The sequence below is a fragment of the Streptomyces tateyamensis genome (genome assembly GCF_003205575.1).
Classification (GTDB): Bacteria; Actinomycetota; Actinomycetes; order Streptomycetales; family Streptomycetaceae; genus Kitasatospora; species Kitasatospora tateyamensis.
On the sequence record NZ_PYBW01000151.1, the window covers coordinates 1 to 44,063 of the forward strand.

Below are 44,063 nucleotides of genomic sequence, written 5' to 3' on the forward strand. Positions count from 1 at the left end.
CCAGCGCGCGGAACTCCTGACGGGGCCTCAGCACCCGCCGCTCGCCCAGCAGCGCGACCGCGGCCGGGATGCCGGGGCTGAGCAGGAAGGCGGCCAGGAAGGTGGTCGCGGGCCCGGCGGCCAGCGGCGCACCGAGCAGCGGCAGCCACCGGCGGGCGCCGCGGGTGGCAGCAGGTGACGGTGTCTCGGCGGGCATGCCCGACCTCCCCGTGGATCGCCGCAGGTCGCGGTGGACGCAACGTAACAAGCACCGGGTGCCGCAGCACCCGGTGCTGCGGCACCCGGGGGGTGTCCGTCGGCGAGCGGGCTCAGGAGGCGAGCGCCGCCCGGCCCGCCAGGACGATCCGGGCCTGCTCGGCGACCCGGCGGCCCAGGTGCTCGGCGGTGGCCACGTCTGCCTTGTTCACGCCCTCGACGCCCTCGTCGACGTTGGTGGCGGCGGCGGCGCCGAGGTTGAAGGCGAGCCGGTTGAGGTCGTTCTCGGTGCCCTCGGAGGTGTACCAGCCCGGCATCAGGCCGAGGCTGACCCAGCTCATGCCGTGCTGGGCGGCCAGGATGGCGAAGTACTCCAGGGTGTGCAGCTTGTCGCCGCTCTTGCCGCCGGAGTTGGTGAAGCCGGCCGCGAGCTTGTCCAGCCAGGCCCGGGCGAACCAGCGCTTGGAGGTGGCCTCGCCGAAGACGTGGAACTGGCCGGACGCGGTGCCCATGTAGGTCGGCGAGCCGAAGATGATGGCGTCCGAGGCGTCCAGCAGCTCCCACTGTGCGTCGGTGATCTCGTCCACCTTGATCAGGTGCACGGTGGCGCCCGCGGCGGCGGCACCGGCCTGCACGGCCTCGGCGAGCACCGTGGTGTGGCCGTGGCCGGAGTGGTAGGCGATGGAGATGACAGGGACGGTCACGATGACTCCCTACGTCGAGGATCAGTGGACGTTGAATTATTTACTAATTCTATGACAGGGAGTCAATCTGCATGTGACACAGTGGGATCGGCACTGGTGCGCAGTGGCGGGACCGGCGAGTCGACCAGGTGCGGGTCGGCGTCTTTTGAAACTGGTTGCACAGAGCCCGCCGCGACCCCTACTCTTCGGTAACAAGCCGTCGCGAGGAGCCGCCATGTCCGCCTATCCCCACCTGCTGAGCCCGCTGGACCTGGGCTTCACCACGCTGCCCAACCGGGTGATCATGGGCTCGATGCACGTGGGCCTGGAGGAGGCGCCGGACGGCTTCGAGCGGATGGCCGCGTTCTACGCCGAGCGCGCCCGGGGCGGCGTCGGCCTGATCGTCACCGGCGGCATCGCCCCGAACGAGGCCGGCCGCCCCTGGGACGGCGGCGCCAAGCTGACCACCGAGCACGAGGTGGCCGAGCACCGCACCATCACCGACGCCGTGCACGCGGCGGGCGGCCGGATCGCGATGCAGATCCTGCACTTCGGCCGCTACGCCTACCACCCGCAGCTGGTCGCGCCCAGCCCGCTGCAGGCGCCGATCAGCCCCTTCGCGCCGAACGAGCTGACCGCCGAGCAGGTCGAGCAGACCATCGAGGACTTCGCCCGCTGCGCCGAGCTGGCCCAGCAGGCCGGCTACGACGGCGTCGAGATCATGGGCTCCGAGGGCTACCTGATCAACGAGTTCATCGCCGCCCCCACCAACCGTCGCACCGACGAGTGGGGCGGCAGCTACGCCAACCGGATGCGCTTCCCGGTGGAGATCGTGCGCCGGGTCCGCGAGCGGGTCGGCGCCGACTTCATCCTCGTCTACCGGCTCTCCATGCTGGACCTGGTCCCCGGCGGCTCCACGCTGCCCGAGGTGATCGAGCTGGCCAAGGCGATCGAGGCGGCAGGCGCCACCATCATCAACACCGGCATCGGCTGGCACGAGGCCCGGATCCCCACCATCGCCACCTCGGTGCCGCGCGGCGCCTTCGCCTGGGTGACCAAGAAGGTGATGGGCGCGGTCTCCGTCCCGCTGGTCACCAGCAACCGGATCAACACCCCCGAGCTGGCCGAGCAGCTGCTCGCCGACGGCCACGCCGACCTGGTCTCGATGGCCCGCCCGCTGCTGGCCGACCCGGCCTTCGTCAACAAGGCCGCGGCCGGCACCCCCGAGGCGGTCAACACCTGCATCGGCTGCAACCAGGCCTGCCTGGACCACACCTTCAGCCTCAAGATCACCTCCTGCCTGGTCAACCCGCGGGCCTGCCACGAGACCGAGCTGGTGCTCGCGCCGACCCGGCTGCGCAAGCGGATCGGCGTGGTGGGGGCCGGCCCGGCCGGGCTCGCCCTCGCCGTCTCGGCCGCCGAGCGCGGCCACGCGGTGACGCTGTTCGACGCGGCCGAGGAGATCGGCGGACAGCTCAACATCGCCCGCCAGGTCCCCGGCAAGGAGGAGTTCAACGAGACCCTGCGCTACTACCGCCACCAGCTGGCCGAGCACCGGGTCGAGCTGCGGCTCGGCGCCCTGGTGACGGCCGATCAGCTGGCCGCCGAGGCCTTCGACGAGGTGGTGCTGGCCACCGGCGTCACCCCGCGCGCCGCCGACATCCCCGGCAGCGACCACCCGAGCGTGCTGACCTACCTGGACGTGCTGCGCGACAAGGCGCCGGTCGGCGAGCGGGTGGCGATCATCGGTGCCGGCGGGATCGGCTTCGACGTGGCCGAGTACCTCACCGACCCGGGCAAGGGCGCCAGCCAGGACCCGGCCGTCTTCTTCGAGCAGTGGGGCGTGGACACCGAGCACACCACCCCCGGCGGCCTGGTGCCGCCGGTGCGGGCCGCCGCGCCGCGCTCGGTGCACCTGCTGCAGCGCAAGACCAGCAAGGTCGGCGCGGGCCTGGGCAAGACCACCGGCTGGATCCACCGCACCGAGCTCAAGCACCGCGGCGTGGCCATGGTGGCCGGGGTCGGCTACCAGCGGATCGACGACGCCGGCCTGCACGTCACCGTGGACGGCGAGCCGCAGCTGCTCGCGGTGGACACCGTGGTGCTCTGCGCCGGCCAGGAGCCGCGCCGCGACCTGGTGGAGGCGCTGCGGGCCCACGGCATCGAGCCGCACCTGATCGGCGGCGCGGACGTGGCGGCCGAACTGGACGCCAAGCGCGCCATCGACCAGGGCACCCGGCTCGCGGCCAGCCTCTAAACTGCTCCGATGTCGCTGCCGCACGCCATCCTCACCGCCCTGTTGGAGAAGCCCTCCTCGGGGTTGGAGCTGACCCGGCGGTTCGACAGGTCGATCGGCTTCTTCTGGCCGGCCACCCACCAGCAGATCTACCGGGAGCTCGGCCGACTGGAGACGGCCGGCCGGATCCGGGCCCTGCCGCAACCGCCGAGCCGGGGGCGGCGCAAGGAGTACGAGGTGCTCCCGGCCGGCCGGGCGGAGCTGACCGGCTGGGTGGCCGAGCCGCAGGACCCCAAGCCGATGCGGGACGCCCTGGTGCTGCGGCTGCGGGCCGCCGCGGTGGTCGGCAGCCACGGCCTGCGCGAGGAGCTGGCCCGCCACCTGGAGCTGCACCGGCGTCAGCTGGCGCAGTACCAGGAGATCGAGCAGCGCGACTTCCCGCCCGAGCGGGCCGGCACCGAGAACCGCCTGCAGCACCGGGTGCTCAGTGCGGGCCTGGAGCTGGAGCGGTTCTGGATCGGCTGGTTGACCGACACGCTGGCTGATCTCGACTGACGGGTGGGCACGGTGCGAGCCGTGCCCACCCGCGGATCAGCTCACGGGGATCGCGCCCAGCCTGGCCGCGCGCCCGTACCAGTGCGCGCTGGCCTTGGGGGTGCGCTGCTGCGACTTGTAGTCCACGTACACCGCGCCGAACCGCTTGGCGTAGCCGTAGGACCACTCGAAGTTGTCCAGCAGCGACCAGAGGAAGTAGCCGCGCACGTCCGCCCCGTCGGCGATCGCGCGGTGCACGGCGGCCAGGTGGCTCTGCAGGTAGGCGATCCGGTCCTGGTCGTGGACCTCGCCCTCGGCGGTCAGCTCGTCCTCGAAGGCCGCGCCGTTCTCGGTGATCAGCAGCGGCAGGCCCGGGTTGGCCCGGCTGGTCTCGGTGATCAGGTCGTACAGGCCCGAGGGGTCGATCGCCCAGCCCATCGCGGTGGTGTCGCCCGGCGGCAGGTGGAACTGCACCGCCTCCGAACCCGGCCAGGGCGAGGACGCGCTGTTGCCGTGCGCGTCGTGCCGGGCCGCCTCGCCCGGCGTGGTGCCGGGCGCGGCCGCCGAGACCAGGGTGGGCGTGTAGTAGTTGATGCCCAGCAGGTCGATCGGTGCGCCGATCGCTGCCTCGTCGCCGGAGTGGACCAGTTCGTCCCAGTCCACCAGGTGGGCGGTGTCGGCGCGCAGGTCCTCGGGGTAACCGCCGTGCAACATCGGGCCGGTGAAGATCCGGTTGCCGACCGCGTCGATCCGGCGGGCCGCGTCCAGGTCGGCGGGGGAGCGGGTGAGCGGGCGGACCTGGTGCAGGTTCAGGCTGACCGCGATCCGGGCGGAGCCCGGCAGGGCGGCGCGCAGGGCGGCCACCGCGCGGCCGTGGCCCAGGTTGAGGTGGTGGGCGGCGCGCAGCGCGTCGCGCGGGTCGGTGCGGCCGGGGGCGTGCACGCCCGAGCCGTAGCCGAGGAAGGCGGAGCACCACGGCTCGTTGAGCGTGGTCCACACCGCGATCCGGTCGCCGAGGGCTTCGGCCGCCAGCGCCGCGTACTCGCCGAACCGCTCGGCGGTCTTCCGGGCCGGCCAGCCGCCCAGGTCCTCAAGGTCCTGCGGCAGGTCCCAGTGGTAGAGGGTGGCGACCGGCTGGATGCCGGCGGCCAGCAGTTGGTCGGTGAGCCGGCGGTAGAAGTCCAGGCCGCGCTCGACGGCCGGGCCCCGCCCGGTGGGCTGCACCCGGGACCAGGAGAGCGAGAACCGGTAGGCCTGCACGCCGAGTTCGGCCATCAGCGCGATGTCCTCGGGGTACCGGTGGTAGTGGTCGCAGGCCAGGTCACCGGTGTCGCCGGCGTGCACCTTGCCAGGTGTGTGGCTGAAGGTGTCCCAGATCGAGGGGGTCCGGCCGTCCTCCCGCACCGCGCCCTCGATCTGGTACGCGGCGGTGGCCGTGCCCCAGAGGAAGCCGGGCGGAAAGGTGAGGAGATCGGTGGCAGGGGATACCAGAGTCATGGATGGAGCGCTCCCATGGCGAAGAGGGGGTGGAGGAGGAGGGGTCAGCCCTTGACGGCGCCCTGGGTGATGCCGCCGACGATGTGCCGGCCGAAGAGGAGGAAGACCAGCAGCAGCGGCAGGGTGCCGATCAGCGCCCCGGCCATGATCACCGACCAGTCGGTGGACCAGCCGGTGCCCAGGCCCGCCAGCGCGACCTGCACGGTCGGGTTGGTGGCGCCGTTCATCGCGATGATCGGCCACAGGAAGTCGTTCCAGGACTGCACGAAGGTCAGCATGCCCAGAACCGCCATCGCGGGGCGAGCGATCGGCACCACGACATGCCAGACGATCCGCAGCGAGTTGGCCCCGTCGGTACGGGCCGCCTCCAGCAGTTCGGTCGGCAGTGCCTGGACCAGGAACTGGCGCATGAAGAAGACGCCGAAGGCGGTCACCAGGGTGGGCAGGATCAGCGCGGTCAGGTGGTTGGCCAGCCCGAGCCGCTTCATCAGGATGAACAGCGGCACCACGCTCAGCTGCGCGGGCACCGCCAGGGTGGCCACCACCAGGCCCATCAGCACCCCGCGCCCGGCGAACCGCAGCTTGGCGAAGGCGAAGCCGGCCAGCAGCGAGAAGGCGACCGTGCCGATGGTGACCGAGCCGGCCACCAGGGTCGAGTTGAGCAGGGCCACGCCCATGCCGCGCCCGCCGGCGTTGTGCCAGACGTAGGCCAGGTTCTTGAACAGGTTGCTGCCCGGCAGCAGCGGCGGCGGGGACTGGACCACCCGGTGGGCGTCGCTGGAGGCCGCCACCAGGGTCCAGTAGAGCGGGAAGAGCGAGGCCACCGCCACCAGGCCGAGGACCAGGTAGGTGACCGGGCCCGCGTGGTGGGTGCGACCGGCCCGGCGGGTCCTCTGACGGTCAGTCACGGCGCAGCCTCCGGGCGATCAGGGTGTTGACCAGGCCGAGCAGCAGGAGCAGCGCGAACATGCTCCAGGCGATCGCGCTGGCCCGGCCGAGCATGCTGTGGCGGAAGCCCTGGTCGTACATCAGCACGCCGAGGGTCTCGTACTGGTTGTCGGCGCCGCCCTGGTGGCCGCTCTGGCCGCCGAACAGGAAGGGCTCGCCGAACAGCTGGGTGGCACCGATGGTGGAGACCACGGCGGTGAACAGGATGGTCGGGCGCAGCGCCGGCACCGTGACGTGCCAGAACTGGCGCAGGCGGTTGGCCCCGTCGATGGCCGCCGCCTCGTACAGGTCGCCCGGGACCGCCTGCATCGCCGCCAGGTAGATCAGCGCGTTGTAGCCGGTCCACCGCCAGGTGACGATCAGTGCGATGGCGAACTGCGAGCTCCAGTGGCCGGCCTCCCAGTTGAGCGGGCCGATGCCGAACAGGTGCAGCACCCAGTTGGCCATGCCGCCCTCCGGGCTGAAGATCAGCGCGAAGACCAGGGTGGCCGCGGCCACCGAGGTGGCGTACGGCGCCAGCAGCGCGGTGCGCAGGAAGGTCCGGCCGCGCAGCTTGTAGTTGAGCAGGTGGGCCAGGCCCAGCGCCATCACCAGCTGCGGAACGGTGGAGAGCAGGCCCAGGGTCAGGGTGTTGCCCAGCGCGTTCCAGAAGAACCGGCTGAGCGAGCCGCTGAACAGGTCGGAGTAGTTCTGCAGGCCCACCCACTGCGAGTTGTTGACGTTGTAGAGGCTCACCTTGTGCAGCGAGAGCCAGCCGGTGTAGAGCAGCGGGTAGAGCCCGAAGGCGGCGAAGACCAGGAAGAACGGTGCGACCAGGAGGTAGGGCGAGCCCTTGCTGTCCAGGCGGTAGAGCAGGGTGCGCAGCCGCTGGCGCCGGGGGGTGGGCCCGGGGTCGGCGGTGCCTGCCGGCCGCGGCCCGGCAGCCCGGCCGGTGGCGGTGGTGGAGGTGGCCACGGGGTGGCTCCTTGAAGGGGGTGTGGGCCGGGGCCGGCGCGGTTGGCGCCGGCCCCGAGCGGCTTACTGGACGCTGCTGTCGATCTGCTGGACGGTGGTGTTCCAGGCGTCGGTCGCGCTCTTGTGGTTCTGCTCGACCAGCAGGATCCCGTTGCTGAAGTCGCTCTGCAGGTCACCGGCGTGCGGGCCGGTCTCGGCCGGCTGGATCGCCTTGGCGGCGGTCGAGAAGATCTGGCCGGTGGGCGCGTTCGGGCCGATGTACGGGTTCTTGAAGTCGGTGACCGCGGTCAGCGAGTAGGCGCCCTGGTTGGACGGGATGTTGCCGACCTTCTGGAACACCTTGGCCTGCTGCTCGGGCGCGGTCAGCCAGGCCACCAGCGCCTCGGCCTCGGCCTTGTGCTTGCCGGCGCTGGGCACCGCCAGGAACGAGCCGCCCCAGTTGCCGGCCGCCGGCGCCTGGGCGATGTTCCACTTGCCGCTGTTGGCGTCACCGGAGAACTTCTGGATGTTGGCCTGCTGCCAGGACGGGCAGACCGTGGTGGCGAAGCTGGAGTTGGCGAAGGCGGTCTGCCACGGCGTGTCGAACTCCTTGAGCCCGGCGGACTCGCCGGCCGCGTCGGCCTGCATCGCCAGGTCCCAGGCGGTCTTCACGCTGGGGGAGTTCTTGTAGTCCAGCTTGCCGCCCTTGTAGTACTGGCTGGTCGAGGAGGAGACCACGCCGTTGAACATGCCGGTGGCCGAGTCCATGAAGAAGGTGCCCTTGGGCGCCTTGGCCTGGTACTCCTTGCCGACCTGGACGAACTTGGCCCAGTCGCCGGCCCAGAGCGCCGTCACCGCGGCCGGGTCGGCGGGCAGGCCGGCCTGCTGGAACAGGTCCTGGCGGTAGCAGATGGCCATCGGGCCGACGTCGGTGCCCAGGCCGATGGTGCGGCCGTCCTGGGTGGTGGCCTGCTGCCACTTCCACGGCAGGTAGTCGCCCTTGTTGACGCCCTTGACCTTGGACAGGTCCTCGAAGCTGTTGCTCAGCGCGTCCGAGGTGGCCAGCGCGATGCGGCCGACCTCCAGCGCCTGCACGTCGTCGAGGCCGCCGCCGGACAGGTGGGTCTGCAGCGCGGTCCAGTAGTCCGCCTCGCCGGTGGTGGTGTCCTCCTTGATCGTGATGTTCGGGTGCGCGGCCATGTAGGCGTCGAACAGGCCGGCCTCCTTGTAGCCGAAGGTGCCGAAGTCGCCGACGGTCAGGGTGATCTTGGCGCTGCCGGCCGAGGAGCCGGCGTCGCCGCTGGAGCTGGACCCGCTGCTGGAACAGGCGGTGGCCAGCAGCGCCGTGCTGGCGAGCACGGCCGCGCAGAGCAGGGCGGATCTGCGCGGGCGAGTGGTCTCGGACAGGTTCAAGGTGGGCTCCTGGAGGGGGTGGTCGGGTACGCTCAGCGGGTGTAACAGTGGGAGCGCTCCCATTTGCGGCCTGCCGGAAGGTTCCTGCCTCCCGGCCCCCGGTGTCAAGGGGGGAAGTCGAGGGTGTAACCGCAGCGTGTCCTGCCCGGTCCGGCACCTGTCAGAATGACCGCGTCCCCACGGCGCTCCCTGTGCCCGCTCGTCCCCGCCCACCCGACCGCTCACCGAGGTGACCATGAGCTCCACCGCACACCGCCCGCCAGGGGCCCTGACCGGCCCGGAGGAGCGCCGCGGCCCCGGTCGGCCGACCTTGGAGGAGGTCGCCGCGCTGGCCGGGGTCGGTCGCGGCACCGTCTCGCGGGTGATCAACGGCTCGCCGCGGGTCAGCGAGAAGGCCAAGGCCGCCGTGGAGCAGGCGGTGGCCGAGCTCGGCTACGTTCCCAACCGGGCCGCCCGCACCCTGGTCACCTCGCGCACCGACGCGATCGCCCTGGTGGTCCCCGAGGCCGAGACCCGGCTGTTCTCGGAGCCCTACTTCTCCGACATCATCAGCGGTGTCTCCGCCGAACTCGCCGACGGCGACATGCAGTTGCTGCTGGTCCTGGTACGCAACCAGCGCGAGCGGGACCGCTTGTCGGCCTACCTGCGGGCCCAGCGGGTGGACGGCGTGCTGCTGGTCGCCGTACACCGGGACGACCCGCTGCCTACCGTGCTGGAGGACCTGCGGATCCCCTCGGTGCTGGCCGGCCGGCGCGGCGACCAGGAGCCGCTGAGCTACGTGGCCGCCGACAACGCGGGCGGTGCCCGGATGGCGGTGCGACACTTGCTGCGCCGGGGCTGCCACCGGATCGCCACCATCACCGGCCCGCTGGACATGGAGGTCGCGCAGGCGCGGCTGGGCGGGTACCGGGCCGCGCTGGAGGAGGCGGGGCGGCAGTACCGCGAGGAGCTGGTCGGGCTGGCCGACTTCACCGAGCAGGGCGGGCGCGCGGCGATGCGTGAACTGCTGGCCCGGGTGCCCGAGTTGGATGCGGTGTTCTGTGCCTCCGACGTGCTGGCCGCCGGTGCGCTGCAGGAACTGCGGGCGGCCGGGCGGCGGGTGCCGGACGACGTGGCGCTGATCGGCTTCGACGACTCGATCGTGGCCCGGCACACCGACCCGGCGATGACCAGCGTGCGCCAGCCGATCGAGGAGATGGGCCGCACCATGGCCCGCCTGCTGCTGGAGGAGATCGCCGACCCGGGTCGGGCCAGGCGGCAGGTGGTGCTGGCCACCGAGTTGGTGGTGCGCGAGTCGGCTTGACGGGGAGTCGGGCGCCGGCGGCCCGGGCCCGTTGCCTGGACCGCCACAGCCCTGGTAAGCCGGGCGAAGAGGCCGTGTGCGCACCGGGCGCGACAGGGGGCGGCACCGGGGAGGGATTCGCGTGTGCCGTGCCGGGCCTGACGGGACGTACAGCTGCGTGGGGGAGCCGGAGGCGGTGGCCGCCCTGAAGGCGCTGCGGCCGACCCGCTCCGCCGGGCTGCCCCGACCGCGATGGGCCCCGTTCGAGCCGGCCGCGCTGGTGGCCGGCTACGGCGCGCCCGCCTGCTGGCACGCCGCCGGGCGGCTGGGTCCGCTGCTGGACGGCGAGCCCGCGGTGACCGCGGCCCTGCTCGCCTGCTGTCCGGCCGACGCTGAGCCCGCCGGGCTCGACCAGCGGGTCAAGAGCGTGCCCGGCACCTGCGAGAAGGTGCGCCGGCTCGGCGTGAAGCACGCCTGCACCCCGGCGGCGGCCGCGCTGCGGGTCACCGACGTGCTCCGCTACACCCTGCGGGTCACCGCGGCGCAGGCCCTCGTGCCGGCTGCCGCGGAGTTCATCTCGCGGGCCGGCGCCCAAGGCATCGCCTTCCTCGCCGCCCGGCACTACTACCTGCCCGGCTCCCGCTACAAGGGCCTGCACCTGGTGGGCGAGGAGCCGCACCGGCGGGCGGTCTTCGAGGTGCAGTTCCACACCGAGCAGGAGTGGGAGCTGATGCACGGTCCGAGCCACGCCCTGTACGAGGTGTACCGCGACCCGCGCACCCCGCGGGCGACGGCCCGCTCGGCGCTGGCCGAACTGCGCCGGCTGGCCGCCGACCTGCCGCACCCCCCGGGCCTGGACCGGCTGGAGGACCCCTGGGGTCCACTGCGGGCCTGCGGGGGGTGCCGGGCCGCGCCGTCCTGAGCGCGAGGGGCAGGCGGTGCCTCAGGCCTCCTCAGGGGCGTCGGTGGGACGATCCACCGGCAGGTCGAGCGCGGCGGCCAGGCCCTCCACGTCGGTGCCCGTCTTACGGTGCACCGCGGCGAGCCGACGCTGGATCAGACTGACCGGGACCTCCAGCCGTTCCGCGATCTGACTGGGCGTCAGTCCTTTGACCGTCAGCTCGGCTACCCGGTACTCGGCCCGGCTCAGCGCGTTGCGCTCGGTGCCGAGCGGGCGGCCGGGGCGCAGGCCGGAGGCGTTCAGCTCGTGCCGGGCCTGGCTCACCAGCCCGTCTGCGTTGCACACCACGGCCGCCTCCATGCCCTGGTGCAGCTGCTCGGTGGCCTCCATCAGGCGCCCGACCCGGCGCAGCGCGGCCCCGTAGTCGACCAGCGCGCGGGCGTGCTCGTAGGCGGCGGGGGTGGTGCCCAGCACCGTGACGGCCTCGGAGAGCAGCTCCACCGCCTGCTGGCCGCCGACCACGGCGGCGTTCATCCGCAGCGCGCTGCCGATCGCCGACCCGACCCCGTACGTCCGGGCCCGCTGCACGTTCCGCTCGGCGATCCGCACCGCCTCCTCGGGCGCAGCGCCTGGGCGAGGTGGCCGGCCCAGGGCGCCCAGATGGGGTTGTGCCAGCCGCGCGCGGAGAGCTGGCTGCCCACCCCCTGCAGCACCTCGGCGGCCGCTGCCCGGTCCTGCTGGGCGAGCAGCAGCTTGCCGTAGAGGGTGGCCGCGTCCGGCAGCACCATGGCGCTGGGGTGGTAGGGCGGGGCGAAGGAGTAGTCGGCCGCCAGCTTCCAGGCCTCCTCGGTGCGGCCGCGGGCGAGCAGGGTGTCGGCCAGCACGCCGACCGCGTCCCACTGCAGCGGCAGGCCGCTGCCCAGCCGGCGGGCGATCCGCAGGGCGTTGCGCAGCTCCACCTCGGCCTCGGCCAGCGCGCCGCGGCGGAACTTCGCCAGGCCCATCAGGAAGATCGCGATGCCCAGGTGGCCGCCCTCCCAACCGGCCACGCCGAACGCCCAGATCGCCTCGTCGATCAACTGCTCGGCGCGGTCCAGCCGGTCGGTGTAGATGTGGGCCAGCGCGATGATGCCGGGCAGTTCCAGGCCCCACGCGTTGGTGGTCCAGCCGAGCTCGACGGGCAGCCGGCCCTGGTCCAGCACCGAGTCGAGCAGCGCCTGCACCTGGGTGACGTTGGCGCCCTGCAGGGTCAGGTCCCAGGCCTGGACTGCCCGCGCGGCCCGGGCGTTGACGTCGTCCCCGGTCAACCCGGCGGTCAGCTCGGCCAGTCGGGCCGAGCGGCCGCGGCCGTCGGCCTCGTCGCGCTGGAAGGCCGCCCAGATGAAGTGCGCGACCTGCAGCCTGGTCCGGCCCGGGCCCGGTTCGGTCTGCTCCGCCTCGAACTGGGTCAGTTCGGTCGCCTCGCTGACCTGGCCGCTGTGCGCCAGCACCTCGGAGAGCCGGAACGCGGCGTCCACCCGCAGGTCGGCCGGCAGGCCGGGGACGGTGTCCAGTGCCAGCTGCATCTGGTTCGCGGTGGCGACCGGGTCGGTGAGCAGCGTGGCGCAGGCCAGTTCGTAGATCACCTGGGCGCGGAACTCGTCCTCCGGCGGCTCCTCCAGTGCGCGCTCCAGACAGCGCACCGCGGCGGCCGGTGCACCGACCGCCAGGTGCTCGCGGGCCGCCCGGCGCAGCTTGGCCACCACTTCGAGGTCGTTGTCCGGATGGGTCTCCAGCAGGTGGCGGGAGGACTCGACCAGCGGCCGCCCGGCGATCTCCAGCTCGACCGCGGCCTTGCCGTGCATCGCGGTGCAGGTGGCGGGTCGGATGGACTTGTAGAGCGAGGTGGCCAGCAGTGGGTGGACGAACTCCAGCGGACCGTCCGCCGGGCCGACCAGCACCTGGTGGCGGCGGAGTTCAGCGATCGCGTCGGTGGCGGCAGCCGGGCTGATCACGGCGATCCGGGCGGCCACCCGGGGCAGGATCTCGGTCCCGAGCATCGCTGCGGCCTGGGCGAACTTGAGGGTGGTGAGGGTCAGTTTGCCCATCCAGTAGGCGCTGTCCATGCCCTGGGCGTCGGCCGCCAGGTCGTGCAGCAGCGGCACGTTCTCGTGGACCGGGGTGATGCCGCTCTCCCGGACCTTCCGCAGCAGGCCGCTGACCAGGAACGGGTTCCCGTCGGTGACGGCCCAGACCTGGCGGGTGAAGGAGTCCTCGGCGTCCTGGAACTCGGCCCGGACCAGCTTGCCGACGGTCTGCGGCGTGAGGCCCTGGAACTCCAGGTGCTGGTGAGACTTGTTGGCCACCAGTGACCGGAACCCGCGGAACCCCTCCGGGAGTTCGCCCGGTCGCCAGGCGATGGCGAGCAGCAGCGGCAGTTCGGGGCAGCGCACCGCCAGCGACTCCAGCCAGACCATCGACTCCGGGTCCGCCCACTGCAGGTCGTCGACCAGCATCACCAAGGGCGCCTGGAACCGGGCCAGTTGGGTCATCACCACGTCCAGGCCCTGTTGCACGCTCTGCGGGTCGAGGTCCTCGCCGGTGGGCGGCACCAGGCCGAGGGCGGGGCCGGCCACCGCGCGCCACGGGCCGAGCACCTCGGAGAGCTTGTCACCGGGCAGTGCGAGCAACTCGCCGAGCAGGAGTTGGCGCAGCAGGTAGAACGGCTCGTTGGTGCGCTGCTCGGCGGCCCGCCCGCTCAGCACGGTGAGGCCTTGGCTGCCCGCCAGTGCCCGGATCTGCTGCAACATGCTGGTCTTGCCCATGCCGGCCTTGCCGCTGTACAGGAGCAGCGAGCCGAGCTGGACGCCGCCGGCCGCGTACCGCACCCGCAACAGGTCGATCGCCTGCTGCGCGGTCTGGATCGCGGCCTCGCGCTCGTAGAGGCGGCCCTTCGCCGATTCGGTCGGGCCCGCCCGATACCCCGCCTCCTCGCTCCGGTTCTCGGTCACCCTCGGTCCCCTCTGCCGCTACGCCTTGTGTTCCGGTTCGAGGTTATCTCCGTCGCGGCCGCTCGGTACCGGGTTTGTGCAGGTCCGTCATCTGATGATGATTCAAGTAGCGGTGCACGGGGAACGCCATGCGACATCAGTTCTATCCGAGGGCGCTGCGGGGGAGACCCGCTCCGTCCGTCGTCGCGAACGCGGCGCCGACCGGGACGGGGCGGTCGCAGGTGCCGACGTGCGCCTAATGCGCCACCCTTCAGGAGTCCGATGTTCGATGCGATGACCCTCGACGTGCACTACCCCTACCGCCGCAATCCCCACCGAGCAACTGCCGAGGCCCATCACCGACGCTGGATGGAAGAGTTCCGGATGCTGGGCAGCCGGATGACTCCCGACTCCTACGCCCGCTGGGAGATACCGGACCTGGCGGCGCTCACCTACCCGGACGGTGATGCCGAGGACCTGGCCCTTGCCACCGACCTGATGGGCTTCTACTTCGTCTTCGACGACGAGTTCGACGGAGTGCGCGGCCGCCGGCCGGCCGGCAGCACCGAGCTCTGCGACCAGCTGATCGGGGTGCTGCACGGCAGCGCCGCGCCGGCCGACTCGCCCTGCGTGCAGGGGTTCGAGTCCATCTGGTGGCGGATCCGGCAGGTCATGTCACCGCGCTGGGTGGCCCGGGCCGCCTACAACTGGGAGGCCTACTTCGCCAGCCACCCGGCCGAGGCGGCCAGCCGGCTGACGGCCGAGGCCCCGGGCCGGACGACCTTCCTGTTCCTGCGCCGGGGCACCTCGGCCATGGAGACGGTGCTCGACATGGTCGAGCGGGTGGGCCGGTTCGAGGTCTGCCCGACCGCCTTCCACAGCCCGGCGCTGCGCGAGGTGCGCCAACTGGCCGCCGACATCGCACCGCTCAGCAACGACGTGCACTCCTACCCGCAGGAGGTGCGCCGCGGGGACGTGGCCAACCTGGTGCTGGTGGTTCAGCGCGAGCGCGGCTGCACGCTGAGCGAGGCCAGCGCCGTGGCTATCGCCGAGGTGCAGGAGCAGGCCGACCGGCTCGCCGAGCTGCGTGAGGAGCTCCCCCGGACCTACCGCGCCTTGCAGCTCACGGCGGACCAGGTCCGGGACGCCCAGCGCTACGTCGAGGGCCTGATGGCCGTGGTGGCCGGCTATATCGACTGGGAGGGCCGCACCGTCCGCTACCGCTCGCAGGCGGTCGCCCGGTCGGGTTGAACGCTCGGGCCGCTCGGCGGCATGACGGCCCGCCAACTCCGTCGTAGGAGTTGACGGGCCGTCATTCTTTTCGGTGCAGCGGTGGGTGGCGGATCAGCCGAGGGCGGCCAGGTGGGCCTTGTAGCCCGCGCCGAAGGCGGTGGGGGTGCCGTCGTAGGCGGAGATCAGGGCGGGGCCGGTGGAGCAGTTCCAGGTGTTCCAGGTCCAGCCGAGGTAGGAGATCCCGTGCTGGTCCAGCCAGGGCAGCAGCGAGTCCAGGTACCCGTGGGCGCAGTCGTTCTCGCCCAGCTCGCCGGTCACCACGGGCACGGCGGCCGCGACCGGGGCGAGCTGGCTGTCCCAGCAGCTCGACGAGGAGCAGGTGTTGAAGTTGTACGAGTGCCAGGAGGCGGCCAGGTCGTGCAGCGGATCGGTGGGCTGGTAGGCCAGCCAGGAGGTCAGCTCGTTGGAGTACTCCTCGCCGCCGAGCAGCAGCACGTTGGTCGCGCCGGCCCCGCGCACCGCGTTGACCATGGCCTGCATGCCGGCCACCTGGTAGGAGATGCCCGGGCAGTTGCCGCCGTCGCGCCAGCAGGCCCAGCCGGAGGCGTCGGAGCCGGTGGCCCGGGAGGCGTAGGGCTCGTTGAACAGGTCGAACAGGGTGGCGTTGTCGCCCTTGAAGGCGGTGGCCACCGAGGACCAGAACGGGATCGCGTTGGCGGCGTCCGGCATCGGCTTCTGGCAGGTCGCGGTGGCGCTCGCGCAGCCGGAGGAGTTGCCGGTGTAGACGCCGTCGGTCCAGTGCAGGTCGAGGATGGTGTTGAGGCCGTTCTGGTGCAGCAGCGCGACGTAGGACTTGATCGCGTTGATGTAGGTGGAGCCCGCGTAGGCGGCCGGCACGTTCGACAGGCCCAGCCAGCAGTCCTCGTTGAGCGGGATCCGGACCGCCTTGAGGTGCCAGCTCTTCATCGCGTCGACCGAGGCCTGGTCCACCGGGCCGTCGAAGATGCCGGTGCCCTGGACGCAGGCGAACTCGGCGCCGGAGCGGTTGGCGCCGTGCAGGGTGACGGTGTGGCCGGCCGGGTCCACCAGCTGGTTGCCCGCGACGTGCAGCGCGGGCGCCGGACCGCCGGGGGAGGGGGTGCCGGTCGGGGTGGGTGTCGGGGTGGGGGTGGGGGTCGGGCTCGGCGTCGGAGTGGGCGTCGGGCTCGAGGACGGGCTGGGGGACGGGCTGGGGGACGGCGAGGACTGCGGACCGCACGGCGTCCCGTTGATGGTGAAGGTGGTGGGGGCGGTGTTGGTGCCGCTGTAGTTGAAGTTGGCGCTGGTGGTGTAGCTGGTGCCGGGGTTGATGGTGGTGGCGTAGCTGGGGTTGGTGACGGTGACGTTCTTGCCGGTCTGGGTCCAGTTGCCGTTCCAGCCGTTGGTGAGGGTCTGGTTGCCGGCGTAGCTGTAGCCGAGGGTCCAGCCGTTGATCGCGGTGCTGCCGGTGTCGGTGATCGTCAGGTTGGCGGTGAACCCGCTGCCCCAGTCGTTGGCGGCATAACTGACGTTGCAGGAAAGCGGGTTCGCGGCCGAGGCGGAGCTGCCGGGGGGTAGCAGCAGGGCCGCGCCGAGCGCGCAGGCGCCGACGGCCGCGGCCGCCAGTACGGTGCGGGTGGTCATGGGGGCTCCCTGGGGGCGAGGAGAAAAGGGGCCGGCCGGTGGGTGGTGGCCGGCCGGCCCCGGACTGCGGGGAGGGATACTGATTACTGCACGAGGGTCAGCTGGCGGTGCAGCTCAGCGTGGGCGCGGGGTTGCTGCCGGAGTAGCTGCCCTGGAAGCCGAAGCTGGTGTTCGCTCCGGCGGCCAGCGCCCCGTTGTACGCCATGCTGGCGGCGCTCACCGAAGCCCCGGACTGGGTGACGGTGGCGTTCCAGCTGTTGGTGACCTGCTGGCTACCGCCCCAGCTCCAGGTGACCTTCCAGGAGTTGGTGGCCGTGCTGCCGGTGTTGGTGACCGTCACGTTGGCGGTGAAGCCGCTGCCCCAGTCGTTGGCGATCGCGTACGTCGCCTTGCAGCCCGCGCTGCCGCCCCCGCCGCCGGAGGTGGTGCCGGTGACGGCCGCCGAGGCGGTGGAGGTGTTGCCGGCGGCGTCGTAGGCGCTGACGGTGTACTGGTAGGCGGTGGCTGCGGTCAGGCCGGTGTCGGTGTAGCTGGTGGTGGTGGCGGTGCCGACCTTGGTGCCGTTGCGGTAGACGTTGTAGCCGGTGACGGCGACGTTGTCGGTGGCGGCGCTCCAGGAGAGCGAGACGCTGCCGGCGGTGGTGCCGGTGACGGTCAGGCCGGCCGGGGTGCTCGGCGGGGTGGTGTCGCCGCCGCCGGTGGTGCTGCCCAGCGCCGGGTAGGCGTTGGCCACCAGCTGCTGGAACTGGGCGGCGAACCAGTTGCCGGCCGGCACGTCGTAGCCGGGGATCGCGTCGGTCGGGTAGGTGCCGCCGTTGCCGTCAGTCTGGGTGCCGGCCGGGTCGCAGTGCGGGTCGCCGTGGGTGTGGCCGGCCGTCGGGTAGTCGCCGTCGGACTCGCCCGGGGGCTTGATCCAGACGAACGCGATCACCGGGTCGGTCGCGCCGTACGGCTGGGCCTGCGGCCGGTAGCCGATGCCGGCGCCGTTGACGTTGCACCAGTCACCGCGGAACGGGCGCTGGTCCACCTTGTTCGCGGCCACGTAGGCCCCGACCGTGGTCGGGGTGGAGTTGAGCGCGGTCGGCCGGGCCGAGCCGCCCCAGCCGTTGCGCGAGGTGTCGATCAGCATGCCGACGCTGCTCGGGAAACCGGCGCTGACCAGGGAGGCGTGCATCGCCTCGTCGTAGCTGTGCTCGTCGAAGTACGGGTTCCACTGGTAGAAGTTGGCCGAGTCCAGCGGCTGACCGCCCACCTGCATGGTGGTGTTGGGCAGGAACGGCTCTTCGGTGGGGGTGGTGTTGGCGGTGTTGGAGACGAAGCCGTCTACGCTCGCCACGCCCGCCGGGGTCGACTTGGCGACCTTGGCGAGCTCCTGGGCGGCCGGGCCCATGTTGCTCGACCAGCCGAGCCAGCCGGAGTGGCCGATGTCCAGGTAGTTGTAGACGTTCGGGATCGCGTGCAGCTTGTTGAGCGCGTAGGCAACGCCCGTCTCGTAGTACGGGGTTGCGGTCGTGCAGGCGGGCTTGCTCTGGTTGGTCACCGCGTTGGGCAGCGAGTCCGGCTCGATGATGGCCGAGACCCGCAGGTTGCTGTACTTGCTGTTGCCGAGGAGGGTCGCGATCGGGTCGATGTACTGCGACTCGTACTGGGTCAACCCGGCGGCCGTGGCGGGGATCTCGCCGTTCGAGGCGAGCGCGGCGCAGTCGCGGCCGGGCAGGTCGTAGACGACGATCTCGACGAGCACCGGCAGGGTGCTGGTGGCGGCCTGCGCTTCGGCGGCGTCGAGCTGGGCCTGCAGTCCGCGGTGGGTGGCGTCGCCGGCGATGGCGCCGATCCGGTCGAGCCAGATCGCGGTCTGGTTGGCGGCCACCTTGGCCTCGATGCTGCCGTTCGAACCGTCCTGGGCGGCTTGGGCGTTGACCTCGGCGACGTAGTCCGGGTTGAGGAACGGGGTGGCGCCCACGTACGGGTTGGCGACGTGGGTGGTGGCGGCCTGCGCGCTCGGCGCGGCGGCGACCACGGGGACGAGGGCGGCGGCGCCGAGGGCGGTGGCGACAGCCGCGGCGCGCAGTCTCCGCAGCGGCCTGGGGAGGCGGTGGTGCACGGTCGGGTCCCTTCGGGTGGGGGTGGGGGTGGCCCGGATGGTGCCTTGCGTGGATCGGGAAGTCGTGGGAGCGCTTCCACTCCCAGGCAAGGGCAGTCGTGCCGGTGCCGAGAGACATCAAGCCAGGCCTGGGAATAGTCGTCAAGAGTCGGCGCAGGGGTCTTTGGTCAAAAGTGGGCACGCTCCCACACTGTCGTCATGTAAGTTTCCTGCGCTGCCAGTTGACCCCGGTCGGGCGTCGGGGCAGGTCGGCGCGGTGATCCGGGCAGCGCGCAGCGCCCGCGCCCAGGAGGCGGGGTTTCCGGGGTGCACCGGGCGCGGCACGCTGCGGCCAGCAGGGGTGTCCGGGCGGCTCCAGGACGTGGACCGCCCGGCACCCGCTCCCTCCACCCCCACTCACCCGGAGGTCGCGCATGCGACGCAAGCCCCTGCGGTCCCGCGCTCCCGTCCCGCTGCTGGCAGCCGCCAGCGCGCTGGCCCTGGCCGGCACCAGTGCCGCGCTCACCACCCCCGCCCTGGCGGCCGGCTCCGTCTCCTGCACGGTCGCCTATGCCGCCAACGACTGGGGCAGCGGGTTCACCGCCAACCTGACGATCACCGACACCGGCAGCACCGCGATCAACGGCTGGACCCTCGGCTACAGCTACGCCGGCAACCAGACCCTCACCAACGGCTGGAACGGCAACTGGACCCAGACCGGCAAGAACGTCACCGTCACCAACCCCAGCTACGCCACCACCATCAACCCCGGCACCAGCTACACCACCAGCGCCAACTTCAACTACAGCGGCACCAACACCGCCCCCACCACCTTCACCATCAACGGGACCAGCTGCACCGGCCCCAACCAGGCGCCGACCGTCTCGCTCACCGCTCCGACGGCGGGCCAGACCTTCACTCCCGGCTCCACCGTGAGCCTGGCGGCCACCGCCGCCGACGCCGACGGCTCGGTCGCCAAGGTGGACTTCTACGCCAGCACCGGCGCCGGCAACAACACCCTGATCGGCACCGCCACCACCGCGCCCTACAAGCTGAACTGGGCCACCGTGCCGGCCGGCGACTACTCGCTGACCGCCGTCGCCACCGACAACCTCGGCGCCACCACCACCTCGACGCCGGTGGCGATCAAGGTGGCCGGTCCGAGCGTGCTGGTCAACCCGAGCACGCTGGCCGTGCAGCAGGGCTCCAGCGGCACCTTCGCGGTCACGCTGTCCCAGGCGCCGACCGCCAACGTGACCGTGGCGGTGACCCGTTCGGGCACCGACACGGACCTGTCGGTGAAGTCAGGGGCCGCCCTGACCTTCACCCCGGCCAACTGGAACACCGCGCAGACCGTGACCATCGCGGCCGGCACCGACGCCACCCAGGCCGGCGGCACCGCCACCTTCACGGCGGCGGCCACCGGCTACGGCGCGGCCGCGGTCACCGTCACCGAGGCAGCGAAGAGTTCGGGCTACGACCAGTACTTCCTGGACCTCTACAGCAAGATGAAGAACCCCGCGAACGGGTACTTCAGCCCGCTCGGCATCCCGTACCACTCGGTCGAGACGCTGATCGTGGAGGCGCCGGACTACGGGCACGAGACCACCTCGGAGACCTACAGCTACTGGCTCTGGCTGGAGGCCGACTACGGGCGGGTGACCGGCGACTGGACCGGCTTCAACAACGCCTGGACCAACCTGGAGACCTACATGATCCCCGGGCACGCGGACCAGCCCGGGCAGAGCACCTACAACCCGTCCAAGCCCGCCACCTACGGCCCGGAGAAGGCCCAACCCGACCAGTACCCGATCAAGTTGGACTCCACCGTGCCGGTCGGCTCGGACCCGCTGGCGAGCGAGCTGAACAGCACCTACGGCAGCCCGGACATGTACGCGCCGGCCTGGATCATGGACACCGACAACAAGTACGGCTTCGGCAAGTGCGAGGACGGCAGCACCAAGCCCAGCCTGGTCAACTCCTACCAGCGCGGCCCGCAGGAGTCGGTCTGGGAGACCGTGCCGCAGCCGGACTGCGACACGCTCAAGTACGGCGCGTCCGGCTCCGGCTTCCTGAGCCTGTTCAACGACGGCGGCGGCTCCTTCGCCAAGCAGTACAAGTACACCGACGCGCCGGACGCCGACGCCCGACTGGTCCAGGTCGCCTACTGGGCCGAGACCTTCGCCAAGGCGCAGAACAAGAGCAGCACGATCAGCGGCACCGTGGCCAAGGCGAGCAAGCTCGGCGACTTCCTGCGGTACGCGCTCTACGACAAGTACTTCAAGCAGGCCGGCAACTGCCTGGGCTCCAAGGCCTGCCCGGCCGGCACCAGCAAGGCCAACGAACAACTCGGCCTGCTGACCTGGTACTTCGCCTGGGGCGGTGACACCGGCGGGGCCTGGTCCTGGCGGATCTCCGGCTCGGCCGCGCACCAGGGCTACCAGAACCCGATGGCCGCCTGGGCGCTGTCCACCGACGCCGGGCTGCAGCCCAAGTCGCCGACCGCGACCACCGACTGGTCCGGCAGCCTGGACAAGCAGCTGCAGTTCTACCAGTGGCTGCAGTCCACCGAGGGCGGCATCTCGGGCGGTGCCACCAACAGCTGGGGCGGCAACTACGGCGACGACGCGGCCCCGCCGACCGGAGACCCGACCTTCTACGGTCTGTACTACGACTGGCAGCCGGAGTACCACGACCCGGCGAGCAACCAGTGGTTCGGCTTCCAGACCTGGTCGATGGAGCGGGTCGCGGAGTACTACTACGCGACCGGTGACGCGCGGGCCAAGTCGGTGCTGGGCAAGTGGATCCCGTGGGCGATGTCGGTCTCCAAGGCCGACCCGGCCACCGGCACCCTGACCACTCCCGACACGCTGACCTGGACCGGCGCCCCGGACACCTGGAACGCGAGCAGCCCGGGCGCCAACGCGGGCCTGCACGTGACCGCGACCGGCGGCTCCACCGACCTGGGCGTGGCCGGCTCGCTCGCCAAGACGCTGTCCTACTACGCGGCCAAGGCCGGGGACGGCACCGCACAGAAGTTCGCCCAGAACATCCTGGACATCATCCACGGCAAGTACGCCGACTCGCTCGGCTACTCCGCCCCGGAGACCCGCACCGACTACAGCCGGTTCACCCAGGCCTACGACCCGACCACCCACCAGGGCCTGTACATCCCGCCGGGCTGGACCGGCAGCTACCCGGACGGGACCAAGCTCAGCTCGTCCAGCAACACCTTCCTGTCCATCCGCCCGTGGTACACCAGCGACCCGCAGTGGTCCAAGGTGCAGAGCTACCTGAACGGCGGGGCGGCACCGGTCTTCAACTACCACCGGTTCTGGGCGGAGGCGGACATCGCCACGGCCTTCGACACCTTCGCGCAGCTCTTCCCGGCGGTGAACCCGGGCTCCTGACGGTTCATCAGCCAGTCGCTGCTGTTGCCCCTCCACTGCGGGCCCGGTGCAAGTCCCGGGCCCGCAGTGCCGCTTCCGCCATCCGCGCCCGATCCCGGGCAGGTGCGGCCGGCCACGGTGCCGCGGCGCCGAGTCGGTCGCGCTCAGGCGGGCGGGGCCGGCGGGCAGGGCTACTGTTCCGGGTCGGCGTTCAGGTCCCCGCTGAGGTCGGGGAGGGTCGCCGCGACCGCCGGGGAGACCACGCCCAGCGCGTCCGCCGGATAGCGGGTGGCCCCGGCCGGCGCAGCCACCTCGACATAGACGTTCGGCCGCTGGGTCAGCGTGAACCGGTGCCCGCCGTGGCCGTCGTCCTCGTCGTACCACTGCACGCCGTTGACGTTCGGGCCGAGGTCCTGCTGATGCCGGTCCAGCGACTTCGGCCGCGGCACCCCGCACCGCACCACGGTGCGCGGGTGGGTCGCGTAGACGGCGACATCCTGGGCTGCGTCGGTGCGCGCGGCGCCGAGCAGACTGGCCGGCAGCGCCGCCATGAACGGCCGGCAGAGTGCCGCGGCCCTGGCATCGGGATGCGGCGCGGCGGTCGGCGGCTGGTAGTCCCCGCCGGTCAGCAGCAGCGCGCCGGTGCAGGCCAGCAGCACCACGGGCGCGGCCAGCCACCGGACCGGTGCGGGCAGCGACCGCAGCGGACGCAGGACCGGCTCCAGTCGGGACACCGACCGATGGTAACCGGGCCGCCCACGCCACCCGTGGGCGGCCCGGCGTCGGTGTCGGCGTCGGTCACCAGGGACTGGGGTCCGGGGTCCGGGTCAGGCAGGCGCCGGTGGGACGGGCGGCTCGGGGCCGTCCGGCACGGGATCGGCCGGGTCAGGCGGTGGCACCGGCGGCCGCGGCGGGACCGGGCCCGGCTCGGGCGGCAGCGGCTCCGGTGGCAGCGGGCGGGTCGGCGCGGCATCGGGATCGGACGGGAACGGGATGGTCATGGCCCTCACCTCGCCCTTCCAGAGTAGTTCCGCCGGGGCGCCCACGAACGGTCCGGCAGCCCCCACTAGAGTCCGTTCCCGGATGACGATCACCATCGGGGAGGGCAACGTGCCGGGGGACCTGGCTGCGTACTGCGCCGAGGCGCTGGCGGAGCATGACTGCGCATCAGTCTCCGTGGCGGTGGCCGAGGGCGGTGAGATCGTCCGGCAGGAGGCGCACGGCTGGGCCGACACCGCCGGGCGCCGCCCGGCCACCCCGCAGACGGTCTACCGGCTGGCCTCGGTCACCAAGACCTTCACCGCCACCGCCGTCTGCCTGGCCGCCGACCGGGGCCTGCTGGACCTGGACGCGCCGGTGCCCGGCCCGTACGGCGACCCGGCTCCGACGGTGCGTCAGCTGCTCCAGCACCGCGGCGGCTTCAGCACCTTCTACGCCTTCCACTACGGCCCGGGCGAGTCACCGGTCGACCCGGCGGACTACCTGCTGCCGCTGCGCCCGCCCGGCACCGGGTTCGAGTACGCCAACCTCGGCTACTACCTGCTGGGCCGGCTGCTGGAGCAGGCCACCGGGACGGTGCTCGACCAGTACCTGCGCCGCGAGGTCTTCGAACCGCTGGGGATGGCGGACACCCACCTCGGCGCGGACTACCGGGGCAGCGCGCCGACCGCGGTGGGCTACACCCGCGACGGCCGGCCCTACCCGCGCACCAGCACCCGGCACCCGGGCGCCACGGCCGGCTGGTCCACCGCCACCGACCTGGTCCGCTTCGCCGAGGGCTACCGTTCGCTGCTGCGCCCCGGGACCGCCGCGGCCGCGGTCGACCGCTGCCGATCGACGCCGCGATGGGCTACGGCCTGGGGTGGCAGGTCTCGACCGGAACGGGGCCGACCGTCCTCGGGCACGGCGGGGGCATGGGCGGCGCGGCGGCGATGATGCTCACCGTGCCCGAGCGCGGGCTCTCCCTCGCGGTGCTCTGCAACAGCACCGACAAGGCGGTGCGGGACGCGGTCCTGGACCGCCTGATGACCGGCCTCGTCCCCGGCAGCCGGCCGGCCGACTACCTGGTCGGCTTCGACGCGCCGGCCGAGCCGCTGACGCTGCCGGCGGGGGAGTGGGCCGGGACCGTGGACACCCCGCAGGGCGCGGTGCCGTTGCGGCTGCGGGTGCTGACCCGGGATCGGGTCGAGGTGGAGCTGCCCTCGGTGGGCGCACGGGCGGTGGCCCCGGCCACGGCCTCGGCGCGGTGGGCGCTGCGGGTCCAGGTCCCGCTGCAGTTGCCGACCCGGGACGCCGAGCTGGCCGGCCCGCTGCTCGGCCTGGAACTGCGCGCGGGCGGTACGGCGGTCGGCGGGGCGGCGGTCGGCGGGGCGGCGGGAAGTGCCGAGCTGGTCGGGGTGGCCCGGTGCTACGGCCCTGGCGATGCGACCGGCTACCTGGGCGGCTTCCTCACCCTGCCGTGCCGGCTCGGTGCCGCATGAGCATCCTGCTGACCGGCGCCGAGCCCGCCGAGGTTCCCGAGCTGGCCCGGGTGCACTACCGGTCCTGGCTGGAGACCTACCCGGAGCCGGCCGCCGGGATCGACCTGGCCTGGCTGCGGGCCAACCGGGCCGAACTGCTGGAAGCGGCCGGCCGCCGGCGCTGGCTCGGCCTGGTGGAATCGGCCGGCCGCGACCCGCAGGACTGGTTCCTGCGGGTGGCCCGGTCGGCGGCGGACGGCGAGATCCTGGGCTTCCTGTGCGGCGTGGTCGGCGTGGGCGGCCAACCGGTCAGCCTAGGCCCGATGTACCTGCTGCGCGCGGCCCAGGGGCAGGGCGTCGGGGACCGGCTGATGGGCGAGTTCCTGGACTGGGCGGCGGGCCGGCCGATCGCCCTGTGGGCCACCGAGTACAACGCGCGGGCGATCCGGTTCTACCAGCGGTACGGCTTCGAGCTGACCGAGGAGCGCGAGCTGTGGCGCGAGCGGCTGCCGAACGTGCGGATGGTGCGGCCGGGGGACTGAGGCGCCGGCCGGGCCGTCGGCCCGGCGCGGTGTGCCACAGTGGCAGGGAAGGGGAGGTGGAACGCATGAGACTGGGCGACACCTTCTGCCGCCAGGTCGCCGACGCCGATCCGCTGGGCGCCGACCGGTTGCTCGCCCTGCTGCCGCGGCACAACGAACGGGCCGACCGCCGGGCGCTGGTGGCCCTGCTCGCCGAGCTGGTGGCCGCCGCCGAGCGCGCGCCGCTGACCGGGACCGCCGAGCAGCTGGCCGCCGTGCGCGACCTCGGCCTGCCGCTGGGCTCGCTGCGCCGCCACGGGGTGGAGCCGCTGGGGGCGGTGCCCGGCGCCGAGCCGCTGCTGCGGCGCCTGGGCGGGTCCGTCGGCATGGTCCCGCGCGACACCGTGCTGCACTACGGCGCCTGGAACCCGACCGGCGCCCGGCAGCGGATGTACACCGGCGCGGCCGCGGAGAGCGTGCTGATCCACTCGGTCCGGGTCGGCGCCCCCAGCGCCGAACGCACCGCGCTGGCACTGGCCGCGCTGTCCGAGCAGGATCCGGCCGCCCCCGAGTACGCCGACGCGCTGGCCGAGGCCGGCGCCCGGCTGCGCCCGCTCGTCGAGTCGGTCGACGCGGTCGCCGAGCAGGTCGCGCCGGCCGAGTTCTTCACCGCCCGGCTCCGCCCCTTCATGCAGGAGGTGCGCGTCGGCACCCGCGCGTACTACGGCCCCGCCGCCGCCCACCTGCCGCTGCACCTGGTCGACCAGCTGCTCTGGGCCGGCGACCGGACGGACCCGGTCCACCGCGGCCTGCAGCTGGACCTGCTGGAGTACGGGCTGCCGCAGTGGTCCCGGCTCTACCGCGAGCGGACGGGCCGCGAGTCGGTGGTCTCCGCGGTCCTGCGCGCGCTGCGGGCGGCCGGGACCGGCGCCCCGACCACGCTGCTCCGCTCGGCACAGGCGGCCGCCGCGCTGCTGCGGCAGCTGGTGGTGTTCCGCGGCCGGCACCTGCGCCTGGTCCGGGCGGCCTACACCGAGGACGGTCCGTTCCGGGCCGGCAGTGCCGGGGCCGCACCGGAGCTGGTCCGGCACCTGCTGGACCTGACCCGGGAGCGGGCCCGGCAGGTGGCGGGGGCCCACAGCGGGACGGGGCATCCGGTCAGTACGGGCGCCGGCCCCACGCCGTGACCATCAGGTTCGGCAGGTAGCGGGCCTCGGGGTGCGTCAGCGCCTCGATCAGCTCGGTCAGCTGTTGCTCCGTCAGCAGGCCGGTGGCGAGCAGCGGGGCCCGCAGCTGATCCAGGGTCAGCGGCAGGAACGCCGAACCGCCCGTCAGCAGCGGCCCGTGCACCTGGGCGCCGACCTCGGTCAGCCCCGCCTCGGTGAGGGCGTCCGGCAGCCGGCGGCCGTAGCCCGGGTCGGCACCCGCCGCGGCGAACGCGGCGGCCAGCGCGCGGTACAGCCGTTCGGCCGGCAGCTGGTGGCCCTCGGGCCAGTAGCGGGCCACCGCCTCGCCCATCGGGCCCGCCACGTCGAAGTCCTCCACCACCACCCAACCGCCCGGCCGGGTCGCGGCCAGCATCCGGCGCAGTGCCTCGTCCCGCCCCGGCAGGTGCTCCAGCAGCGCGCGGGCGTGCACCAGGTCGAAGGCGCCGGCCGGCAGCGGGTCGACCAGCAGGTCGTGCCGGCGGACCGTCAGCTGCGCCGGGCCGCGGCCCGCGGCGAACCGCGGGTCCAGGTCGGTGGCCAGTACCTGCCCGGTCGGGCCGACCCGTTCGGCCAGCCAGCGTGCCACGCTGCCGGCCCCGCACCCCAGCTCCAGGCAGGCCCAGCCGGCCGCCACGCCCAGCGCGGCCAGCCGTTCGGTGGTGGCCGGGTCGTACACCTGCTCCAGGGCGGTCAGCCGCTCGTGCTCGTGGGACCAGGTGCGGTCGAAGGCGTACGGGGTGCTGGCGGGGGGCTGGGGTTCGGGCACGGAGCGAGGCCCTTCGAGGAGACAGGAGTCGGTGCGCCTAGTCTGGAGGATCACGAGGTCCGATGGGTGGAGGGGGTACGCGGATGCGGCGGGTCGGTCGGGCGGTGGTGGGGGTCGTCGCGGTGCTGGCGCTGGGGATCCTGGTGCACGGGGTGCGGGGCAGGGAGGGCGCGTCGGCGGCGCCGTCCGCCTCGCCTTCCGCAGCTCCCGCCGGCTCCCCCTCCTCCGCTCCCGTTCCCTCCGCGTCCCCCTCCACCACGGACTACGACCCGGCCCGGTTCGCCGCACAGGTGAAGAAGCGGGCGGGGGAGGCCGGGATCGATCCGCAGCTGTTGATGGCGATCCTCTACAACGAGAGCTACAAGCCGCACGACCCGTCGCTGGAGCGGGCCTGGCAGCGGCTGAAGCCGGACTCCGCGTTCGGCATCGCCAACATGCACCGGGCCGCGTTCGACGACACCAAGGCCGGGCGGGACTTCGCCAACCGCCAGTGGGAGGAACTGCCGGACGACCCCGACCTGGCACTCGAGGCGGCCGCCTGGTTCCTGCACGACCTCGCCGCCCAGCTCCCGGGCCACCACGGCGCAGCCGGGCTGACCGAGAACGACCTGCTCGCCCTGGGCTACAACGCCGGCGCGGGAAACATGCTCGCCTTCGCCCGCGGCACCTCGGTCGGGCCCACCGCCCGCTCGTACCTGGACCAGCTCCACGCGAACTGGCCGAAGGCGGCCCACGCCTTGGCGTAGCGCGGCGCGCCACGCGGGGGCGGCCCGGCCGCGCTCCGCAGCGGGGGCGGTTTCAAGATCGACCACCCGCTGGACCCGGCCAACCGGTACCTCGCGCACTCCTTCGTGGAGTCCCCGGAGATGCTCAACCTCTACAGCGGCACCGCCGAGACCGGCCCGGACGGGGAGGCCGTGATCGAGCTGCCGGACTGGTTCGCGGCGTTGAACCGCGACTACTGCTACCAGTTGACGCCGATCGGGCAGGTCGCCCGGCTGGCGGTGGTCCGCGAGCTGCGGGACAACAGCTTCGCCATCCGCTCCGAGCCGCCCGGGGTCCGGGTCTGCTGGCAGGTCACCGGGGTGCGGCAGGACCCGTGGGCCAACGCCAACCGCCTGGTCGTCGAGGAGGACAAGCCGGCGGGGGAGCGCGACCGATACCGCCACCCCGCGGAGCACGGGCAGCCGATGGACCGCCACATCCGGGCCGCCGAGGCCGCCGAGATGGGAGTGACGCTGTGAGGGGTGAAGTCGTGACAGGTGACGCGGTGACAGGTGACGCCGTGAGGGATGACGCGGTGACGGACGACGTGCCGGCGGCCGACCCGCTGCCGGCCGACGGGGCGCTGGCCGAGCAGCTGCGCGGGCGGCTGGCCGAGCTGCGCCGGGAGCTCCGGCTGGGGGAGGAGCAGCTGGCCGGGCTGGCCCGGCAGGAGGCGGTGCTGCGTCAGCAGCTGCTGCAGGTCGCGGGCGCGGTGCAGGTGCTCACCGAGCTGGTCGGCGAGCCGGCGCCCGGGGCCCGGGTGGCGCCGCAGCAGCCCGGGCCGCCACCCCGTCGGGTGGTGGTCGGCTGACGCCAAGTCAGGGCGTCGCTGCGCCGGACGGGGGAGTAACCGGCTCGTTCGGCGCAGTCCGCCTCGTGATGCGCGCCGCGGGTTCGCAGACTCTAAGCCGGGGGTGGCCTCGCCCGAAGGAGACAAGTGATGAACCCGGTTCAGCGCCGTACCGCCCTGGCCGTCGCGGTGGTCGCGCTCGCCTTGGGCGCCAGCGCCTGCGGCAGCGCCAAGCAGTCCAGCAGTGGAGGTGGCGGAGCCAGCGGCTCCGGCTCAGGCTCGGGCGCGGCCTCCGCCGCGCTCAAGATCGGCCTGCTGCTCCCGGAGTCGAAGACCACCCGGTACGAGCAGTTCGACCGGCCGCTGATCGAGGCCAAGATCAAGGCACTGGCGCCCAACGCGACCATCGACTACTACAACGCCAACCAGGACGCGACGCAGCAGCAGACCCAGGTCGACACCGCGCTGACCAAGGGCGACAAGGTGCTGATCCTGGACGCGGTAGACGCCAAGGCGATCCAGTCCTCCGTGCAGAAGGCGCACGACGCGGGCGTCAAGGTGGTCGCCTACGACCGCCTGGCCCAGGGCCCGGTGGACGCCTACGTCTCGTTCGACAACAACAAGGTCGGCCAGCTGCAGGGCCAGGCGCTGGTGGCGGCGGTCGGCAGCAAGGCCGGCTCCGGCCAGATCATCATGATCAACGGCTCGCCCACCGACCCGAACGCGGGCCAGTTCAAGGCCGGCGCGCACAGCCAGATCGACGGCAAGCTCAAGATCGGCAAGGAGTACGACACGCCGAACTGGGACCCGAACAACGCCAACCAGGAGGCCAGTGCCGCGATCACCGCGATCGGCGCCCCGAACGTGGTCGGCGTCTACTCGGCCAATGACGGCATGGCCGCCGGTATCGCCACCGCGCTCAAGGCCGCGAACCTGAGCGTGCCGCTGACCGGCCAGGACGCCCAGCTGGACGCGGTGCAGCGGATCGTGGGCGGCACCCAGACGATGTCCATCTACAAGCCGTACAAGCCGGAGGCGGAGACCGCCGCCACCATGGCCGTGGACCTGGGCACCGGCACCGCGCTGAACGCCTCGGTGGCCCCGACCACCTCCACCAGCGGCAGCGGCGCCGAGGTGAAGTCCAACCTGATCACCCCGATCGTGCTGAACAAGGACAACATCAAGACCACCGTGGTCGCCGACGGCCTCTACACGGTCGCCCAGATCTGCACCCCCGACTTCGCCGCAGCCTGCACCGCCGCCGGCCTGTCCTGACGAAGGGCGGACACCGTGGCAACCGCAACTCCGGCTCACCCGGTCCTGGCCCTGCGCGGGGTCTCCAAGCGGTTCGGTGCCGTCCAGGCGCTGACCGACATCGAACTGGAAGTGCACACCGGCGAAGTGGTCGCCCTGGTGGGGGACAACGGCGCCGGCAAGTCGACCCTGGTCAAGACGATCGCCGGGGTGAACCAACCGGACGCGGGCGTGATCGAGTGGGAGGGCCACGAGGTCAGCATCCACCGCCCGCAGGACGCCCAGCACCTGGGCGTGGCGACCGTGTACCAGGACCTGGCGCTCTGCGACAACCTGGACGTGGTCGGCAACCTCTTCCTCGGTCGCGAGCTGAAGCGCTTCGGCGTCCTCGACGAGGTCGAGATGGAGAAGCGCTCGCGCACGCTGCTGGACACGCTGTCGATCCGGATCCCCAGCGTGCGGATCCCGATCGCCTCGCTGTCCGGCGGTCAGCGCCAGGTGGTGGCGATCGCCCGCTCGCTGATCGGCTCGCCCAAGGTGGTCATCCTGGACGAGCCGACCGCGGCCCTGGGCGTAGAGCAGACCGCGCAGGTCCTGGACCTGGTCGAGCGGCTGCGCGGCCAGGGCCTCGGGGTGATCCTGATCAGCCACAACATGGCCGACGTGATGGCCGTGGCGGACCGCGTCGCGGTGCTGCGGCTGGGCCGCAACAACGGAGTATTCGAGCGGCGGTCGACCACCCAGGAAGAGATCATCTCGGCCATCACCGGTGCCACGGACAACGCCGTGACCCGCCGTCAGGCCCGAGGCACGGAGGGCACGCAGTGACCGACGACCCACAGGCCCCCAAGCAGGAGGGCCGGTACGAGGAGGGCCGGGCACACCACCCGCTGCCCGAGGACTCCATGCCCGTCGGCGGGGTCAACGCGCCGGTGCCGGTGGCGCCGGACGCGACCCCCGCGGTGGACCCACGGCTGATCGTCCGTCAGGAGGGCATCGCCGGCTACCTGGGCGAGTTCCGCCGCCGGGTGAGCAGCGGCGAGCTGGGTTCGCTGCCGGTGGTGCTGGCGCTGATCGTGATCTGGGCCGTGTTCGGCAGCCTGAACAGCAGCTTCCTGTCCGCGCAGAACCTGTCCAACCTCTCCCAGCAGATCGTCGGCACCGGGATGATCGCGATCGGCGTGGTCTTCGTGCTGCTGCTGGGCGAGATCGACCTGTCGGTCGGCTCGGTCAGCGGCCTGTGTGCCGCGATCTTCGCCGTTCTCGACGTGACCCACGGGGTGAACCAGTGGGTCGCGCTGATCTGCGCGATCCTGAGCGGCACCATGATCGGTCTGCTGCACGGGTTCTTCTTCGCCCGGGTCGGCGTGCCCGCCTTCGTGGTCACGCTGGCCGGCAACCTGGGCTGGAACGGCCTGATGCTGCAGGTCCTGGGCAGCAGCGGCACGGTCAACCTGAGCGGCAAGGACATCGTCTCGCGCCTGTACTCCACCATCTACGGGCAGCAGTTCGCCGCCTACGGGCTGGCGACGGCGGCCGTGCTGCTCTTCCTGGGCGCCGCGCTGCTGGACACCCGGCGCCGCCGGGCCGCCGGGGTCCCGTACCGGCCGGTCACCGACATCGCGCTGCGCACCGCGGTGCTGGCGATCGTGGCCTACCTGGCGGCGTACACGCTCAACCAGTACAAGGGGCTGCCGCTGGCGCTGCTGGTCTTCCTGATCTTCATCGTGGTGCTGGACTTCGTGCTGCGCCGTACCAGCTACGGCCGGCAGGTGTTCGCGCTCGGCGGCAACATCGAAGGTGCCCGGCGAGCCGGTATCAACGTGCCGTGGATCCGGATGTCGGTCTTCATGATCTGCTCCACCATGGCGGCGATCGGCGGCCTCTTCCTGGCCGCGCAGATCCAGTCCGCGAGCCAGACCTCGGGCGGCGGCAACCTGCTGATGAACGCGATCGCCGCCGCGGTCATCGGCGGCACCAGCCTGTTCGGCGGACGCGGTTCCACCTGGTCGGCGCTGCTCGGTGCGCTGGTGATCGGCTCGATCCTGTCGGGCATGAACATCCAGGGCCTGAGCAACGCGTTCCAGTTCATGATCACCGGCGCGGTGCTGCTGGCCGCCGTGGTGATCGACTCCCTGGCCCGCCGCACCCAGAAGGCCGCCGGCCGCGCCTAGCGACGGAGCGGGCCGGCCGGTCCCGGGTTCCAGCCCGGGGCCGGCCGGCCCGCTCGCGTCCCCGCCAAGGGCATGGGTCAGGGGAGCAGGCGTTCCACGAAGCGGCCCAGCTGGTCGGCGTTGCGGCACGGGTGCATCGGGACCACCGAGGCGTACTCCGCCGCCGCCGAGTCGCCGGTGTTCCACAGCGACGGCGGTTCCGGGTTGAGCCAGTACACCCGGCGTGCCCGCAGCGCGATCCGCGCGAGCGCCGCCAGGTTCGGGTCCCGCCGGTTGGTACGCGCGTCGCCCAGCACCAGCACCGTGCTGCGCGGCGTCACCGCGGCGAGGTGCCGGTCCGCGAACTGGCCCAGCGCCGTCCCGTAGTCGCTGTACCCGTGCAGGCCGACCATGCGCGCCCGGTCCAGCCCGCCGTCCGTCACCTCGGCCAGCTGGTTCACGAAGGCGAACACCCGCACCCGGCTGAACTGGTCCCGCAGCGCTTGCACCAGCAGCGCGGTGAAGTCGCTGAACCCCGCCACCGAGTTGGACACGTCGCACAGCAGCACCAACTCCGGCCGCTGCGGTCGGCGCTGACGGTACGCCGGCCGCAGCGGCACCCCGCCCGTGCCCAGCGAGCGCCGCACCGTGCGCCGCAGGTCGATGCTGCCCCGCGCGGCCCGCCGCCGCCGGGCCGCCAGGCGGGTGGCCAGCCGGCGCGCCAGGGGCTGCACGGTCCGGCGCAGTTCGGCCAGCTGTGCGTGGTTCGCGTACAGGAAGTCGGTCCGTTCGACGCTGGGCGTCACCGCCCGGCGGGCGATCTCGTCGGTCCCGGCCAGTTCGGCCGCCCGGCGGCGGGCCTCGGTGGCCACCAGGGCGCGGAAGAAGTCGATCCGGTGGCGGAACTGATCGGCCGCCAGGCGGTCGGTGAACTGCGGCTGCTGCCGCGCCCGCAGCTCCTGCCGCTCGGCCAGCAGGCCAGCCAGCAGGGTCTGCGGACGCAGCCGGTCCAGCGTCTGCGAGGCCGACCAGCCCCCGGAGCCGGGCGGGTTGCCGAACCGGCCCAGCGCGCCCACCGCCTCGGCGGCCAACCCGGCCAGCGCGGCCCGGTCGTCGGCCGCCAGCGCCCGGGCCAGCCGCTCGCGCAGCTCGTCCCGGGACGCCTCGGCGCTCACCCCGCCCACCCGCAGCGGGAAGTAGAGGTCGAAGGTCGCGTCGAAGACCCGGCGCTGCTGCTGTCCGCGCAGCAGTGCCGCCGCCAGCCCGGCCCGCAGCTGCTCGCGGTGCGCCAGCCCGAGCAGCTCGGCCACCGCCGCAGCGTCCACCGTCTCGCCGGGCCCGACCGGGATCCCGTGCGCCCGCAGCGCCTGGACGAAGGCCGTCAGCCGCCCGGTCAGCCCGGCGGTCACGGGCGGGTCAGGCCCAGCTGCTCGCCGGCCCGCCGGATGTCCTCCTGGTGCTTGAGCACCACCCCGAGGCTCTGCCGCAGCACCGTCTCGTCCAGCGTGTCCGCGCCCAGCGCCAGCAGGGTGCGCGCCCAGTCGACGGCCTCCGCCACCGAGGGGTGCTTGCGCAGTTCCATCGCCCGCAGCGCGCCCACCACCTGGACCACCGAGGCGGCCAGCGCCGCATCCAGCCCCGGCACCCTGAGCCGGACGATCCGCTCCTCCAGCGCCGGCTCCGGGAAGTCCAGGTGGAGGAAGAGGCAGCGTCGGCGCAGCGCCTCGGAGAGCTCCCGGGTGGCGTTGGAGGTGAGCACCACGAACGGTCGGCGCTCGGCCGTGATGGTCCCCAGCTCCGGCACGGTGACCTGGAAGTCGCTGAGCACCTCCAGCAGCAGGCCCTCCACCTCCACGTCCGCCTTGTCGGTCTCGTCGACCAGCAGCACGGTCGGCTCGCTGCCGCGGATCGCGGTCAGCAGCGGCCGGGGCAGCAGGAACTCCTCGGTGAAGATGTCGTTGCGGGCCGCCTCCCAGCTCTCCGCGCGGCCCGCGGTGATCCGCAGCAGCTGTTTGGCGTGGTTCCACTCGTACAGCGCCCGGGACTCGTCCACGCCCTCGTAGCACTGCAGCCGCACCAGCCGGGCGCCGGCCACCGCGGCCACCGCCTTGGCCAGCTCGGTCTTGCCCACCCCGGCCGGACCCTCGACCAGCAGCGGCTTGCCGAGCCGGTCGGCCAGGAAGACGGTGGTGGCCACCGCGGTGGAGGCCAGGTAGCCGGCCTCGCCCAGCCGTTCTTCGACCTCTGCCACCGAGGCGAAGATGTGGGTCCCCGTCTCACCGCTCATCGCTGCCGATCCCCTCCCCGCTGAGCTTTCCCCCGTTGGGGCGTCACTGTACCCGGGCGGTGATCAGCCGGGGCGGTCCGGCCAATACAGTGGTGCGCGGTACGACGGACAGAACGGCTCGGAGGTACGGATGGACTCCCGCCCGGTGACGGTTCCGGCTCCGGCGGACGGGTCCGGCGCCGCGCAACCGTGGAGCCGCCAGCGGCTGCGCAGCAACAACGAGTGGCTGCTGCTGGAGCGGCTGCGCACGGACGGCCCCGAGTCGCGCGCCCAACTGGCGCGGGACACCGGCCTGTCCAAGCCCACCGTGTCGGCGGCGCTGGCGGTGCTGGAGCAGGCCGGCCTGGTCCGCGAGGCCGGGGTGCACGCGCCCGAGCGCGGCCGCACGGCCGTGCTGTACGAGCCGGACCCGACGGCGGGTCAGGTGCTCGGGGTGGACATCGGCCGGGCCCGGCTGCGGGTAGCGGTGGCCGACCTGGCCGGGCGGATCCTGGCCCACCGGGACGTGCCCAACCGCGGACGCAGCGCGGACGCGGTGGCCGGTGCGGTGGTGGCCGCCGCCCGGGAGGCCGCCGAGGAGGCCGGCGGCGGCCCCGGCGCGGTGGTGCACGCGGTGATCGGCACGCCCGGCGTCTGGGACGAGCAGCAGCAGCGCGTGCACTACGCGGTCAAGCTGCCCGGCTGGGGCCGGCGCGGGCTGTTCGAGCGGATCGAGGCCGAGCTGGGCACGCCGATCAGCGTGCACAACGACGCCAACCTGGCCGCGCTCGGCGAGTACGCGGACGGCGCGGGCGCCGGCAGCCGGGTCTTCGCCTACCTGCTGGTCGGCAGCGGCCTGGGCACGGGTGTGGTGGTGAACGGGGAGATCCAGCAGGGCGCGCACGGCGCGGCCGGCGAGATCGGGTTCCTGCCGCTGCCCGGCAGCGGGCGCAACCTGGAGCAGGAGGCGGCCGCCGACTCGGTGGTGCGCGCGGCCCGGGCCGAGGGGATGACCGGGGTGCTGAGCGCCAAGCGGGTCTTCGCGGCGGCCCGCGCCGGGGACGCGCGGGCGGGGGCGGCGGTGCTCCGCGAGGCGGAGCAGCTCGCTTACCCGGTCGCGGTGCTGGCGGCGGTGCTGGACCCGGACCTGGTGGTGCTGGGCGGCGGGCTCGGCCACGGCGCGGACCTGCTGCTGGGCCCGCTGGAGCAGGCGGTGCACCGCCTGACCCCGCTGCGGCCGCGGCTGGCGGCCAGCGCGCTGGGGGACGAGGCGGTGCTGCGCGGGGCGCTGGCCATCGCGCTCGGGATCGCCCGTCCGGAGGTCTTCGAACGGCTCACCGCGATGGTGGTCTGACGCCCCGTCAGAGATCGGCGGTGCGGTGCCACGGCCGGGCCTGCTCCAGCTGGCCGGCGAGCGCGAGCAGCTGCCCCTCGCCGCCGAGCGGGCCGACGAACTGCACGCCGAGCGGCAGGCCCTGCGGGGTGCGGTAGGTGGGCAGGCTGACGGCGGGCCGGCCGGTGACGTTGGCCAGCTGGGTGAACGGGGTGGCCGACAGGTTCTCGATCACCGCCTTCTCCCAGGCCCTGGTCCCGGCCAGGGCGCCCAGCAGGCCGAGGCGCAGCAGCACCTTGGCGACGGCCCGCACCGGGGCGGGGGTGGCCAGCTCGCCGATCCGCACCGGGGGCCGGGCCAGGGTGGGGGTGAGCAGCAGGTCGTAGCGGCGGTGGAAGGCGGCCAGTGCGCGGTTGTAGCCGTTCCAGCGGTCGTGCGCGGCGAAGTAGTCGGGCGCCTTGACCTTGCGGCCGGCCGCGGCGAGCAGGTGGGTGTCCAGCTCGAAGCCGTCCGGGCCGGCGCCGGTGCGGCGGCGCACCTCGGCCACGGTGTGGGCCAGTTGGGTGCACCACATGGTCAGGAAGTCGAAGGCGAGCCGCTGTTCGTCGATCCCGGTCTCGGCGGGCTCCACGTGGTGGCCGAGCGAGGCGAGCAGCTCGGCGGCGTCGGTCACCGCGGCCACCGCCTGCGGGTCCACCGCGGTGCCGAGCGGGGAGCGGGTGGTGAAGCCGATCCGCAGGCCCTGCGGGGTGCGGCGGGCCAGGTCGGCGTAGGGGAGCGCGGGGCGGGCGGCGAGGAAGGGACCGCCCGGGTCGGGGTCCGCGGTGAGCACGTCGAGCATCGCGGCGCTGTCCCGCACGGTGCGCGAGACCACGCCGTCGGTGGCCGCCCCGTGCAGGTACTCGGCGAAGTGCGGGCCGGCCGGTACCAGGCCGCGCCCCGGCTTGAGGCCCACCAGACCGCAGGCGGCGGCCGGGATCCGGATCGAGCCGCCGCCGTCGCTGGCGCCGGCCATCGGCAGGATTCCGGCAGCCACCGCGGCCGCCGCCCCGCCGGAGGAGCCGCCGCTGGTGCGGTCCAGATCCCAGGGGTTGCGGGTGGCGCCGCCGGCCTCGGGCTCGGTGATGCCCTTGGCGCCGAACTCGGGGGTGTTGGTCTTGCCGAACACCACCAGGCCGGCGTCGAGCCAGCGCTGCACCACCGCGCTGTGCTCGGTGGCCGCCAGCGAGCCGAGCGCCCGGCAGCCGCTGCCGGTGGGCCGGCCGGCGTAGTCCTGGTGCAGGTCCTTGAGCAGGAACGGCACGCCCGCGAAGGGACCGGTGAGCTGCTGGCCGGCCCGCTCGCGGGCGAGCTCGTACATCGGGGAGACGATCGCGTTGACCTTGCCGTTGACCGCCTCGGCACGGGCGATCGCCGCCTCCAGCAGCTCGGCGGCGGACACTTCGCGCCTGGCCACCAGCTCGGCCAGCCCGACGGCGTCGTACTCCCGGTAGTCGGCGTACTCCACAGACCCTCCCAGCCCAGAACCCGGTTACCGGACAGTACACGCGCGCCGCCGTCGGCGGGAGACCCTAGGGCCGTGCCCCCACCCGGGTCACCGCCCGGGCCCCCGAGCGGCACCCCGCCGCCAGCGCCTCGCGCACCTCGGCCCCTGCCAGCAGGGCCGCCAGGTACCCGCCGGCGAAGGCGTCGCCCGCCCCCGTGGTGTCCACCGCGGTGGCGCGCAACCCCGGGGTGCGGGCCAGGAGTTCCCCGTCCCGGGCGGCCAGGGCGCCGGCTGCCCCGAGCGTCACCGCCACCGTCCGGGCGGGCGTGCTCAACCGGCGGGCCGCCTCGCCCGGGTCGGCGGCGCCCGCCAGCAGCGCGGCCTCCGGCTCGTTGGGGAGCAGCAGGTCCGCGCTGCCGACCAGGGCGAGGAACCGCGCGACCCCCAGGTCCCGCAGGAACCCCGTCGAGGCCGGGTCCACGCTGACCCGCACCCCCTGCTCGCGCGCGGCGGCGAAGGCCCGCGCGGCCACGCCCCGCCCGGCCTCGGTGAAGAAGAGGTACCCCGACAGGTGTACCCAACCGGCCCCCGCCAGCAGCGCATCGTCCCAGTCCGCGGCGGCCAGCCGGTTCGCCGCCCCACCGTCCGTCAGGAAGCTGCGCTCGGCGCTGCGGTCGACCACCGCTATCACCACACCGGTCGGCGCCTGCTGGTCCACCACCAGGTGCGCCCGCACCCCGGCGGCGGTCAGCGCGGCCCGGTGCCAGTCCGCCGAGTCGGCGCCCACCCGGGCCAGCAGCCGCACCTCGGGCGCCCCCGAACTGGCCGCCCAGCAGGCTACGTTGGCCGCCGCGCCACCGGGCAGCAGGCGGATCTCGGCACTGGTGTCGGTGCCGGGGGCCAGTGGCCCGGCCGGTCGGGCCACCACGTCCGTGACCACGTCGCCGACCACCAGCAGCGCGGTCACCGGGACGCCGGGGCCCAGGCGGCGGCGATCTCGGCGGCGAGCCGGACGTTGCCGCGCACCGCCGCCAGGTTGGCCTCCAGCGAGGCGCCCGCGGTCTGCTCGGTCAGCCGGGCGAGCAGGAACGGGGTGACCGCCTGCCCGGTGACCCCCGCCCGCCCGGCCTCGGCGAGGGCCTCGGCCAGCACCCGGTCGTGCAGCGCGGGGTCCAACTGCTCGTCGGCGGGCACCGGGTTGGCCACCACCAGGGCCGAGTCCACGCCCAGCCGGTCCTGGGCCCGCATCGCCTCGGCCACCTGCCCGGGCTCCGTCAGCGTCCAGTCGACCGGGTGGCCGGAGCTGGTCAGGTAGAAGCCGGGGAACAGGTCGGTCCGGTAGCCCAACACGCCGACCCCGAGGGTCTCCAGCCGCTGCAGGGTGGCCGGGACGTCGAGGATCGACTTCACCCCGGCGCAGACCACGGTGATCCGGGTGCGGGCCAGCAGGGCGAGGTCGGCCGACTCGTCCTGAGTGCTGGTCCAGTCCCGGTGCACGCCGCCCAGGCCGCCGGTGGCGAAAACCCGGATCCCGGCCCGGGCGGCCAGGAAGGCGGTGCCGGACACGGTGGTCGCGCCACCGGCGCCGGTGGCCAGGGCCGGGGCCAGGTCGCGGTGGCCGAACTTGCGCAGCCCCGGGTCGGTGCAGACCCGCTCCAGCTCCGCCCGGTCCAGCCCGATCCGGGCCACCCCGTCCAGCACCGCGACGGTGGCCGGCACCGCGCCGCCCCGGCGCACCAGTTGCTCCAGTTCGAGGCCGACCGCGAGGTTGCGCGGCCGCGGCAGGCCGTGCGCCAGGATCGTCGACTCCAGGGCGACCACGGGCGTGCCGCGCTCCAGCGCCGCGCGGACCTCGTCGGAGCAGCGGATGGGGCTGTCACGGAGAGCGTTCTGCGTCATTCCTTATGACTGGCGGCCCGCGCCCGGTTTCAAACCGCGCCTGATCGCGGTCCGCTGCTGTAACTGCGGGTGAATCAACCACAAATAAACACATGCACTCAGCTCACAGTGATCGCTTGCGTTGACTCTTGTCCACGTGTTGTTCAGTGCAATATCGTATGGCACCTCCACCGACCCCGGTGGTCGGCAGTCCCCGTTGAACCTCGCCGCGGCGCCGGTCCTGACCACGGTCTTCGCGCTCCCCCCACAGCTGCCCTCACCCCCACCCCCCGAAAGGGATGACGCGTGCTCAGATACCGATCCGGTCTGTGGCGCAGTAGCCGACGGACCGTCATGGTGAGCCTCGCCGCGGTGCTCGCGGCCGCGGGTCTGGCCAGCCCGATCGCGGCCATGGCCGACCCGCACCCCACCCAGCAGTGGGCCAGGTCCGCCCGGGCGCTGCCCGGCTCCGCCGCGGCCACCGCCACCAAGGCGGCGGCCAGGACCGCCCCGTCCAGCAAGCGGCTGGCCAGGCCGGGTACCAAGCCGACCGCCGGCGGCACCGGCCACCCCGGCCCGCAGCTGGCCGACGGCGCCGACCCGGGCCACAACGGCGACGGCTACGTCTCCAACGAGTACGACCTGCAGATGACCTACAAGGGCGGCGAGGACTCCAAGGGCATCATCAGCGGACCGCCCAAGGTCTACCTGGTGGTCTGGGGATCCCAGTGGGGGACCTCCTCCACCAACGCCGCCGGCGACGTGGTGCTGTCGCAGGACGCCGACCAGGCCGTGCCGTACCAGCAGGACTTCTTCAAGGGCCTGGGCAGCGCCGGCGACGGCTGGAGCGCGGTGCTCACCCAGTACTGCGAGGGCATCCAGGCCGGCACGGTGCAGTGTCCGGCGAGCGCGGCGCACATCCAGTACCCCAACCCGGGCAGCGTGCTGGCCGGCGTCTGGGTGGACAACGCAGCCCCGGCCCCGCAGGCCGCCGACGAGCCCGAGCTGGGTGCCGAGGCGCTGGCCGCGGCCAAGCACTTCGGCAACCTGACCGAGGCGCAGAACAGCAACGTGCAGTACATCATCGACTCACCGCAGGGCACCGACCCGGACAAGTGGCGTGAGCTCGGCTACTGCGCCTGGCACGACTTCCAGCGCTCGCAGTACGGCTCGCTGGCCTACACCAACATGCCCTACCTGACCGACGTGGCCGGGTGCGGCACCAACTGGTTCGGCGAGAACACCGCCCGCGGCCGCCTGGACGGCTACGGCATCATCGGCGGCCACGAGTACGCCGAGACCCTCACCGACCCGAACACGCCGGGCGGTTGGACCGACGCCACCGGCCAGGAGCTCGGCGACAAGTGCGCCTGGATCCCCTACGGCGCCAACGGCGGGCTCTTCTTCGAGAACCTCTCCACCGGCTCCTTCCCGCTGCAGACCCTGTGGTCCAACGCCGACCACCTGTGCCAGTCCGCCGACCCGGTCACCACCGGCCCGGCGCTGACCCTGAAGACCATGTGCGACCGCACGGACGCCCCCGGCCGGATCGGCATCCCGGCGGTGGCCACCGACAGCGCGGGAGCCGCGGTCAGCTACAGCGCCACCGGGCTGCCGGCGGGCCTGGTCATCGACCCGAAAAGCGGTGTCATCTCCGGCTCCAGCAGCGGCACCGCGGGCTGGCAGCGGATCACCGTCAACGCCACCGACGCCGGCGGGCGCACCGCCTCCACCGGCTTCTGGGAGAGCGTCACCGGCAACGGCCAGACCGGCTGCAACGGCATCGAACAGCTGATCAACCCGGGCTTCGAGAACGGCTCGGCGGACGTCGACCACACCGTGATGACCGACTCCTGGAGCCCCTCGGGCTACAACGTGATCACCCCGTCCAGCCTGCACGCGGCCCACTCGGGCACCTGGTACACCTGGCTCGGCCAGGACGGCAGCAGCAGCGACGACTCGATCACCACCTACCTGAACACCTACCCGGGCTACCAGGGCGCGAACTTCTCCTTCTACCTGGACACCGAGTCGACCAACACCGCGGGCAGCAGCCCGGACACCCTGACGCTGCAGGCCTTCTCGCAGTACGACGGCCACCCGCTCGGCACCGTGCGGACCTGGACCAGCAGCCAGGGCGCCAACAGCGGCTACCAGTACCAGTCGGTGGACCTGACCCCGTTCATCAAGCAGGTCGGCTGGGGCACCACCATCGGCCTGAAGCTGGTCTCGCACGAGAGCGGCGCCGACCCGCGGACGGCGTTCCTGATCGACGACGCCTCGGCGCGCGAGCACTGACCCCCACGGGTCCGACCGACCCGGCGCTCACCTGACGGAGCGTCGCCGACCGGCGCGGGGCCTGTCACGCCCCGGAGTGACCTGGCCCCGCGCCACCATCCCCCACCCACGCGCCTCTTCCTGGAGCCCCCATGCGCGTTTCCCTCCACCGGCTGGCCGGTGCCCTCGCGGCACTGACGCTGGCTTCCTCGGGCCTCGGTGCCCTGACCGTGACGGCCGCCACCCCGGCCGCCGCCCTGGACAACGGGGTGGCCCTCACCCCGCCGATGGGCTGGAACTCCTGGAACTCGCTCGGCACCGCGGTGACCGAGCAGCAGGTCAAGCAGACCATCGACTTCATGTCCGCCAACGGCCTGGTGGCGGCCGGCTACAACACCGTCACCATCGACGACGGCTGGTCCCTCTCGCACCGCAGCGACCAGAGCACCGACCTGGTGAAGAACTCCTACGGCGCGATGCAGCTCTACGACACCAACGGCTACCCGGTCTGGGGCACCGACGGCACCGGCAACGACCCGACCTCCGGCCACCTGGTGCCGAACAGTGCCTACCCCTCCCAGAGCGTCAACGGGCAGACGGTGAACGGGATCCAGTACCTGGCCTGGTACGCCCACAGCAAGGGCATGAAGTTCGGCCTCTACGGCACCGACACGTACACCACGTGCCAGGGGCACCCGGGCAGCCTGGGCCACGAGTCGACCGACGCGAGCGACTTCGTCTCCTGGGGCGTCGACTACGTGAAGTACGACGACTGCCCCTACGGCCCGCAGATCGTCGGCCCGGACGGGCACAACGACTACACCCAGGGCGAGGGCAAGGAGCTCACCCAGTCGATGTACGCCCGGGTGCAGACCTTCCAGCGCGCGCTGGACGCCGCCTCCGCAGCCCAGGGCCGCCCCAAGGTGGTGCTCTCCGTCTCCGCCCAGCCGGTGCACACCGGCGTGCCGTACCTGCTGAACGCCAACGACCCCGCCCGCACCGACCCCAGGATCCTGGCCGCCGGCACCCCCCAGTACCAGGCCCCCGGCTACGCACCCACCGGCGTGTGGTGCGGCCAGGTCGCCAACCTGTGCCGGATCGGCGGCGACCGCGGCAGCGACCTGAACGGCGTGCTCTACGGCCAGCAGCTGGGCACCGCCCTGCAGTACCCCGGCAACGTCCGCCCGGGCAGTTGGAACGACCTCGACATGATGTTCGCGGGGTGGAACTACCCCTACGGGGTGTACGGCCTGACCACCAACGACTCGTACAACAAGTCCTTCACGGACGACGAGTCGCGCACCGAGCTGTCGATCCTGTCGATGATGGCCGCCCCGCTGATCTCCGGCGCCGACCTGCGCACCGCGGCCGACTCGCAGAAGACCGTCAACGGGACCACCTTCTCGACCGGGATCAACGCCTCCAGCCTGGCGATCTACAAGAACACCGACGTGATCGCGATCGACCAGGACGCCAAGGACCAGCCCGCGACCCTGGTCGGCGCGCCGCCGGCCACCCAGACGGCGCCGGTGATCCTGAAGCGCCAGCTGGCCAACGGCGACACCGCGGTGGCCTTCGTCAACCAGGACCCGGCCAACTGGCAGATGCCCAGCACCACCCTCGCCCAGCTCGGACTGACCGCCGCGAGCTACAGGTACAAGGAACTGTGGACCGGTGCCACCGGCTCCACCACCGCCTCGCTGGGCGGCAACTGGATCCCCGCCCACGGCGTCGCCCTCTACCGCCTCACCCCCGCGCCCGCCTACGCTCCGTCCGGCATCGTGGGTGACGGCAGGTACCACGCGATCGGCGCGGGCGGCAGCAACGGGAAGGCCCTGGAGGTCCAGGGCGGCTGCGCGGCCAACGTCGGCGGCAACTCCGACATCAACACCTACCAGGCCGCCAACGCCGCCCAGCAGTGGACCTTCACCGCCAACCCCGACGGCACCGTGCGGATCACCGACAACTGCCCCGCCCACAGCGTGCTCGCCGCCGGCGGCGGAGTCGGCACCGCCTACCTGCTCAACCCCTCCGCCGGGAACCCCTGGCAGGAGTGGAAGGTCCAGCAGAACACCAGCACCGGCACCCTGACCATCACCAACACCGGCAACGGCCTCACCCTCGACACCAGCGGCACCACCACAGGCTCCAACGGCATGACCAACCCCGCCAACTCCTCGGCCGCCGGCCAGAACTGGACCCTGCTCTCCTGATGCGTACCGCACTCACCGCGGCGGCGGCCGTCTCACTGCTGCTGACCAGCGCGCTGACCGCCTGCTCCGGTTCGGCCGGCCCGAACCGGTCCGACGCCCACCTGTCGCTGACATATCTGCAGAAGCAGGGCGATCAGGGGTACTTCGTCGCCGAGGCCGCCGGTGCCAAGGCCCGGGCCGCGCAACTGGGCGTGGACCTCAAGGTGGTGAACCTCGGGGACACCGTGGAGAAGGTCCTCGGTGAGGCGCAGACCGCGATCGACCAGCACACCAGCGGCCTGATCGTGGTGGTGCCCGACCCGTCCGTGGGGCCGCAGCTGGTGCAGGAGGCCCAGGACGCCAAGGTCCCGCTGCTCAGCTCGGACGACCAGATCTGCTCCGTCTCCCCGGACCCGCAGGCCTGCGCGCACCAGAACCTGGTGCCGCGGATCGGCTTCAGCAGCGAGCAGTTGGGCGGTGAGGTGGGCAAGCGGGCGGCCGCCGAGTACAAGAAGGCGGGTTGGAGCCCTGCCGACACCCGGATCATCGAGGCCTGGAAGTCGGACGTGACGGTCTGCGGCGAGCGGGTGGCGGCGGCGAGCTCCGCCTTCGCCGCCGCCGCCGGGCAGTTGCGCACGCTGGACGTGAACACCGACAACACCCCGGCCGGCGCCCAGGCCAAGGTGGCCGCCACGGTGGCGGCCACCCCCGGGGTGAAGCACTGGGTGGTCTGGGGGTGCAACGACGAGAACGTGCA

General features: G+C 72.9%; 35 protein-coding genes and 1 pseudogene. 19 read left to right on the forward strand and 17 right to left on the reverse strand.

The features are described 5' to 3' along the window. A partial coding sequence (locus C7C46_RS30180) for a hypothetical protein (RefSeq protein WP_146259263.1) occupies positions 1–196 on the reverse strand: 196 nt, incomplete at its 3' end. A 112-nt stretch (positions 197–308) separates the two neighbouring features. Then, positions 309–899: a flavodoxin family protein gene (locus tag C7C46_RS30185; protein ID WP_110673112.1), complete on the reverse strand. Its 591-nt coding sequence runs from the start codon at positions 897–899 to the stop codon at positions 309–311. 214 nt (positions 900–1,113) lie between these two features. On the opposite strand from C7C46_RS30185, the gene C7C46_RS30190 reads away from it, so the two are divergent. Together C7C46_RS30190 and C7C46_RS30195 are read left to right on the forward strand one after the other, a co-directional pair. Beyond that, on the forward strand, positions 1,114–3,135 hold the full coding sequence (locus tag C7C46_RS30190) for an NADPH-dependent 2,4-dienoyl-CoA reductase (protein WP_110673113.1): 2,022 nt from the start codon (positions 1,114–1,116) through the stop codon (positions 3,133–3,135). Between the two features lie 9 nt (positions 3,136–3,144). After that, positions 3,145–3,669 carry a PadR family transcriptional regulator gene (locus C7C46_RS30195; protein ID WP_110673114.1) on the forward strand — a complete coding sequence of 175 codons (525 nt, stop codon included), beginning with the start codon at positions 3,145–3,147 and terminating at the stop codon, positions 3,667–3,669. 36 nt (positions 3,670–3,705) lie between these two features. On the opposite strand, the gene C7C46_RS30200 is transcribed toward C7C46_RS30195, so the two are convergent. From C7C46_RS30200 to C7C46_RS30215, 4 genes are all read right to left on the reverse strand, one after another. Beyond that, positions 3,706–5,145, reverse strand: coding sequence for a GH1 family beta-glucosidase (locus C7C46_RS30200; RefSeq protein ID WP_110673115.1), 1,440 nt, complete (start codon positions 5,143–5,145; stop codon positions 3,706–3,708). A gap of 44 nt (positions 5,146–5,189) precedes the next feature. Next, positions 5,190–6,053, reverse strand: coding sequence for a carbohydrate ABC transporter permease (locus C7C46_RS30205; RefSeq protein WP_110673116.1), 864 nt, complete (start codon positions 6,051–6,053; stop codon positions 5,190–5,192). Further along, on the reverse strand, positions 6,046–7,047 hold the full coding sequence (locus tag C7C46_RS30210; RefSeq protein ID WP_110673117.1) for a carbohydrate ABC transporter permease: 1,002 nt from the start codon (positions 7,045–7,047) through the stop codon (positions 6,046–6,048). The genes C7C46_RS30205 and C7C46_RS30210 overlap by 8 nt, the downstream gene beginning before the upstream one ends. A gap of 63 nt (positions 7,048–7,110) precedes the next feature. Then, positions 7,111–8,439, reverse strand: coding sequence for an ABC transporter substrate-binding protein (locus C7C46_RS30215; protein ID WP_245985191.1), 1,329 nt, complete (start codon positions 8,437–8,439; stop codon positions 7,111–7,113). Positions 8,440–8,674: 235 nt separating this feature from the next. On the opposite strand from C7C46_RS30215, the gene C7C46_RS30220 reads away from it, so the two are divergent. After that, positions 8,675–9,742: a LacI family DNA-binding transcriptional regulator gene (locus tag C7C46_RS30220; protein WP_110673118.1), complete on the forward strand. Its 1,068-nt coding sequence runs from the start codon at positions 8,675–8,677 to the stop codon at positions 9,740–9,742. A gap of 175 nt (positions 9,743–9,917) precedes the next feature. Then, positions 9,918–10,643, forward strand: a complete 726-nt coding sequence (locus C7C46_RS30225; protein ID WP_146259264.1) for a hypothetical protein — start codon at positions 9,918–9,920, stop codon at positions 10,641–10,643. 21 nt (positions 10,644–10,664) lie between these two features. On the opposite strand, the gene C7C46_RS30230 is transcribed toward C7C46_RS30225, so the two are convergent. Next, positions 10,665–11,231, reverse strand: coding sequence for a helix-turn-helix transcriptional regulator (locus tag C7C46_RS30230; protein ID WP_110673120.1), 567 nt, complete (start codon positions 11,229–11,231; stop codon positions 10,665–10,667). Next, on the reverse strand, positions 11,153–13,612 hold the full coding sequence (locus tag C7C46_RS30235; RefSeq protein WP_110673121.1) for an ATP-binding protein: 2,460 nt from the start codon (positions 13,610–13,612) through the stop codon (positions 11,153–11,155). The genes C7C46_RS30230 and C7C46_RS30235 overlap by 79 nt, the downstream gene beginning before the upstream one ends. Positions 13,613–13,873: 261 nt before the next feature. Here C7C46_RS30235 and C7C46_RS30240 point away from each other — a divergent pair, with 261 nt between their 5' ends. Beyond that, the gene (locus C7C46_RS30240; protein WP_110673122.1) at positions 13,874–14,842 is read left to right on the forward strand and encodes a terpene synthase family protein; all 969 of its coding nucleotides are present in this window, start codon (positions 13,874–13,876) and stop codon (positions 14,840–14,842) included. 93 nt (positions 14,843–14,935) lie between these two features. Here C7C46_RS30240 and C7C46_RS30245 read toward each other — a convergent pair whose 3' ends face one another. Beyond that, positions 14,936–16,486 (reverse strand): cellulase family glycosylhydrolase, encoded by a 1,551-nt coding sequence (locus tag C7C46_RS30245; protein ID WP_110673123.1) that lies wholly within the window; start codon positions 16,484–16,486, stop codon positions 14,936–14,938. Positions 16,487–16,583: 97 nt separating this feature from the next. Beyond that, complete coding sequence (locus C7C46_RS30250; protein ID WP_181442613.1) at positions 16,584–18,590, reverse strand: glycoside hydrolase family 6 protein; 2,007 nt, start codon at positions 18,588–18,590, stop codon at positions 16,584–16,586. A gap of 413 nt (positions 18,591–19,003) precedes the next feature. Between C7C46_RS30250 and C7C46_RS30255 the strand changes: the two genes are divergently transcribed. Continuing rightward, positions 19,004–21,979, forward strand: a complete 2,976-nt coding sequence (locus tag C7C46_RS30255; protein ID WP_110673124.1) for a glycoside hydrolase family 48 protein — start codon at positions 19,004–19,006, stop codon at positions 21,977–21,979. Between the two features lie 170 nt (positions 21,980–22,149). Here C7C46_RS30255 and C7C46_RS30260 read toward each other — a convergent pair whose 3' ends face one another. After that, complete coding sequence (locus C7C46_RS30260; protein WP_110673125.1) at positions 22,150–22,692, reverse strand: DUF3515 family protein; 543 nt, start codon at positions 22,690–22,692, stop codon at positions 22,150–22,152. A 349-nt stretch (positions 22,693–23,041) separates the two neighbouring features. Between C7C46_RS30260 and C7C46_RS37610 the strand changes: the two are divergent. From C7C46_RS37610 to C7C46_RS30275, 3 genes and pseudogenes are all read left to right on the forward strand, one after another. After that, a pseudogene (locus C7C46_RS37610) lies at positions 23,042–24,438 on the forward strand (serine hydrolase domain-containing protein). After that, positions 24,435–24,959 (forward strand): GNAT family N-acetyltransferase, encoded by a 525-nt coding sequence (locus C7C46_RS30270; RefSeq protein WP_110673126.1) that lies wholly within the window; start codon positions 24,435–24,437, stop codon positions 24,957–24,959. The pseudogene C7C46_RS37610 and the gene C7C46_RS30270 overlap by 4 nt, the downstream one beginning before the upstream one ends. A 65-nt stretch (positions 24,960–25,024) precedes the next feature. Next, positions 25,025–26,125 (forward strand): monodechloroaminopyrrolnitrin synthase PrnB family protein, encoded by a 1,101-nt coding sequence (locus tag C7C46_RS30275; RefSeq protein ID WP_110673127.1) that lies wholly within the window; start codon positions 25,025–25,027, stop codon positions 26,123–26,125. On the opposite strand, the gene C7C46_RS37470 is transcribed toward C7C46_RS30275, so the two are convergent. Further along, a complete protein-coding gene (locus tag C7C46_RS37470; protein WP_181442614.1) occupies positions 26,097–26,912 on the reverse strand; it encodes a class I SAM-dependent methyltransferase in 816 nt (271 codons plus the stop codon). The genes C7C46_RS30275 and C7C46_RS37470 overlap by 29 nt on opposite strands. Positions 26,913–26,995: 83 nt before the next feature. On the opposite strand from C7C46_RS37470, the gene C7C46_RS30285 reads away from it, so the two are divergent. The 6 genes from C7C46_RS30285 (at position 26,996) to C7C46_RS30310 (ending at position 31,895) form a co-directional block, all read left to right on the forward strand. Further along, positions 26,996–27,658, forward strand: coding sequence for a transglycosylase SLT domain-containing protein (locus C7C46_RS30285; RefSeq protein ID WP_110673129.1), 663 nt, complete (start codon positions 26,996–26,998; stop codon positions 27,656–27,658). A 120-nt stretch (positions 27,659–27,778) separates the two neighbouring features. Continuing rightward, positions 27,779–28,156 carry a hypothetical protein gene (locus C7C46_RS30290; protein WP_110673130.1) on the forward strand — a complete coding sequence of 126 codons (378 nt, stop codon included), beginning with the start codon at positions 27,779–27,781 and terminating at the stop codon, positions 28,154–28,156. A gap of 41 nt (positions 28,157–28,197) precedes the next feature. Then, positions 28,198–28,488 carry a hypothetical protein gene (locus tag C7C46_RS30295; RefSeq protein WP_146259266.1) on the forward strand — a complete coding sequence of 97 codons (291 nt, stop codon included), beginning with the start codon at positions 28,198–28,200 and terminating at the stop codon, positions 28,486–28,488. A 129-nt stretch (positions 28,489–28,617) separates the two neighbouring features. Continuing rightward, entirely contained in the window at positions 28,618–29,742 is a 1,125-nt protein-coding gene (locus tag C7C46_RS30300) for a sugar ABC transporter substrate-binding protein (protein WP_110673132.1), read from the forward strand. Between the two features lie 15 nt (positions 29,743–29,757). Then, positions 29,758–30,549, forward strand: a complete 792-nt coding sequence (locus C7C46_RS30305; protein ID WP_110673133.1) for an ATP-binding cassette domain-containing protein — start codon at positions 29,758–29,760, stop codon at positions 30,547–30,549. 77 nt (positions 30,550–30,626) lie between these two features. Continuing rightward, positions 30,627–31,895, forward strand: a complete 1,269-nt coding sequence (locus C7C46_RS30310; protein ID WP_110673145.1) for a sugar ABC transporter permease — start codon at positions 30,627–30,629, stop codon at positions 31,893–31,895. A 77-nt stretch (positions 31,896–31,972) separates the two neighbouring features. Here the strand turns inward: C7C46_RS30310 and C7C46_RS30315 are convergent, their stop codons facing one another. Together C7C46_RS30315 and C7C46_RS30320 are read right to left on the reverse strand one after the other, a co-directional pair. Continuing rightward, positions 31,973–33,283 carry a VWA domain-containing protein gene (locus tag C7C46_RS30315; RefSeq protein WP_110673134.1) on the reverse strand — a complete coding sequence of 437 codons (1,311 nt, stop codon included), beginning with the start codon at positions 33,281–33,283 and terminating at the stop codon, positions 31,973–31,975. Further along, complete coding sequence (locus C7C46_RS30320) at positions 33,280–34,161, reverse strand: AAA family ATPase (RefSeq protein ID WP_110673135.1); 882 nt, start codon at positions 34,159–34,161, stop codon at positions 33,280–33,282. The genes C7C46_RS30315 and C7C46_RS30320 overlap by 4 nt, the downstream gene beginning before the upstream one ends. A gap of 130 nt (positions 34,162–34,291) precedes the next feature. Here C7C46_RS30320 and C7C46_RS30325 point away from each other — a divergent pair, with 130 nt between their 5' ends. Beyond that, complete coding sequence (locus C7C46_RS30325; protein WP_110673136.1) at positions 34,292–35,494, forward strand: ROK family transcriptional regulator; 1,203 nt, start codon at positions 34,292–34,294, stop codon at positions 35,492–35,494. Positions 35,495–35,501: 7 nt separating this feature from the next. Here C7C46_RS30325 and C7C46_RS30330 read toward each other — a convergent pair whose 3' ends face one another. The 3 genes from C7C46_RS30330 to C7C46_RS30340 form a co-directional block, all read right to left on the reverse strand. Beyond that, complete coding sequence (locus C7C46_RS30330) at positions 35,502–36,980, reverse strand: amidase (protein ID WP_110673137.1); 1,479 nt, start codon at positions 36,978–36,980, stop codon at positions 35,502–35,504. Between the two features lie 64 nt (positions 36,981–37,044). Further along, positions 37,045–37,926: a carbohydrate kinase family protein gene (locus tag C7C46_RS30335; protein ID WP_245985195.1), complete on the reverse strand. Its 882-nt coding sequence runs from the start codon at positions 37,924–37,926 to the stop codon at positions 37,045–37,047. Further along, positions 37,923–38,858 (reverse strand): pseudouridine-5'-phosphate glycosidase, encoded by a 936-nt coding sequence (locus C7C46_RS30340; protein ID WP_110673139.1) that lies wholly within the window; start codon positions 38,856–38,858, stop codon positions 37,923–37,925. The genes C7C46_RS30335 and C7C46_RS30340 overlap by 4 nt, the downstream gene beginning before the upstream one ends. Positions 38,859–39,191: 333 nt before the next feature. Here C7C46_RS30340 and C7C46_RS30345 point away from each other — a divergent pair, with 333 nt between their 5' ends. The 3 genes from C7C46_RS30345 to C7C46_RS30355 form a co-directional block, all read left to right on the forward strand. Then, positions 39,192–41,135, forward strand: a complete 1,944-nt coding sequence (locus C7C46_RS30345) for a putative Ig domain-containing protein (protein WP_110673140.1) — start codon at positions 39,192–39,194, stop codon at positions 41,133–41,135. A 131-nt stretch (positions 41,136–41,266) separates the two neighbouring features. Then, positions 41,267–43,327, forward strand: a complete 2,061-nt coding sequence (locus C7C46_RS30350; protein ID WP_110673141.1) for an alpha-galactosidase — start codon at positions 41,267–41,269, stop codon at positions 43,325–43,327. Then, positions 43,327–44,063: substrate-binding domain-containing protein (locus C7C46_RS30355; RefSeq protein WP_110673142.1), on the forward strand; the 737-nt coding region annotated here is incomplete at its 3' end. The genes C7C46_RS30350 and C7C46_RS30355, both read left to right, overlap by 1 nt.

Excerpts from the sequence above, each read along its gene's own strand:
- C7C46_RS30255 (WP_110673124.1), top strand. The coding sequence starts at position 19,004 with ATGCGACGCAAGCCCCTGCGGTCCCGCGCTCCCGTCCCGCTGCTGGCA.
- C7C46_RS30345 (WP_110673140.1), top strand. The coding sequence starts at position 39,192 with ATGGTGAGCCTCGCCGCGGTGCTCGCGGCCGCGGGTCTGGCCAGCCCG.
- C7C46_RS30300 (WP_110673132.1), top strand. The coding sequence starts at position 28,618 with ATGAACCCGGTTCAGCGCCGTACCGCCCTGGCCGTCGCGGTGGTCGCG.
- C7C46_RS30325 (WP_110673136.1), top strand. The coding sequence starts at position 34,292 with ATGGACTCCCGCCCGGTGACGGTTCCGGCTCCGGCGGACGGGTCCGGC.
- C7C46_RS30240 (WP_110673122.1), top strand. The coding sequence starts at position 13,874 with ATGTTCGATGCGATGACCCTCGACGTGCACTACCCCTACCGCCGCAAT.
- C7C46_RS30270 (WP_110673126.1), top strand. The coding sequence starts at position 24,435 with ATGAGCATCCTGCTGACCGGCGCCGAGCCCGCCGAGGTTCCCGAGCTG.
- C7C46_RS30340 (WP_110673139.1), bottom strand. The coding sequence starts at position 38,858 with ATGACGCAGAACGCTCTCCGTGACAGCCCCATCCGCTGCTCCGACGAG.
- C7C46_RS30195 (WP_110673114.1), top strand. The coding sequence starts at position 3,145 with ATGTCGCTGCCGCACGCCATCCTCACCGCCCTGTTGGAGAAGCCCTCC.
- C7C46_RS30220 (WP_110673118.1), top strand. The coding sequence starts at position 8,675 with ATGAGCTCCACCGCACACCGCCCGCCAGGGGCCCTGACCGGCCCGGAG.
- C7C46_RS30200 (WP_110673115.1), bottom strand. The coding sequence starts at position 5,145 with ATGACTCTGGTATCCCCTGCCACCGATCTCCTCACCTTTCCGCCCGGC.
- C7C46_RS30190 (WP_110673113.1), top strand. The coding sequence starts at position 1,114 with ATGTCCGCCTATCCCCACCTGCTGAGCCCGCTGGACCTGGGCTTCACC.
- C7C46_RS30310 (WP_110673145.1), top strand. The coding sequence starts at position 30,627 with ATGCCCGTCGGCGGGGTCAACGCGCCGGTGCCGGTGGCGCCGGACGCG.
- C7C46_RS30290 (WP_110673130.1), top strand. The coding sequence starts at position 27,779 with ATGCTCAACCTCTACAGCGGCACCGCCGAGACCGGCCCGGACGGGGAG.
- C7C46_RS30285 (WP_110673129.1), top strand. The coding sequence starts at position 26,996 with ATGCGGCGGGTCGGTCGGGCGGTGGTGGGGGTCGTCGCGGTGCTGGCG.
- C7C46_RS30350 (WP_110673141.1), top strand. The coding sequence starts at position 41,267 with ATGCGCGTTTCCCTCCACCGGCTGGCCGGTGCCCTCGCGGCACTGACG.
- C7C46_RS30320 (WP_110673135.1), bottom strand. The coding sequence starts at position 34,161 with ATGAGCGGTGAGACGGGGACCCACATCTTCGCCTCGGTGGCAGAGGTC.
- C7C46_RS30245 (WP_110673123.1), bottom strand. The coding sequence starts at position 16,486 with ATGACCACCCGCACCGTACTGGCGGCCGCGGCCGTCGGCGCCTGCGCG.
- C7C46_RS30275 (WP_110673127.1), top strand. The coding sequence starts at position 25,025 with ATGAGACTGGGCGACACCTTCTGCCGCCAGGTCGCCGACGCCGATCCG.